Annotated in this window: 52 protein-coding genes and 2 pseudogenes (1 of these 54 running past the window's edge); 39 read left to right on the top strand and 15 right to left on the bottom strand. The window is 71.9% G+C overall.

Going from position 1 to position 57,362, the window contains the following annotated elements; all coding sequences use genetic code 11:
* From AC07C1_RS34220 to AC07C1_RS34145, 16 genes are all read left to right on the top strand, one after another.
* On the top strand, positions 1–394 hold the 3' portion of the coding sequence (locus tag AC07C1_RS34220) for a DUF3151 domain-containing protein (RefSeq protein WP_478945484.1). Its footprint begins 20 nt before the window's first position; only the last 394 of its 414 coding nucleotides appear in the window; its start codon lies beyond the left edge, outside the window; its stop codon occupies positions 392–394.
* A 151-nt stretch (positions 395–545) separates the two neighbouring features.
* The gene (locus AC07C1_RS34215) at positions 546–1,394 is read left to right on the top strand and encodes a tryptophan 2,3-dioxygenase family protein (protein WP_478945482.1); all 849 of its coding nucleotides are present in this window, start codon (positions 546–548) and stop codon (positions 1,392–1,394) included.
* The gene (gene kynU / locus AC07C1_RS34210) at positions 1,387–2,571 is read left to right on the top strand and encodes a kynureninase (RefSeq protein ID WP_478945480.1); all 1,185 of its coding nucleotides are present in this window, start codon (positions 1,387–1,389) and stop codon (positions 2,569–2,571) included. Before AC07C1_RS34215 ends, kynU begins: the two co-directional genes overlap by 8 nt.
* 400 nt (positions 2,572–2,971) lie before the next feature.
* Positions 2,972–3,892, top strand: a complete 921-nt coding sequence (locus tag AC07C1_RS34205; protein WP_478945478.1) for an alpha/beta hydrolase — start codon at positions 2,972–2,974, stop codon at positions 3,890–3,892.
* 161 nt (positions 3,893–4,053) lie between these two features.
* Positions 4,054–5,067 carry an alpha/beta hydrolase gene (locus AC07C1_RS34200; RefSeq protein WP_478945477.1) on the top strand — a complete coding sequence of 338 codons (1,014 nt, stop codon included), beginning with the start codon at positions 4,054–4,056 and terminating at the stop codon, positions 5,065–5,067.
* Positions 5,060–6,322 carry an acyltransferase family protein gene (locus AC07C1_RS34195; RefSeq protein ID WP_478945475.1) on the top strand — a complete coding sequence of 421 codons (1,263 nt, stop codon included), beginning with the start codon at positions 5,060–5,062 and terminating at the stop codon, positions 6,320–6,322. The genes AC07C1_RS34200 and AC07C1_RS34195 overlap by 8 nt, the downstream gene beginning before the upstream one ends.
* A 62-nt stretch (positions 6,323–6,384) precedes the next feature.
* Complete coding sequence (locus AC07C1_RS34190) at positions 6,385–7,770, top strand: sensor histidine kinase (protein WP_478945545.1); 1,386 nt, start codon at positions 6,385–6,387, stop codon at positions 7,768–7,770.
* Entirely contained in the window at positions 7,767–8,441 is a 675-nt protein-coding gene (locus AC07C1_RS34185) for a response regulator (RefSeq protein ID WP_478945473.1), read from the top strand. Before AC07C1_RS34190 ends, AC07C1_RS34185 begins: the two co-directional genes overlap by 4 nt.
* A 109-nt stretch (positions 8,442–8,550) precedes the next feature.
* Positions 8,551–9,897, top strand: coding sequence for a sensor histidine kinase (locus AC07C1_RS34180; RefSeq protein WP_478945471.1), 1,347 nt, complete (start codon positions 8,551–8,553; stop codon positions 9,895–9,897).
* On the top strand, positions 9,894–10,562 hold the full coding sequence (locus AC07C1_RS34175; protein ID WP_478945470.1) for a response regulator: 669 nt from the start codon (positions 9,894–9,896) through the stop codon (positions 10,560–10,562). The genes AC07C1_RS34180 and AC07C1_RS34175 overlap by 4 nt, the downstream gene beginning before the upstream one ends.
* Before the next feature lie 110 nt (positions 10,563–10,672).
* Positions 10,673–15,400 carry a DUF6531 domain-containing protein gene (locus tag AC07C1_RS34170; RefSeq protein ID WP_478945469.1) on the top strand — a complete coding sequence of 1,576 codons (4,728 nt, stop codon included), beginning with the start codon at positions 10,673–10,675 and terminating at the stop codon, positions 15,398–15,400.
* A 42-nt stretch (positions 15,401–15,442) separates the two neighbouring features.
* A complete protein-coding gene (locus AC07C1_RS34165) occupies positions 15,443–15,916 on the top strand; it encodes a hypothetical protein (protein WP_478945467.1) in 474 nt (157 codons plus the stop codon).
* 15 nt (positions 15,917–15,931) lie between these two features.
* Entirely contained in the window at positions 15,932–16,408 is a 477-nt protein-coding gene (locus tag AC07C1_RS34160) for a hypothetical protein (RefSeq protein WP_478945465.1), read from the top strand.
* Positions 16,409–16,411: 3 nt separating this feature from the next.
* Positions 16,412–16,873 carry a hypothetical protein gene (locus tag AC07C1_RS34155; protein ID WP_478945463.1) on the top strand — a complete coding sequence of 154 codons (462 nt, stop codon included), beginning with the start codon at positions 16,412–16,414 and terminating at the stop codon, positions 16,871–16,873.
* Between the two features lie 71 nt (positions 16,874–16,944).
* On the top strand, positions 16,945–17,481 hold the full coding sequence (locus tag AC07C1_RS34150; RefSeq protein ID WP_478945461.1) for a hypothetical protein: 537 nt from the start codon (positions 16,945–16,947) through the stop codon (positions 17,479–17,481).
* Positions 17,482–17,490: 9 nt separating this feature from the next.
* Positions 17,491–18,711, top strand: a complete 1,221-nt coding sequence (locus tag AC07C1_RS34145) for a cytochrome P450 (RefSeq protein WP_478945460.1) — start codon at positions 17,491–17,493, stop codon at positions 18,709–18,711.
* Between the two features lie 32 nt (positions 18,712–18,743).
* On the opposite strand, the gene AC07C1_RS34140 is transcribed toward AC07C1_RS34145, so the two are convergent.
* Complete coding sequence (locus AC07C1_RS34140; RefSeq protein WP_478945458.1) at positions 18,744–20,255, bottom strand: APC family permease; 1,512 nt, start codon at positions 20,253–20,255, stop codon at positions 18,744–18,746.
* Between the two features lie 137 nt (positions 20,256–20,392).
* Positions 20,393–21,247 (bottom strand): diacylglycerol kinase, encoded by an 855-nt coding sequence (locus AC07C1_RS34135; RefSeq protein ID WP_478945456.1) that lies wholly within the window; start codon positions 21,245–21,247, stop codon positions 20,393–20,395.
* Between the two features lie 197 nt (positions 21,248–21,444).
* Between AC07C1_RS34135 and AC07C1_RS34130 the strand changes: the two genes are divergently transcribed.
* A complete protein-coding gene (locus AC07C1_RS34130; RefSeq protein WP_478945455.1) occupies positions 21,445–22,728 on the top strand; it encodes an adenylosuccinate synthase in 1,284 nt (427 codons plus the stop codon).
* Between the two features lie 109 nt (positions 22,729–22,837).
* On the top strand, positions 22,838–23,065 hold the full coding sequence (locus AC07C1_RS34125; RefSeq protein WP_478945453.1) for a hypothetical protein: 228 nt from the start codon (positions 22,838–22,840) through the stop codon (positions 23,063–23,065).
* A 41-nt stretch (positions 23,066–23,106) separates the two neighbouring features.
* Here the strand turns inward: AC07C1_RS34125 and AC07C1_RS34120 are convergent, their stop codons facing one another.
* The 3 genes from AC07C1_RS34120 to AC07C1_RS34110 form a co-directional block, all read right to left on the bottom strand.
* A complete protein-coding gene (locus AC07C1_RS34120) occupies positions 23,107–23,757 on the bottom strand; it encodes a hypothetical protein (protein WP_478945451.1) in 651 nt (216 codons plus the stop codon).
* A gap of 110 nt (positions 23,758–23,867) precedes the next feature.
* Entirely contained in the window at positions 23,868–24,563 is a 696-nt protein-coding gene (locus AC07C1_RS34115) for a GntR family transcriptional regulator (RefSeq protein ID WP_478945449.1), read from the bottom strand.
* A 163-nt stretch (positions 24,564–24,726) separates the two neighbouring features.
* Positions 24,727–26,082 (bottom strand): aminotransferase class III-fold pyridoxal phosphate-dependent enzyme, encoded by a 1,356-nt coding sequence (locus AC07C1_RS34110; RefSeq protein ID WP_478945447.1) that lies wholly within the window; start codon positions 26,080–26,082, stop codon positions 24,727–24,729.
* Positions 26,083–26,253: 171 nt separating this feature from the next.
* On the opposite strand from AC07C1_RS34110, the gene AC07C1_RS34105 reads away from it, so the two are divergent.
* The 3 genes from AC07C1_RS34105 to AC07C1_RS34095 all read left to right on the top strand — a co-directional run bounded on the left by AC07C1_RS34105 (position 26,254) and on the right by AC07C1_RS34095 (position 29,484).
* A complete protein-coding gene (locus AC07C1_RS34105) occupies positions 26,254–26,862 on the top strand; it encodes a DJ-1/PfpI family protein (protein ID WP_478945446.1) in 609 nt (202 codons plus the stop codon).
* Positions 26,859–27,317 carry a MarR family winged helix-turn-helix transcriptional regulator gene (locus AC07C1_RS34100; protein WP_478945445.1) on the top strand — a complete coding sequence of 153 codons (459 nt, stop codon included), beginning with the start codon at positions 26,859–26,861 and terminating at the stop codon, positions 27,315–27,317. Before AC07C1_RS34105 ends, AC07C1_RS34100 begins: the two co-directional genes overlap by 4 nt.
* A gap of 76 nt (positions 27,318–27,393) precedes the next feature.
* Positions 27,394–29,484, top strand: coding sequence for a serine/threonine-protein kinase (locus AC07C1_RS34095; protein WP_478945443.1), 2,091 nt, complete (start codon positions 27,394–27,396; stop codon positions 29,482–29,484).
* Between the two features lie 37 nt (positions 29,485–29,521).
* On the opposite strand, the gene AC07C1_RS34090 is transcribed toward AC07C1_RS34095, so the two are convergent.
* Positions 29,522–30,271, bottom strand: coding sequence for an SLATT domain-containing protein (locus tag AC07C1_RS34090; RefSeq protein WP_478945441.1), 750 nt, complete (start codon positions 30,269–30,271; stop codon positions 29,522–29,524).
* A 260-nt stretch (positions 30,272–30,531) separates the two neighbouring features.
* On the opposite strand from AC07C1_RS34090, the gene AC07C1_RS34085 reads away from it, so the two are divergent.
* From AC07C1_RS34085 to AC07C1_RS34055, 7 genes are all read left to right on the top strand, one after another.
* Positions 30,532–30,876, top strand: a complete 345-nt coding sequence (locus tag AC07C1_RS34085) for a YbaB/EbfC family nucleoid-associated protein (RefSeq protein ID WP_478945439.1) — start codon at positions 30,532–30,534, stop codon at positions 30,874–30,876.
* Between the two features lie 119 nt (positions 30,877–30,995).
* Positions 30,996–31,595 (top strand): recombination mediator RecR, encoded by a 600-nt coding sequence (recR, locus tag AC07C1_RS34080; RefSeq protein ID WP_478945437.1) that lies wholly within the window; start codon positions 30,996–30,998, stop codon positions 31,593–31,595.
* Positions 31,588–32,250 carry a DUF5063 domain-containing protein gene (locus tag AC07C1_RS34075; protein ID WP_478945435.1) on the top strand — a complete coding sequence of 221 codons (663 nt, stop codon included), beginning with the start codon at positions 31,588–31,590 and terminating at the stop codon, positions 32,248–32,250. The genes recR and AC07C1_RS34075 overlap by 8 nt, the downstream gene beginning before the upstream one ends.
* Positions 32,251–32,440: 190 nt before the next feature.
* Positions 32,441–33,712, top strand: coding sequence for an aspartate kinase (locus AC07C1_RS34070; protein ID WP_478945434.1), 1,272 nt, complete (start codon positions 32,441–32,443; stop codon positions 33,710–33,712).
* Complete coding sequence (locus AC07C1_RS34065) at positions 33,712–34,770, top strand: aspartate-semialdehyde dehydrogenase (protein ID WP_478945432.1); 1,059 nt, start codon at positions 33,712–33,714, stop codon at positions 34,768–34,770. Before AC07C1_RS34070 ends, AC07C1_RS34065 begins: the two co-directional genes overlap by 1 nt.
* 417 nt (positions 34,771–35,187) lie before the next feature.
* Positions 35,188–35,868, top strand: coding sequence for a SigE family RNA polymerase sigma factor (locus AC07C1_RS34060; protein ID WP_478945430.1), 681 nt, complete (start codon positions 35,188–35,190; stop codon positions 35,866–35,868).
* A gap of 128 nt (positions 35,869–35,996) precedes the next feature.
* A complete protein-coding gene (locus tag AC07C1_RS34055) occupies positions 35,997–37,067 on the top strand; it encodes a hypothetical protein (protein WP_478945428.1) in 1,071 nt (356 codons plus the stop codon).
* A gap of 109 nt (positions 37,068–37,176) precedes the next feature.
* Here the strand turns inward: AC07C1_RS34055 and AC07C1_RS34050 are convergent, their stop codons facing one another.
* Positions 37,177–37,968, bottom strand: coding sequence for an SURF1 family protein (locus AC07C1_RS34050; protein WP_478945427.1), 792 nt, complete (start codon positions 37,966–37,968; stop codon positions 37,177–37,179).
* A 254-nt stretch (positions 37,969–38,222) separates the two neighbouring features.
* Between AC07C1_RS34050 and AC07C1_RS34045 the strand changes: the two genes are divergently transcribed.
* Positions 38,223–40,055, top strand: coding sequence for a S9 family peptidase (locus AC07C1_RS34045; protein ID WP_478945425.1), 1,833 nt, complete (start codon positions 38,223–38,225; stop codon positions 40,053–40,055).
* A 14-nt stretch (positions 40,056–40,069) separates the two neighbouring features.
* Here the strand turns inward: AC07C1_RS34045 and AC07C1_RS34040 are convergent, their stop codons facing one another.
* A complete protein-coding gene (locus AC07C1_RS34040) occupies positions 40,070–41,911 on the bottom strand; it encodes an NAD-binding protein (RefSeq protein ID WP_478945424.1) in 1,842 nt (613 codons plus the stop codon).
* Positions 41,912–42,070: 159 nt separating this feature from the next.
* On the opposite strand from AC07C1_RS34040, the gene AC07C1_RS34035 reads away from it, so the two are divergent.
* The 3 genes from AC07C1_RS34035 (at position 42,071) to AC07C1_RS34025 (ending at position 44,997) form a co-directional block, all read left to right on the top strand.
* On the top strand, positions 42,071–43,102 hold the full coding sequence (locus tag AC07C1_RS34035) for a permease (RefSeq protein ID WP_478945422.1): 1,032 nt from the start codon (positions 42,071–42,073) through the stop codon (positions 43,100–43,102).
* On the top strand, positions 43,099–43,854 hold the full coding sequence (locus AC07C1_RS34030; protein ID WP_478945420.1) for a TIGR03943 family putative permease subunit: 756 nt from the start codon (positions 43,099–43,101) through the stop codon (positions 43,852–43,854). The genes AC07C1_RS34035 and AC07C1_RS34030 overlap by 4 nt, the downstream gene beginning before the upstream one ends.
* A gap of 93 nt (positions 43,855–43,947) precedes the next feature.
* Positions 43,948–44,997 carry a hypothetical protein gene (locus AC07C1_RS34025; RefSeq protein WP_478945418.1) on the top strand — a complete coding sequence of 350 codons (1,050 nt, stop codon included), beginning with the start codon at positions 43,948–43,950 and terminating at the stop codon, positions 44,995–44,997.
* 11 nt (positions 44,998–45,008) lie between these two features.
* Here AC07C1_RS34025 and AC07C1_RS34020 read toward each other — a convergent pair whose 3' ends face one another.
* Complete coding sequence (locus tag AC07C1_RS34020) at positions 45,009–47,075, bottom strand: NAD(+) synthase (protein WP_478945416.1); 2,067 nt, start codon at positions 47,073–47,075, stop codon at positions 45,009–45,011.
* 119 nt (positions 47,076–47,194) lie between these two features.
* On the opposite strand from AC07C1_RS34020, the gene AC07C1_RS34015 reads away from it, so the two are divergent.
* The 4 genes from AC07C1_RS34015 (at position 47,195) to AC07C1_RS34000 (ending at position 50,165) form a co-directional block, all read left to right on the top strand.
* Positions 47,195–47,665 carry an Lrp/AsnC family transcriptional regulator gene (locus AC07C1_RS34015; protein ID WP_478945414.1) on the top strand — a complete coding sequence of 157 codons (471 nt, stop codon included), beginning with the start codon at positions 47,195–47,197 and terminating at the stop codon, positions 47,663–47,665.
* Between the two features lie 93 nt (positions 47,666–47,758).
* The gene (locus AC07C1_RS34010; RefSeq protein WP_478945412.1) at positions 47,759–48,166 is read left to right on the top strand and encodes a hypothetical protein; all 408 of its coding nucleotides are present in this window, start codon (positions 47,759–47,761) and stop codon (positions 48,164–48,166) included.
* 306 nt (positions 48,167–48,472) lie between these two features.
* The gene (locus AC07C1_RS34005) at positions 48,473–49,387 is read left to right on the top strand and encodes an alpha/beta fold hydrolase (RefSeq protein ID WP_478945410.1); all 915 of its coding nucleotides are present in this window, start codon (positions 48,473–48,475) and stop codon (positions 49,385–49,387) included.
* Positions 49,388–49,424: 37 nt separating this feature from the next.
* Positions 49,425–50,165 carry a MerR family transcriptional regulator gene (locus AC07C1_RS34000; protein WP_478945409.1) on the top strand — a complete coding sequence of 247 codons (741 nt, stop codon included), beginning with the start codon at positions 49,425–49,427 and terminating at the stop codon, positions 50,163–50,165.
* A gap of 105 nt (positions 50,166–50,270) precedes the next feature.
* Here the strand turns inward: AC07C1_RS34000 and AC07C1_RS33995 are convergent.
* Positions 50,271–50,378 (bottom strand): annotated as a pseudogene (locus tag AC07C1_RS33995) (ATP-binding protein); the annotation flags it as partial.
* Between the two features lie 173 nt (positions 50,379–50,551).
* Between AC07C1_RS33995 and AC07C1_RS33990 the strand changes: the two are divergent.
* Both AC07C1_RS33990 and AC07C1_RS33985 read left to right on the top strand, forming a co-directional pair.
* Positions 50,552–51,349, top strand: coding sequence for a bestrophin-like domain (locus AC07C1_RS33990; RefSeq protein ID WP_478945408.1), 798 nt, complete (start codon positions 50,552–50,554; stop codon positions 51,347–51,349).
* 539 nt (positions 51,350–51,888) lie between these two features.
* Complete coding sequence (locus AC07C1_RS33985; RefSeq protein WP_478945406.1) at positions 51,889–52,164, top strand: hypothetical protein; 276 nt, start codon at positions 51,889–51,891, stop codon at positions 52,162–52,164.
* Between the two features lie 214 nt (positions 52,165–52,378).
* On the opposite strand, the gene AC07C1_RS33980 is transcribed toward AC07C1_RS33985, so the two are convergent.
* Positions 52,379–52,534: a hypothetical protein gene (locus AC07C1_RS33980; protein ID WP_478945405.1), complete on the bottom strand. Its 156-nt coding sequence runs from the start codon at positions 52,532–52,534 to the stop codon at positions 52,379–52,381.
* A 783-nt stretch (positions 52,535–53,317) separates the two neighbouring features.
* On the opposite strand from AC07C1_RS33980, the gene AC07C1_RS33975 reads away from it, so the two are divergent.
* Entirely contained in the window at positions 53,318–53,521 is a 204-nt protein-coding gene (locus tag AC07C1_RS33975) for a hypothetical protein (RefSeq protein WP_478945403.1), read from the top strand.
* 293 nt (positions 53,522–53,814) lie between these two features.
* Here the strand turns inward: AC07C1_RS33975 and AC07C1_RS33970 are convergent.
* The 4 genes and pseudogenes from AC07C1_RS33970 to AC07C1_RS33955 all read right to left on the bottom strand — a co-directional run.
* A pseudogene (locus AC07C1_RS33970) lies at positions 53,815–53,992 on the bottom strand (GntR family transcriptional regulator); the annotation flags it as partial.
* Between the two features lie 198 nt (positions 53,993–54,190).
* Positions 54,191–54,400: a hypothetical protein gene (locus AC07C1_RS33965; protein WP_478945401.1), complete on the bottom strand. Its 210-nt coding sequence runs from the start codon at positions 54,398–54,400 to the stop codon at positions 54,191–54,193.
* A gap of 936 nt (positions 54,401–55,336) precedes the next feature.
* Positions 55,337–56,302: a right-handed parallel beta-helix repeat-containing protein gene (locus AC07C1_RS33960; RefSeq protein ID WP_478945399.1), complete on the bottom strand. Its 966-nt coding sequence runs from the start codon at positions 56,300–56,302 to the stop codon at positions 55,337–55,339.
* A 563-nt stretch (positions 56,303–56,865) separates the two neighbouring features.
* On the bottom strand, positions 56,866–57,362 hold a 497-nt coding region (locus AC07C1_RS33955; protein WP_478945398.1), incomplete at its 5' end, for an integrase core domain-containing protein.

The raw sequence follows: 57,362 nt of genomic DNA, 5'->3' as shown, positions 1-57,362 counted from the left end.
TCTCGGCGGCCCGCCCCCGACCCACCTGCCCGACGACCCGGAGCCCCGGGAGCTGCTCGCCCAGGGCACCGCGCCGGCGGACGTCGCCGCCAAGTACCCCACCTCCTCCCTCGCCTGGGCCCAGCTGGCCGATGACGCGTTCGAGCGGGGCGCGGTCGTGGAGTCGTACGCCTACGCCCGTACGGGCTACCACCGCGGACTGGACGCGCTGCGCCGCAACGGGTGGAAGGGCCACGGCCCGGTGCCGTGGGAGCACGAGCCGAACCGCGGCTTCCTGCGCGCCCTGCACGCCCTCGCCCGCGCCGCCGGGGCCATCGGCGAGCAGGAGGAGTACGAGCGCTGCTCGCAGTTCCTCAAGGACTCCTCCCCGGCGGCGGCCCAGACCCTGGGCTGACCCCTGCGGGAGGCACCGGTGTGGCCCGTCTGGCAGCAGGCGGGCCTTGCCGTATCCGGGGGGATTGCGGAGGATTCGGTTGGGGACCGGGGCCCCCGTGCCGGCATCGGCAGGGGCGGACCGCTACCCGGAGCAACAACAGGAGACAGCGATGTCCCACCAGGCTCACCTCCCTTCCGAGGCCGCTGAGCCCGAGACCCCGCATCTCGATTTCGCGGGTACGACGCCGTACGAGGACTACGTCAAGGCGGACGTGCTCACCCACCTCCAGCAGACCCTCTCCGAGGACCCCGGAGAGATGGTCTTCCTGGTCACCACCCAGGTCATGGAGCTGTGGTTCACGGTGATCGTGCACGAGTGGGAGACGGCCGCGCAGGCGCTCCGCTCGGACGACGTCCCGACGGCGGTCGCCGCGCTGAAGCGCTCCGTACGGGAGCTGGAGGCGCTGAACGCCTCCTGGAAGCCGCTCGGCCAGCTGACCCCGGCGCAGTTCAACTCCTATCGGAGTGCGCTGGGCGAGGGCTCCGGCTTCCAGTCGGCGATGTACCGGCGCCTGGAGTTCCTGCTCGGCGAGAAGTCCGCGTCCATGCTCGTACCGCACCGCGGCGCCCCGCGCGCCCACGCGGAACTGGAGAAGGCGCTGCACGAGCCGAGCCTGTACGACGAGGTGCTGCGGCTGCTGGCCCGCCGCGGCCACGCGATCCCCGAGTCCGTCCTGCAACGGGACGTGGCCCGGCGCTACGAACACTCGGACGCCGTCGAGTCGGTCTGGGCGGAGATCTACTCCGGCGACCAGAACGCCGAACTCACCCGCCTCGGCGAGGCGCTCAGCGATGTGGCGGAACTGGTGTGGCGCTGGCGCAACGACCACCTGGTCGCCACCCGCCGCGCAATGGGCGCCAAGGCCGGCACGGGCGGCTCCGCCGGTGTGGCCTGGCTGGAGAAACGCGCCCGCAAGAACGTGTTCCCGGAGCTGTGGACGGCGAGGTCCCATGTCTGAGCCGGCGCTGTTCGCGGAGAAGGCGGACGCGGCGGACGAACTGGCACCGCTCCGTTCCCGCTTCGTCCTCGACGACGTGATCTACCTGGACGGAAACTCGCTGGGCGCGTTGCCGGCCGTCGTCCCCGACCGGGTGGCGGACGTGGTCCGGCGCCAGTGGGGTGAACTGCGCATCCGCTCCTGGGAGGAGAGCGGCTGGTGGACCGCGCCCGAGCGGATCGGTGACCGGATCGCCCCGCTGGTCGGCGCGGCACCGGGCCAGATCGTGGTCGGTGACTCCACAAGTGTCAACGTCTTCAAGGCACTTGTGGCAGCGATCCGCATGGCGGACGCGGACCGCGACGAACTGCTGGTCGACGCCACGACGTTCCCCACGGACGGTTACATCGCCGAGTCGGCGGCCCGGCTGACCGGCCGCACGCTGCGCGCGGTGACTCCGTCGGAGGTCCCGTCGGCGCTGTCCGGCCGCACGGCGGCGGTCCTGCTGAACCACGTGGACTACCGCACCGGCCGCCTGCACGACCTGCCGTCGCTGACGGCCGCGATCCACGCCTCCGGCGCCTTCGCGGTCTGGGACCTGTGCCACAGCGCGGGCGCGCTGCCGGTGGGACTCGACGAGCACGGGGTCGACCTGGCGGTCGGCTGCACCTACAAGTACCTGAACGGGGGCCCCGGTTCACCGGCGTACCTGTACGTGCGCGGGGAGCTGCAGGACCGTTTCGACTCCCCCCTGCCCGGCTGGAACTCGCACGCCGAGCCCTTCGGCATGAACCCGTCCTACGCCCCGGCAGCCGGCGCCCTGCGTGGCCGCGTCGGCACGCCGGACATCCTCTCCATGCTGGCCCTGGAGGCTGCCCTGGAGGTCTGGGACGGCGTCTCCGTCACCGCCGTCCGCACCAAGTCCCTCGCCCTCACGGACTTCTTCCTGCGCTGCGTGTCGGCGTACACGGAGCCCGGCCGGGTGGAGTCGGTGACCCCGGAACCCCACGAGCACCGAGGCAGCCAGATCGCCCTGCGGTGCCGCGACGCGGGAGAGGTGATGAAGCGCCTGATCGAGCGAGGCGTGGTGGGCGACTTCCGCCACCCCGACGTCCTCCGCTTCGGCTTCACCCCGCTGTACGTGAGCTTCGCCGATGTGGAGCGAGCGGCCCGGGTCCTGGGGGAGGTGCTGGCGTAGGGGACGGCCGAGGGGGCGGGGCGGGCGCGGGAACCCGGCCTCGGGCGGGCGTGCCGCTCGGGGTTGCTCCCGTCCCTGCGGAAAGGTGCGCGGGCAGGCGGCCCCGCCCCCGGCCGCCGGCGCCCGGCCGCGTGAGACCGGTCGCCCCTCGCCGGAGCGGCGCCGGCCCCGACCCGGGCGCCCGCATCATCATGCCCCCGCGCCGCGCACCTTCCGGCACCACACCCGACGCCCCCGGCCGGGTACCACCCCGCACCGAACCGTTGATCCCTCACCCTCCGTCACATCCCCATGTCCGCGCACGTCACCGGCCTGATAGCGTCCCCGCCGACGGCCGGCGAACAATCCCCACCTGGTCCGCCACATCGCCGAACCCGTTTCCTCGCCGAGAGGTTGGAGCATGCCGGACGACGCCGCAGCAGCCCGCGCCGCCGCCGAGGAGGAGTCGGCCTTCTCGCATCCCCCGGTCGACCCCGACGTCACCGCCGCCTACGGCGACCACCCCGACCAGGTGATCGACTTCTACGCCCCCCGCATCGACAGCCCCGTCGCCCCCCTGGTCGTCGTCCTGCACGGCGGAGCCTGGCGCGCCCGCTACGACCGCCGCCACATCACCCCCTTCGCGGACCACCTGGCCCGCCGGGGCTTCGCCGTGGCCAACGTCGAGTACAGACGCGGCGGCGAGCCCCGGATCCCCGCCCCCCAGATCCCCGCCCAGAACACCGGATCCGACACCGGCCCCGGAGCCCAGGCCCCCCTGGCCGGCCGCTGGCCCGACACCTTCGACGACGTGGCCGCCGCCCTGGACGCCCTTCCCGCCCTGGTCCGCGCGGCGCTTCCGCGGGCCGACCCCCACCGCACGGTCATCACCGGCCACTCGGCGGGCGGCCACCTCGCCCTGTGGGCGGCGGCCCGGCACGTCCTGCCCGCCGACGCCCCCTGGCGCCTGGACCGCCCGGCCCCGCTGCGCGGCGTGGTCGCACTCGCCCCCCTCGCGGACTTCGCGCTGGCGGAGAAGCTGGCCGTCTGCGACAACGCGGCGCTGCAACTCCTCGGCGGAGACGCCACGTTCGCCGCGCGGCAGCCGTACGCCGATCCCGTGCTGCTCCTCCCGACGGGCATCGCTACGACGCTGGTCCAGGGCCGTACCGACCTGGTCGTACCCCAGGTGGTGGCCGAGTCGTACACGGACGCCGCGGCGAAGGCGGGGGAGACGGTGGGCCTGACCCTGCTGGAGGACGTGGGCCACTTCCCGCTGATCGACCCGGCGGCGGACGCCTGCGCGGTGGTCGCGGAGGAGATCGCCCAACTGGCCTGGTGACGACCCGGGCCCGACCCCGAGCCCGGGACCCGGTCATACCCGTAGTACCTGAGAGCTACCGCGCAGGACAGCTCCCTGGCGGGACGCCGTCGACCGCTCCCCACCCCTAACTTCCTTGTCGGACAAGCCCGATGGCCGGGCGATCCGAAGGGAAGCCGACCATGGGGCATGCGCCGCCCACTGCCACCGACCCGCAGCCGGCGACGGCGCGCCCGCCGGCGCACCGCACCTGGCGCCGAGCCCTCCTCGCGGCTCTCGTCACGGCCGCCATCGTCGTTCCCCTCTCCGGCGCGGCCCGCCCCGGGATCCCCGCCCCGCCCCCCGCCACCCTCGCCCCGCTCGGCCCGGCGACCCTGCACACCGCGTACGAGGCGAACCGGGCCAACGCCACCGAGGCGGCCCGCATGGCCGCCGCCCACGGTGACGGACACCGTGCCGCCGCGGACCGCTCCCTGGCCGCCCCCTCCCGCCACCTCCTCTCCTTCGACGGCCGAGGCCCCGGCCTGGCCACGGAGGTCCTCGGTGACCTGCCCCACGCCGATCACGTGGCGGTTCTCGTTCCCGGCTCCGACACCTCCATCGACACCTACGCCCGCTTCCACCGGGCGGCGGCCGCCCTGTACGAAGACCTCACGCACCGCGCCCCCACCGGTACCCGCGTGGCCGTGGTCGCCTGGCTCGGCTACCGCACCCCGGGCACGGTCAGCACCACGGTGGCGACCCCGGCCCGCGCCGACCGCGCCGCCCCCCGGCTGCGCGCCCTCGTCCGGCAGTTGCACGCCCTCACCCCCGCCCGGGCACGCCTCTCCCTCCTCTGCCACTCCTACGGCTCGGTCGTCTGCGGCCGCAGCGCCGCCGGGCTGGACGTCGACGACATCGCCCTCGTCGGCTGCCCCGGCACAGGCGCCGACACCGTCGCCGGCCTGCACACGTCCGCCCGCGTCTGGGCGGCCCGAGGCGGCGACGACTGGGTGGCCCACGTACCGCACATCCGCGCCGACCTCCTGGTCACCACCGTCGGCTTCGGCACCGACCCGGTCTCCCGCGCCTTCGGCGCCCGGGTCTTCGACGCCGCCGACGCCGACCACAGCGGTTACTTCACCCCGGGCTCGGCCTCCCTCGCCAACCTGGCCCGGATCACCCTCGGCGAAACCTCGGAGGTGACCCGTGCCTGACCCGGCCCCCGGACCCTGCCATGACGTCCCGCGCCGCGCGCCGCACGCGATACGAACGGCCGTCCACCGCGTGGACAGCGCCACACCCGCGTCCCGGGACCGCGCGGTCGACGCCCTGCGCGCCTTCGCGATCCTCGGTGTCGTCCTCGGCCACTGGCTGGTCACCGCCCTGGTCGCGGAGGACGGCGCGCTGCACACGGCGAGCCCGTTGCAGCACATGCCGTGGCTGGCCCCGATCTCCTGGGTCTTCCAGACCCTGTCCGTGTTCTTCCTCGTCGGAGGCCATGTGGCGACCCGGAGCCACGCCTCGGCCCGCGCCCGGGGCGTGCCGTACCGCGCATGGCTGCGCGGCCGGCTGACCCGCCTGCTCCGGCCGGCCGCCGCCCTCCTCGCCCTGTGGACGGTGGCGGCGACGGCCCTGCTGCTGACCGGCACCCCCCTCGGCACGCTCCACACGCTCGTCAAACTCGCCCTGTCGCCCCTGTGGTTCCTCCTGGTCTTCGCCGCGCTGACGGCGGCCACCCCCCTCGTCGCCCGCCTCAACCCCCTCTGGCCCCTGGCCGTCGTCCTGCACGTGGACGTCCTCCGCTTCGGCCTGCACCTCGGCCCCTCCTGGCTGGGCTGGGTGAACCTGGCGGCGGGCTGGCTGGTCCCGTACACCCTGGGCGCCGCCTGGACCCGTGGCGAGCTGGAATCCCGCCGCGCGGCCTGGGTACTGCTGCTCGGCGGGGCGACGGCCACGGTCGCCCTCGTGACGGCAGCGGGCTACCCCGCGTCCATGGTCGGTGTCCCGGGCGCCGCGGTCTCCAACCTCAACCCGCCGACCCTGGCGGCCGTGACCTTCGGCCTGGCCCAGTGCGGCCTGGCCCTCCTCCTGCGCGACCGGCTGCGCCGGGCGATGGGCCGCCCGCTCGCCTGGGCGGCCGTGGCCCTGGTCAACCTCTCCGCGATGACGATCTTCCTGTGGCACCAGACGGCCCTGATGGCCACCACGGCCACCGCCCTCCTGGCCGGCCGGCTCCCCGGCCTGCACACGCTCCCCGACGGCCCGGGCTGGGTGGCGGCCCGGCTCGGCTGGCTCCCGGTGTTCGCCCTGGTCCTGGCCCTGTGCGGGGCCGCGTTCCGGTCCCGGGAACAGGGGGCCCGCCGCCGTGCCCCGCGCACCGGCGCGCCCGTCGCGCGGAGGCGCTCACGGGTGGTCCGGGTGCACCGGAGCACGGACCCGGAGGCTGCGCGGGTGGTCCGCCGTGTCTAGAGGGGTCCGGCGTGTCTAGGGTGGTCCGCGTGACGGGAACGGGGGGCCGCCGGGTGTTCGCGATGCTCGCGGGCTGGATCCGGCGCCGGCTGCGGGTGCTGCGCGACGACCTGTGGTCCCTGCGCCAGGATCCGCTGCCCGTCTCCGTGTGGCTGCGCTGGCTGCCGCACGGCCTGCTGTGCCTGGCCGCGTTCGGGATCACGTTCGGCGGTGTGGCGCAGCTCGGGGACGGGGGGCATCTCGGTGGCGGTCCGGCCTTCCTGATCGGCCTGGCGCAGGGTGGCGCGGTCGTCCTCGCGCTGTGGCGTCCCCTCGCGGGCTGGTGGCTGTCCATGGCGGCGACGGTGGTGGGCGCCGTCGCGGTCCACGGAGGCCCGGCCATGGTGTCCGGGGAGACGTTCACCTGGCCGTGGACCGCTCCCAGCCCCGCCATGGCACCCGGGGAGACGTTCACCTGGCCCTGGACCGCTTCCGGCATCATCGCGCACCTGCTCGTCCTGCTGCTGCTCGCGCTGCGCGTGCGCACCCGGGTGTCGATCGAGGCGCTGGCCCTGACCGCGCTGCTCACCTACCTCCTGGAGGGCGTGTGGGGCGGGGAGAAGTACCAGCCGACCGGAGTCGTCGCGGTCGTACTGTCCGCGGTCGTCGTGCTGCTCGGCACCGCCCTGCGCGGCCGCCGCGAGGCGCGCGCCGAACTCGTCGAGCAGACCACCCTCACCGCCGAGGAGCGGGCCCGCCGCACCCTGCTGGAGGAGCGCAGCCGTATCGCGCGGGAGCTGCACGACGTGGTCGCGCACCACATGTCGGTCATCTCCATCCAGGCGCAGGTGGCCCCGCACCTCGTCGAGCACCCGCCGCCAGAGCTGATCGAGAACCTCGCCGGCATCCGGCAGAACGCGCTGGAGGCGCTCACCGAGCTGCGCCGGGTGCTCGGTGTGCTGCGTTCGGAGAACCCCGAGGACCCGTACGGCCTGGGCCATCCCGGCACCGGAGCGGCCCCGGACGCTCCCCAGCCCACGCTCGACCGGCTCGACGCGCTGATCGAGAACACCCGGGCAGCGGGCCTGGAGGTGACCACCGAGGTCAGGGGCAGGGCGCGGCCCCACGCTCCGGGGGTGGAGCTGTCGGCGTACCGGATCGTGCAGGAGGCGCTGAGCAACGCCCTGCGGCACGCCCCGGGGTCCCAGGTGCGCGTCGAGGTCGCGCACCTTCGGGACGGTCTGCGGCTGGCGGTGACCAACACCCGCCCGCGCCACCCGGTCCCGCCCTCCCCCGGCGCCGGACACGGGCTGCTCGGCATGCGGGAGCGCGCGACGATGCTCGGCGGCACCGTCACCGCGACCGCGACCCCGGCCGGGGGCTTCACCGTCTCGGCCTACCTGCCCCGGGACGGCACCCCGCTCACGCTGCCGCCCGCCCCGCCCCCGACAGGAGAACAGACCCCATGACGAGCGGCACCATCCGCGTACTCATCGCCGACGACCAGCAGATGGTCCGGCAGGGCTTCACCGTGCTGCTCAACACCAAGCCGGACATCGAGGTGATCGGACAGGCGGTGGACGGCCGGGACGCGATCGGACGGACCGCCGAACTGCTCCCTGACGTGGTCCTGATGGACATCCGGATGCCCGAGCTGGGCGGCATCGAGGCGACCCGCCGCATCACCGCCGACCACCCGGGCATCAAGGTCCTGGTCCTGACCACCTTCGACCTGGACGAGTACGTGTACGAGGCGCTGCGGGCCGGGGCCTCGGGGTTCCTGCTCAAGGACGCCTCGGCGGACCAGCTCGCGGAGGCGGTCCGGGTGGTGGCGGCCGGGGACGCGCTGCTCGCCCCCGGCATCACCCGCCGCCTCATCGCCGAGTTCTCCCGCCTGGACGGCACCCCCCGGACCCCGCTGAAGCAGCGCGTCGGCGACCTCACGGAACGGGAGACGGAGGTACTGGCGCTGATCGCGCAGGGTCTGTCGAACGCGGAGATAGCCGAGCGGCTGGTCGTGGCCGAGCAGACCGTGAAGACGCACGTGGGCCGGATCCTGGTGAAGCTGGGCCTGCGGGACCGTACACAGGCGGCCGTGTTCGCCTACGAGTCGGGCCTGGTCCGCCCGGGCGGACGCTGAGACCCGCCGCTGCGACCCCTGGGCACGACCCGTAGTACCTGAGAGGGACACCCGAGGACCCTTCTCCGAGGGGACGACCGCGCCCCGCCCGCGCCCTACCGTTTCGTACGTGACCGACACGACGCACACGCAGACGACACCGCCCGGGGCGGCGGGCAGGCCGCGCAGCCCCGAGTTCCGGCTGGCCGCGGACGCCCTGCGGGGGCTGCGGCAGGACCTGTTCCAGAACGCCTTCGCCTACCGCCCGCTGCCCCGCACGGCCGGGGACGGCCTGCTCGGCCGTCTGCTGCCGGGCCGCATGAAGCAGTACGCGGTCTGGGGCCCGCACGCGACGGTGGCGGCCGCCGGTGGGGTGGCGGCGCTCGTCGCGCTGGGGAGCAACTACATGGGCGCGACGTCCGCCGTCCTGTGCGCGCTGCTCGCGCTGGCCCCGGTGCTGCTGACCCTGGTCCGTCCGGTGGGAGCGTTCTGGCTGTCGTTCGCGGCGACCACGGCCACCGCCCTCGTCGGCAGTTCCTGGGGCAGCTGGCCGTGGCTGCCGAGCAGCTTCGTCTCCCACCTGGTGGTGCTCACGGTCGTGGCGATACGCACCCGGCCGCGTACGGCCGCCTGGATGTGGGTACTGACCGCGGTGTACGGCTTCTGGGCCGAGGCCGGCTTCGGCTGGGGGCACTACGACACGGACGTCGGCCCGATGCTGATCCTGTCCGCGCTCATCCTGCTGGTGGTCACCGTCCGGCACACCCGGCGGGAGGCCCGGCAGGAGGTGACCGCCCAGCAGACGGTGACCGCGGTGGAGCGCTCCCGGCGCACCCTGCTGGAGGAGCGCACGACCATCGCCCGCGAGCTGCACGACGTGGTCGCCCACCACATGTCGGTGGTCGCCATCCAGGCGGAGGCCGCACCCTACCGGGTGGAGAACCCGCCGCCCGAGCTGGAGAAGGCGTTCGCCACCATCCGGGAGAACGCGGTGGCGGCCCTGACCGAGCTGCGCCGGGTCCTGGGGGTCGTCCGCGCGGAGGACTACGCGGCCCCGGACGCCCCGCAGCCCAGCCTGGCCGACCTGGACGGGCTGCTCGCCAATGTGCGGGAGGCCGGACTCGAGGTGGAGAAGGCGGTGACCGGCGCGGTGCGTGAACTGCCGCAGGGTGTGGAGCTGTCGGCGTACCGGATCGTGCAGGAGGCGCTGAGCAACACGCTGCGGCACGCGCCGGGGGCGGGCGCCCGGGTGGAGATCGGGTACGTCCTCGGCGGCCTGGGCCTGCGCGTCGTCAACGGCCCGCCGCCCGCGCCGGCCCTGGTGAAGCCCTCGCCGGGTGCCGGGCACGGCATCACCGGCATGCGGGAGCGCGTCTCGATGCTCGACGGTGAGATGACGACGGGCCCGACGGCCGGCGGAGGATACGAGGTGACCGTGTTCCTGCCGGTGGTCACGGCGACGGAGGACACCGCATGACGATCCGCGTACTGATCGCGGACGACCAGATGATGGTGCGGGAGGGCTTCTCGGTCCTGCTGAACGCGATGCCGGACATCGAGGTCGTCGGCGAGGCCGTCAACGGCCGGGAGGCGGTCGAGCGGGTGCGGGAACTGGCCCCGGACGTCGTTCTGATGGACATCCGCATGCCGGAGCTGAACGGCCTCGAGGCGACCCGCGAGATCGTCGCCGCCGACGCGGCGGCGAAGGTGCTCGTGCTGACCACCTTCGACCTGGACGAGTACGTGTACCAGGCGCTGCGGGCGGGCGCCTCCGGCTTCCTGCTGAAAGACGCCTCGGCCCGTCAACTGGCCGACGGGGTACGGGTGGTGGCGTCCGGCGAGGCCTTGCTCGCCCCCTCGGTCACCAAACGGCTGATCGTGGAGTTCTCGCGGCTGTCCGAGGCGCCGCGCCTGATGCCGGCGGCGGCGCGGGCGGCGTACGGGGAGCTGACGGAACGCGAGACGGAGGTGCTGGTGCTGATCGCGCAGGGCCTGTCGAACGCGGAGATCGCCGGGCGGCTGGTGGTGGCGGAGTCGACGATCAAGACCCATGTGAGCCGGGTCCTGGTGAAACTCGGTCTCCGGGACCGCACCCAGGCGGCGGTGTTCGCCTACGAGGCCCGGCTGGTGACGCCGGGCTGACGGAACCTCAGGCTTGCACGGGTGTACCCGTTGCCGAATAGTGTTCGACCACTCATGCGGTGAGATCGCATGTGCGAACGGGTTCGAGGTAACGGGGAGGCGCACGGGGGATGGGCTACGTTCTGCCCGGATGGGCCGATGAGATCCTGGACTTCATCGGGATCAACTGGCCGAACGTCGACGAGGACGACTACCGCGACATGGCCGACGCCATGCGGGACTTCGCCGACAAGTTCGAGGGTCACGGCGGCGACGCGCATCAGGCGGTGTCCCGCATCCTGTCCTCCTCGGAGGGGTGGGCCGTCGATGCGATGGAGAAGCACTGGTCGCACGTCAAGGCGGGGCACCTGGAGAAGGTCCCGGAGATAGCGCGGCTGTTCGCGGACGCGTGCGACGTGGTCGCGGACATCATCTTCGGGATGAAGACGAAGGCCGAGATCGAACTCGGCGCCATGGCCGCCTCGTTGGGCATCTCGGTGGGGCTGGCCTTCGTCACCGGTGGCCTGTCGGCGGTGATCGGGGCCGCCGAGACAGCGGCGATGCGGCAGGCGGTCAAGCGGATCATCGACGAGGCCGCCGACCGGATCGTGGACGAACTGCTGGCCCGGGTGACCGCGCCGGTCAACGCCAAGCTGGAGGCCATGGTCGAGGACATGGTCTTCGACCTGGTGGACGACGCCTTCTCGCTGCCTCCCGAGCCTGGTGGCGGCCGGCCGGGCGGCTCCGGAGGATCCGGCGGGTCCGGCGGCGGGGGCAAGCACGGCGGCGGTATGCAGCTGGCCTCCGCCGGTGGCGGCGGGGGCGGGGCCGGCGCCGGAGGGGGCAAGCGGACCGTCATCGACCACGTCGAGTTCGAGGACGGCGCAGGCAAGGTCTCCTTCCACGGCGGCGAACTGCACCGGTCCACCTCGGGCTCGCTGACGAAGGCCAAGGGCGCCTTCGGCCGCACCCGCGGCAGGGACCCCTTCACCAAGGCCTTCGAATCCGTTCTGGAAGGCGCCCTGAAGGGCTCCGAGAAGGCCCTCGTCAAGATCAGCAAGCATGTCACCGAGACCCTCCCGGACCGGGTCAAGGCCACCTCCCGCCTGCACAAGGGCATCGACCTCGACGTCCGCGACCGGGTCAACGCCATCAACGGCGGCAAGAAGGGCGGTGCCGGCGACGGCGGGCACGGACGGTCCGACGGGCCCGGACGAAAGCGCCCCGCGTCGTTGCGCACGGCGCTGGACAACGCCCGTGAGAAGGCCGTCGCCCTGACGCAGCGCCGCTGCAAGACCGACCCGGTCGACATCGCCAGCGGCGAGATGGTGCTCTCCCAGACGGACCTGGCACTGCCCGGCGTGCTCCCGCTGGTGGTGCGGCGCACCCACATATCCGGCTACCGCTACGGCCACTGCTTCGGGCCGAGCTGGGCCTCCACCCTCGACGAGCGGCTCGAGCTGACCGGCACCGGCGCGGTCTGGGCCCGCCCCGACGGCTCCCTGCTCGCCTACCCGCACCTGCCGCGCGAGGCGGACGAGGAGGTGCTGCCGCTGGAGGGCGAACGCATCCCCCTCACCTTCGTCGAGCGATCGGCCCTGGGCGAGGTCACGTACGCCACGACCGACGTCCGCTCCGGCCTGATCCGCCGCTTCACCGGCAATCCGTACTCCTCGGGCGGCCTGTACTGGCTGCGCGACATCGAGGACCGCAACGGCAACGGCCTGCAGTTCGTCCGCGACGACGAGGGCCTGCCCATGACGCTCCTGCACGAGGGCGGCTACCGCGTCCGCGTCACCCGGGACACCGATCTCGCCCGGGTCACGGCCCTCGACCTGGAGACCCCCGAAGGCCCGGTCCGGGTCGCCTCGTTCGCGTACGACGAGACCGACGACCTGGTGGGGGTGTCAGGCGCGCGCGGCGTACCCCTGCGGTTCACCTACGACGACGAGCACCGCGTCACCTCGTGGACCGACCGCAACGGCCACACCTACGGCTATGTGTACGACGCGGCCGGCAGGGTCGTGGAGACGATCGGCCCCGACGGCGCGCTGTCCTCACGGTTCGCCTACGACACCGCCGCCCGCGAGACCCGCTTCACCGACTCCACCGGCGCGGTCACCGTCACCCGCTTCAACCAGCTCGGCCAGACGCTCAGCGAGACCGACCCGCTCGGCAACACCGTGTCCTTCGAGTGGGACCGCTACGACAACCTGCTGTCCCGCACGGACGAGCTGGGACACACCTCCCGCTTCACGTACGACGACGCGGGCAACCTCCTGACCGTCCACTACCCGGACGGACGCCAGGCCTCGACCACGTACAACGCGCTGCACCTGCCGGAGACGATCACCGGCCCGGACGGCACCGTGTGGCGGAACGTCTTCGACGAGCGGGGCAACCGCACCGCGGTCATCGCGCCGGACGGCACCTCGACGACGATCACCCACGACGCGGCGGGTGCCCCGGCCACGGTCACGTTCCCGACCGGCGAGACGGAGACGCGCGTCAACGACCAGGCGGGCCTGGTCCTCTCGGTCTCCCACGGGCACGGCGCCACGTACACGGTGCGCCGCGACGCCTTCGGGCGGCCCCGCGAGTCCGTCGACCCCGCCGGATCCGTGACCCGCCTGGAGTGGACGGCGGACGGCTGGCTCACCCGGCGCACCGCACCCGACGGCGCGAGCGAGCAGTGGACGTACGACGAGGAGGGCAACTGCCTGACCCACACCGACCCGCTGGGCGGCGTGACCCGCTTCGAGTACACGTGGTTCGACCTGCTCGCCGCCCGCACGGGCAAGGACGGGGCCCGGTACGAGTTCACGTACGACACCGAGCTGCGGATCAGCGCGGTGCTCGATCCGCAGGGCAGGACGTGGAGTTACCGGTACAGCCCGTCGGGCCTGACCGAGTCCGAGACCGACTTCGACGGGCGCACCACGCGCTATGAGTACGACGCCGCGGGCCGCCTCGTCGCCCGCACGACCCCGCTCGGGCAGCGCATCGGCTTCACGTTCGACGCGGTGGGCAACGTGCTGGAGAAGGACGCCGACGGCGTGCTCACCCGCTACAGCTACGACAGCGGTGACCGGCTCACCGCCGCCGTCTCACCGGCCTCCTCGCTCACCTTGGAACGCGACGCCATGGGCCGGCTGCTCGCGGAGACGGTCGACGGCCGCAGCATGCGGTTCGGCTACGACCCGCACGGCGAACTGGTCTCGCGCACCACACCGACCGGCGCCACCACCTCGTACGCCTACGACACCGCGGGCAACCGGGTGCGGGTCGACTGCGCCGGCCACGCGCTCGGCTTCGCCCGCGACGAGCTGGGCCGCGAGACACGGCGCACCCTGGGCCCCGCGCACGCGCCGGTGACGCTCGCTTCGCAGTGGGACACGATCGGCCGTCTTTCGGCCCGGTCGCTGGCCACGCCCCGCGGCACGCTCCGGGACCGCTCCTACGGCTACCGCGCCGACGGCTTCCTCACGCGGATCACGGACCGGCAGGCCGGCGTGGACTGGCGGTTCCAGCTCGACCCGGTGGGCCGCCCGCTCGGCGTCACCGCCGGCGACTGGTCGGAGCGCTACGCCTACGACACCACCGGGAACCAGACCGCCGCCCACTGGCCGGACCAGGCCCGGCACACCGAGAGCCGCGGCGAGCGGACCTATGAGGGGACCCGGCTGGTCGGCGCGGACGGTGTGCGCTACGAGTACGACGACGCCGGACGGGTCGTGCTGCGGCAGAAGCGACGTCTGTCCCGCAAGCCCGACACCTGGCGCTACACCTGGGACGCCGAGGACCGCCTGGTCTCCTGCACCACCCCGGACGGCACCGTGTGGCGCTACACCTACGACGCGCTGGGCCGCCGCACCGCCAAGCACCGCATGGCGGCCGACGGGCACGGCGTGGCGGCCACGGTGCGTTTCGCCTGGGACGGCACCCAGCTGGCCGAGGAGACGGACACCGCGACCGGTGTGACGCTGACCTGGGAGTACGAGGGTCCGCAGCCGATGTCCCAGCTGGAGCGCAGGCTGCCGGACGACGCGGGGCAGCAGGAGGTGGACAGCCGGTTCTTCGCCATCGTCACGGACGTCATCGGCACCCCGACCGAACTCGTCGGCGAACAGGGCGACATCGCCTGGCACAAGCGCTCCACGGTCTGGGGCATCACCGCCCGCAACCGCGACGCCCGGGCCCACACGCCGCTGCGCTTCCCCGGCCAGTACGCCGACCCGGAGACGGGCCTGCACTACAACCTGAACCGCCACTACGACCCCGAGACGGCCCGCTACGTGTCGTCCGACCCGCTGGGCCTGGTACCCGCGCCCAACCCCGCCGCGTACGTCGTCAACCCGTTCACGTGGATGGACCCCGAGGGGCTGATCGCCAAGGGGTGCACGCAGGAGGCGGGGTGGTACGGGGGACTGCTGCCGGCGAACCTGATGGCGAACGGCAAGCAGTACCCCCAGGCGATGGAGGTCAACCACATCCCGCCCAAGGCGGCGTGGAAGGACGTCATCGAGCCGGGCTTCTACATCGCGAACAAGCCGCACCGGAAACAGAAGGTCAACAACGGGCCGGCGATCCGCATGAAGAAGTCCGACCACGGTCAGCTCAGCAGCACGGGGTCCAGCACAACGGCGACCAACTGGCACGCCACGCAACGGGCACTGATCAACCAGGGGCGCATCACCGAGGCGATGCGCATGGACATCGACGACATCAAGACGAAGTTCCCCGGTCAGTACGACCAGCACATCAAGGAGATGGTGGCGAGCCTGAAGCACAACAAGCCGCTTCAGGACATGCTGGCCAAGCGCGGATGGACGATCGACGAAGCGGCCCTGTTGGCATGATGCCAGTGGCGCGACAAGAGATCACCAGAGGGAGGCGCAAGGATGGATGTTGAACTGTTGCCGCGTGTCGGTATCGCTTCGTTCCGGCTCGGTATGCCGTTCGACGAGGCGATGGCCGAGGCCCGGAGGTGGGGGCGCGTCGAACACTCCCCTGAAGGCGGGCGCCCGCCGGGCAAGTACGTCGTCGTCAACCAGGCGTTTCGGTTCGAGTTCGTGCTCCTCTTCGAGTCCGAGGAGAACGAGCGGCTGACCGGTATCGAGGTGTGGCGTTTCCGCGACGAGGCCGCCGACATCCGCTTCCTCCTCGAGGGCATCGACGTCTTCCGCACGCCGGCGGACGATCTGCCGGAGATCCTGGAGGAGCGGGGGCACGAGGTCGTCGAGAGCGACCACGGGTTCGAGGAGGTCACGGACCTCGGCCTGCGCTTCGCGAACAACAGCAGCTTCGAGTATCCGGTGGACGAGGAGGGCGACCCGCTGTACTACGACTACGTGCTGGTCGCGGACGGCATCTGAACGGGAGCTTCGCACATGGACGTGGAGATCCGGCCGCACGTCGGCGTGGGGCCGTTCCGGTTCGGTATGCCGTTCGACGAGGCGATGGGCCTCGCCCCGACGCTGGGCCGCGTCAGCCATCGGCCGGGGGCCGAGCGTCCCCCGGGCACGTACGTGGTGAACCTGGACGACTCCGGGTTCCAGTACGTGCTGTCGTTCCCCGAAGCGGGCACGCTCACCAGCGTGGAGCTGTGGCGCTTCCGCGACGAGGCGGCCGACATCGACGTCACCTTCGACAAGCTGGACGTGTTCCGCACACCCAGCGAGGAGTTGGTCGAGCAGCTCGAGGAGCGTGGTCACTCCGTCTCGTACGACGACGACCTCGGCATTCACGCCCTGCCCGAGCTGAGGATGTCCTTCGCCAACAACAGCTCCTTCGAGTACACCGTCGACGAGGAGGGGGATCCCCTCAACTTCGACTACGTCCTGGTCAGCACCGAGTTGGTCGCCTGAACCATGGATCTGCAGATCCGTCCGCGGACGAGTGCCGGGCCGTTCCGGCTCGGCATGTCCGTCGAGGGGGCGCGAGCAGTGGCTCATGAAGAGGGTGCCTTCCGGACCGTCGCGAGCGACGCGGTCCCAGGGCAGATCCTTCTCACCCACGACGACGCCCGGATGGACATCGTGCTCGGGTTCACCAAGGGTGCGCTGAGCGGGGTGGAGCTGTTCCGGTTCCAGAACGAGGACGCCGACGTCCGGGTGCTGCTGGACGGGCTCGACGTCTTCCGCACCCCGAGCGAGGACCTCTTCGAACAGCTGGCGGAGCGGGGTCACACCATCGAGGAGAACGACCTCGGCTTCGACGCCCTGCCGGAGCTCAAGGTGATCCTCGCGAACCAGAGCAGCCACGAGTACCCGGTGGACGAGGAGGGCGACCCCCTGTACTACGACTACGTGCTGGTCGCGGACCGCATCTGAACCGGGTGTCGCACATGGACGCCGAGACCCGTCCGCACGTCGGGCGGCGTGGCCGGAACGGAAGGGCAGCCATGGACTTGGTACTCGACCCGCCTCGCGGAGTCGCACCGATCCTCCTGGGCATGACGCTCGGCGAGGTGGTCGCGGCCGTGTCCGGCTGGGGCGAGCCCCGGGTGCTCAGGCGGCCGGGACGGGATTCGGCGAGAGTCTCCTCGGTCCTGGACGGAGTAGGTGTGCAGGCCCTGCTGGAGGGCGGCCGCACGGTCACGGCCGTCGAACTGTGGTGGCCCGGTGAGGGCCGGGTGTCCGGTACCCGGGTCCTGCTCGACGGGCACGACGTGTTCCGCACTCCCGCGGCGGAACTCTTCCGGCGCGCCGCCGCGCGGGGATGGACGGTCGACACCTCGCAGCCCGAACACCCGGTGATCCCCGGCGTGTCGCTGGGTTTCACCCGGCAGACCTCGCAGGAGGTTCCCCGCGACGCCGGGGGCCTGCCGTTGTCGGTCACCTCCGTCCTCGTCGGAGGGAAGGACTACTACGAGCACCGTTACGACAGCCGGTGGCCGGAGGGCGGCCACCCCTGGTCAGACCGCGGGTCGGCGCGTTAGCGTCCCCGCATGTCAGGGACTGCCGACCTCGCTTTCGACCCCTGGGACCCGGCGTTCCTCGCCGACCCCTACCCGGCCTACGCCGAACTGCGGGCGCGCGGCCGGGTGATCCGGTACGAGCCGACCGACCAGTGGCTGGTCCCGCACCACGCGGACGTCTCGGCGCTGCTCCGGGACCGCCGCCTGGGCCGCACCTACCAGCACCGCTTCTCCCACGAGGAGTTCGGCCGTACCCCGCCCCCGCCGGAACACGAGCCGTTCCACAGGCTCAACGACCACGGGATGCTCGACCTGGAACCGCCGGACCACACCCGGATCCGGCGCCTGGTGTCGAAGGCGTTCACCCCGCGCACGGTGGAGCGGCTGAAGCCGTACGTGCGGAGACTGGCGGACGAACTGGTGGCCGGCCTCGTCCGCAACGGGGGCGGGGACCTGCTGACCGACGTGGCGGAGCCGCTGCCGGTGGCGGTGATCGCCGAGATGCTGGGCATCCCGGACGCGGACCGGGCCCCGCTCAGGCCCTGGTCGGCGGACATCTGCGGGATGTACGAGCTGAACCCGCCGGAGGAGACGGCGGCGCGGGCGGTGCGGGCCTCGGTCGAGTTCTCCGGCTACCTGCGTGAGCTGATCGCCGAACGCCGCGAGGAGCCGCGCGACGACCTGGTCTCCGGCCTGATCGCCGCCCACGACGAGGGCGACCGGCTGACGGAACAGGAGATGATCTCCACCGCCGTCCTGCTCCTCAACGCCGGTCACGAGGCCACGGTCAACGCCACGGTGAACGGCTGGTGGGCGCTGTTCCGCAACCCCGGCCAGCTGGCGGCCCTGCGCGCCGACCACTCCCTGGTCCCGTCCGCGATCGAGGAGCTGATGCGCTACGACACCCCGCTCCAGCTCTTCGAACGCTGGGTCCTGGACGACATCGAGATCGACGGCACGACGATCCCCCGGGGCGCGGAGATCGCCATGCTCTTCGGCTCCGCCAACCACGACCCGTCCGTCTTCACCGGCCCCGCCCGCCTGGACCTCACCCGCGAGGACAACCCCCACATCTCCTTCAGCGCGGGCATCCACTACTGCATCGGCGCCCCTCTCGCCCGTATCGAACTGGCCGCCTCGATGTCGGCGTTGCTGGAGAAGGCCCCGACGCTCGCCCTGGCGGCGGAGCCGGTACGGAAGCCGAACTTCGTGATCCGCGGGCTGGAGGGACTCCGCGTCGAGGTGAGGTGACGAGCCGCGTACGGCGGCCGCCCGGCGGAGCGTCAGCGCTCCTTCGTCTCCTCCAGTACCGTCCGGCCGAGCAGGGCGTACCGCTCGGGGGAGCGGCGCTTGAGATACTGGGCGTAGCCGAGGCCGGCCGCCGCGACCAGGGCCACCAGCCACGGTGTCGCCTTCAGCACCAGGGAGCCGGACTCGGGCCCGGCGGCCACGCCCATGTTGGACACCAGCAGCACGACCACCGCGAGCATCGCGACGCCGCCCAGCAGGGGCGCGGTGAAGGTGCGGAACCAGTGGCGGCTCTCGGGGTGGTGGGAGCGGAAGTACGCCAGTACCGCGAAGGAGCACACGGCCTGGACGACGAGGATCGCCATGGTGCCGAGGATGGCGAGCAGGACGTACGTACCGGTGTACGGGTCCTTGTCCGCGGCCCAGAACGCCCCGATCAGCAGCGCGCTGACCCCGGTCTGCACCAGGCCGGCGACGTGCGGGGAGCCGTGCCGGGCATGCGTCCGCCCGACGGTGTGCTTCAGTGACGGCAGGGCGCCCTCCCGCCCCAGCGCGTACAGATAGCGGGCGGCGCAGTTGTGGAAGGCCATCCCGCAGGCCAGTGAGCCGGTGATCATCAGCCACTGCATGACGTCGACCGCCCAGTGGCCGACGTAGCGCTCGGTGGGGCCGAAGAACAGCGCGAGCGGATCGGCGGACGAGGCGGCCTGCACGGCCTCCGCCTCACCGTTGCCGGTGATGGCCATCCAGGAGACGAGGACGTAGAAGACCCCGACGCCGAGCACGCTGATCATCGTCGCCTTCGGGATGATCTTCTTCGGGTCGCGGGACTCCTCGCCGTACATCGCCGTCGACTCGAAGCCGACCCAGGACCAGAAGGCGAAGAACAGTCCGAGCCCGGCGGAGGTGCCCTTGAAGGCGTTGACGGGGTTGACGGGCGCGAAGGTGAACCCGTGCGGCCCGCCACCGTGGAAGGCCACGGACACCGCCATGGCCGCCAGCACGGTGACCTCCGTCGCGAGCAGCGCCACCAGCAGCTTCTCGGCGACGCTGATCCCGAACCAGGTGCCGGTGGCGTTGATCGCGAGCATCAGGACCGCGAAGGCCCACCAGGGCACGTGGAGTCCCGTCTGGTCCTTCAGCGTGTTCGTCGCGAAGGTGGAGAAGATGCCGATCAGCGCCGGCTCGAAGACGACGTAGGCGAAGGTGGCGAGCAGTCCGGACGCCAGTCCCACGGTGCGGCCGAGGCCGTGGGAGATGAAGCCGTAGAAGGCGCCGGTGGAGGTGATGTGCTGCGCCATCGAGGTGAAACCGACGGAAAAGATTGCCAGCACGACCATTGCGACGAGATAGCTCGCCGGTGCCCCGACGCCGTTGCCGGAGGACACCATGAACGGCACGTTGCCGGTCATCGCGGTGATCGGCGCGGCGGTGGCGACCGCCATGAACACCACGCCGAGCAGGCCGACGGCGTTGGGTTTCAGTCGGTGAATCGTTCCGTCGCCATCCGTCTCCGCCGCCGGGGCGACGCCCTCGTCCACTGCCATGGGGTGGCCCCCTCCGTGTCCGGTCCATGGGTCTGATGGAGCAGGATGGTGGATGAGGGAGGGGGTACGGAAGGGGTCGGCACGGTTAAATGTGTGTCACCAGACCATTGAGGCCGTGCGTGCTGAGGGTGTCCGGCTCACGCCGAGGGCAACGTGAGCCCCCAGGCACCCTCCACCACGCGCCACGTCCGCCTCCGTACCGGCCCCGAGACCGCCGCGTCCGCCCGGTAGCGGAAGTCCGCCCCCACGACCGTCACGACGCGGCCGACGGCCAGCAGCGGGGTCGCCGCCGCGCCCACCGACAGCGGCCACACCTCCACCGAGACCGTTCCACCCGCACCCGGGGTCACCGACACGGTCTCCACCGGCTGGTCCAGGTCCACCACCGTCTCGCCGTCGACCTCCACCCGGAGCCGGGCGGGGCCGGGGGCCGGTACGGCGGAGAGGCGAGCGGGGCGCGGGCCCAGGGTGCGGACCAGCGAACGGTACGTCGTGCGCAGCCAGGGACGCCCGGAAGGCACCGTCACCGGTTCGGCTGGGCATCCCGCCCGCACCGGCGCCGGCGGGATGCCCAGCGTGCCCAGCACCACCCCGTCGCTGTCGTCGACGAGCAGGTCGAGGCGGCGCTCGGCCCCGTCCAGCACCGCGCGCGCCGCCGCCACCGCCCCCATCGGCACCCCCAGGGACTCCGCCAGCGCCAGCGTGCCTCCCACGGGCACCATCGACAGCGCGCATCCGGCGAGCTCCCGCCGCCGGTGCAGCAGGGTCACCGCGCGCACCAGGGCCCGGTCGTCGCCGATCACGACCGGGCGCCGGGCACCCCGTCGGCCCAGTGCGCGGGCGAATTCCTCCGGCCCCTCCGGCAGACACACCTTGGCCGCCGCACCCGCGCTGAGCACGTCTTTCGCGATCCGTACGGACTCTCCGTCGGCCTGCCGTGCTGTCGGATCGATGATCACCAGCAGCTGATCGGACGTCGCGAAAGTCGCCACCTCGGTCCTGCCTCGCTTCCTCGGGTAGCATCTTTGTGCAAGAGCCCCTTGCGCTATTGCGCCAGGGGCTTCGTCTATTCCGGGGCATCCGGTCCGACGGTTGTGCGGCCAACGACGGTCGCGGTGGCACGCGGCGGTGAACCTTACGCCCGCGCCCCTGACCTTGGACATGCCCCGCCCGGAAGGGGTGTACGCGCGTGCCCGCACTTGTGCTGCTCGGTGCTCAGTGGGGTGACGAAGGCAAGGGGAAGGCGACCGACTTGCTCGGTGGCTCGGTGGACTATGTAGTGCGTTACCAAGGCGGCAACAACGCCGGCCACACGGTCGTCGTCGGCGACCAGAAGTATGCACTCCACCTCCTCCCTTCCGGAATCCTCTCGCCCGGTTGTACGCCGGTCATCGGTAACGGTGTCGTCGTCGACCCGTCGGTCCTGCTCTCCGAGCTGAGCGGTCTGAACGAGCGTGGCGTCGATACGTCCAAGCTCCTGATCAGCGGTAACGCGCATATCATCACGCCGTACAACGTGACCGTCGACAAGGTGACGGAACGCTTCCTCGGCAAGCGCAAGATCGGTACCACCGGCCGCGGCATCGGCCCGACCTACGCGGACAAGATCAACCGCGTGGGCATCCGGGTCCAGGACCTGTACGACGAGTCGATCCTCACCCAGAAGGTGGAGGCGGCCCTCGACGTCAAGAACCAGATCCTCACCAAGCTCTACAACCGGCGAGCGATCGCCGTGGACCAGGTGGTCGAGGAGCTGCTGACCTACGCGGAGAAGCTCGCTCCGTACGTCGCCGACACCGTCCTGGTCCTGAACCAGGCCCTGGAGGAGAACAAGGTCGTCCTGTTCGAGGGCGGCCAGGGCACCCTCCTGGACATCGACCACGGCACGTATCCCTTCGTCACCTCCTCCAACCCGACCGCGGGCGGTGCCTGCACCGGCGCCGGCGTGGGCCCGACGAAGATCAGCCGGGTCATCGGCATCCTCAAGGCCTACACGACCCGGGTCGGCGCGGGACCCTTCCCCACCGAACTCTTCGACGAGGACGGCGAGGCGCTGCGCCGCATCGGCGGCGAGCGGGGCGTGACCACGGGCCGCGACCGCCGCTGCGGCTGGTTCGACGCGGTCATCGCCCGCTACGCGACCCGCGTGAACGGCCTGACCGACTTCTTCCTCACCAAGCTGGACGTGCTGACCGGCTGGGAGCAGATCCCGGTCTGCGTGGCGTACGAGATCGACGGCAAGCGCGTCGAGGAGCTGCCGTACTCCCAGACCGACTTCCACCACGCGAAGCCGGTCTACGAGACGCTGCCGGGCTGGTCGGAGGACATCACGAAGGCGAAGTCCTTCTCCGACCTCCCCAAGAACGCCCAGAACTACGTGAAGGCGCTGGAGGAGATGTCCGGCGCCCCGATCTCCGCGATCGGCGTGGGCCCGGGCCGCGACGAGACGATCGAGATCAACTCGTTCCTGTAGGCCGTGGGCGGGGCGCTGTCCCCGCCGCGTGCCCAGACCGCCCCGCCGGTCCGCCCTCGGGCGTGATCGGCGGGGCGGTCCCGTGTCGTGCGCGGTGCACAATCGGAGTATGAGCGTCCACCGGAACGCACGGTGCCGGGGACCGTACGGCGGTGAGGGCGGCCAGGCCGGCGGCACGGACTGCTCCGACCCCGCCGTCTTCGAGGTCGCCCGGCACAACAGACCCGCGTTGTGGGTGTGCCCGGTGCACCTCGGGCCCTCGCTGCTGATGGCGACCGGGGTCCTGTGGCCACCGGTGATCAGGCTCATCGGCCGTCCTGGGGACCGGCAGCCGTAGCACCCTGGCGAGACGGTCTGGTGGGCGGACGGTCGCGGTCGTCAGCTGAAGACGATCATCGAGCCCTGGGCCAGGGATCGGGTCGCCGCCGCGTGCAGTCCCAGCCACACGTGCCGTTCGCGGGCGAAGGGGCTGGGATCGTGCGGCGCCGGGACGGCCGGTTCCTCCAGCTCGGTCGGTGCGGAGGGCGGTTCGGGGGCCGTCGGCGGGTTGGCCGGATCGATGCCGATGGACGGGGCGACGTACTGGAGTTCCCGCAGGAGGGTCTGGGAGGAGCCCAAGGGGCCGCCGCCCGCGAGGAGTTCGTCGTTCGACAGGGGGTGCGGGAAGTCGACGGGAACGTACGCGCCCGCGTGGTCGTAGTGCCAGACCAGGTGGGACTGCTGGGCCGTGGACTCGAACATCTCCAGCAACTGCTCGTAGTCACCGCCCAGTTCGTCCACCGGGGTCACCGGCAGGCCGCAGACCTGGAGCAGGTAGACCCGGCGCAGGAAGTGCAGGGCGTCGTAGTCGAAGCCGGCCACCGGGGCGACGTCACCGGACAGGCCCGGCATGTACTGGTACACCGGCACCGGTGGGAGCCCGGCTCCGGCCAGCGCCTTGTTGTATTGCGCGAGTTCCTCGGCGAACGGGTTGTCCGGGGTGTGGCACAACACGTCGACGAGCGGTACCAGCCACAGGTCACAGGCCAAAAGAGGACTCCTCGCATCGGCACGCGCACGGTCACGCACGGCAGCAGGTGGTCAGGGAAGGGTAGTCGCTACGGCCCCCGGTGGCTTCCCTGTGGGGCCGTACCGGTCACCTACCCGTTGCTCAGGTGTTCCAGCAGCGCCAGCGAGTGGGCGTTGGCGGCGGCGACGATCCGGCGGGCGGCCTCGGCGTCGCGGCGGGCCAGCGCGTCGACCAGTTCGGTGTGCGCGGCCCAGAGCCGGCCGCGCAGATCGGGCATGCGGAGCAGGTGCCGCACCGCGCAGACCCAGGACTGCACGCGCAGCCGGTCCAGGAAGTCGGCGAGGTAGGGGTTGCCGAACAGGGCGCTCAGCTCGCGCCAGAACCGCAGGTCGTAGCCGATGAGGATGGTGAGGTCACCGGCCGCCGCCGCGCGCTGGGCCTCCTCGCCCCGGCGGCGCACGGTGGTCAGCGCCGCGGCCGTGCGTGGGTCCTCCGGCGGGGTGCGGAAGGCGGGATGGCCCGAGACGAGGGCCTGGAACATGCCGTCGGTGACCAGGTTGCGGGCCTCGATCATGTTCCGGTAGTCGGCGACGGAGTACTCCGGCACGCGGAAGCCGCGGTGCTGGTCGGCCTCCAGGATGCCCTGCGCGGACAGGTCGACCAGCGCCTCGCGGACGGGGGTGGCCGAGACGCCGTACTGGTCGGCGATCTCCTTGACGGTGAACGCCCGGCCCGGTAGCAGCCGCCCGGCCAGCACCTCGTCACGGAGCGCGTCCGCGATCTGCTGGCGCAGGGTGCTGCGCGTCACGGTGCCGTTGCCGGGCATGGTCCGGGCCTCTCCTCACGCGTCCGGTGACGTACTCGTACGAACTCGCTGTCTACACGAGTACCTGTGTCCTACGAGCACGTCACCTTACGCGTTCGGATCCGCCCGGCGGCAGCCTCGGTTCCGGGCGCGGCCGGTGCCTCGCGCGACCGTGTCCCCGCGGCTACGCGGTGTACTCGTCGGCCACGGTCAGCGCGGCGTCGAGCGCGGCCAGGCCCTCCTTCAGCTCGGCCTCCGTCACGTTGCACGGCGGGACCACGTGGGTGCGGTTCATGTTCACGAAGGGCCACAGACCGTGCTGCTTGGCGGCGGCGGCGAAGGCGGCCATGGGGGCGTTCGCCTCGCCGGCCGCGTTGTACGGCACCAGCGGCTCGCGGGTCTCGCGGTTCTTGACCAGTTCCAGCGCCCAGAACATGCCGACACCGCGCACCTCGCCGACGCTCGGGTGCCGCTCGGCCAGGTCGGCGAGAGCCGGGCCGACGACCGTCTCGCCGAGCCGCCCGGCGTTCTCGACCACACCCTCCTGCGCCATCACGTTGATCGTGGCGACGGCCGCGGCGCAGGCCAGCGGGTGACCGGAGTAGGTCAGGCCGCCGGGGTACGGGCGCCTGCCGAAGGTCTCCGCGATCTCCCCGGAGATCGCGACACCGCCGAGCGGAACGTAACCCGAGTTCACGCCCTTGGCGAAGGTCATGAGGTCGGGGGTGACGTCGAACAGGCCGGCCGCGAACCATTCGCCGGTCCGCCCGAAGCCGGCCATGACCTCGTCCAGGACGAAGACGATCCCGTGCCTGTCGCACAGCTCCCGCACCCCGGCCAGGTAGCCGGGCGGCGGGACCATGATCCCGGCCGTACCGGGGATGGTCTCCAGGATGATCGCGGCGATCGTCCCCGGGCCCTCGAAGGCGATCGTCGTCTCCAGGTGCTCCAGGGCCCGCGCGGTCTCCTGCTCCTCGGTCTCGGCGTAGAAGCGGGAGCGGTAGAGGAAGGGCGCCCAGAAGTGGACGACGCCGGCGCTGCCGCTGTCGGAGGCCCAGCGGCGCGGGTCGCCGGTGATGTTCACGGCCTGCTGGGTGCCGCCGTGGTACGAGCGGTAGGCGGAGAGCACCTTCGGGCGGCCCGTGTGCAGCCGGGCCATGCGCACCGCGTGCTCGACGGCGTCCGCGCCGCCGTTGGTGAAGAAGATCTTGTCCAGGTCGCCGGGCGTCCGCTCGGCGATCAGCCGGGCCGCCTCCGAGCGCGCCTCGACGGCGAACGCGGGCGCGAACGTCGTCATCTTCGCGGCCTGCTCCTGTATGGCCGCGACGACCTTGGGGTGCTGGTAGCCGATGTTGGTGAAGACGAGCCCGCTGGTGAAGTCCAGGTACCGGTTGCCGTCGTAGTCCCAGAAGTACGACCCCTCGGCGCCGGCGACGGCGAGCGGGTCGATGAGGTCCTGGGCGGACCAGGAGTGGAAGACGTGCGCGCGGTCCGCGGCCTTCACTGCGGCGCCGGCGTCGGGGTTGGGCTGAGGGGTCATGCCCGCGAGCGTAAATGTCCGCGATGCGGAAGCGACATCGGCGTCTTGTTCCTTGGGCGGGGGGTTTCCGCGACAGGTTGTCGAAACGGGCACCGGAGCATCCCCGAAACCAGTCGACAGTTCACTGTCCAAATGGCAGGATGCTGTCATCTGCAGGGCCGAGGAGGTCGCATGAACCGCAAGCCCGTACACCTCGCCGTCTACGACAGCCTCGCCGACTGGGAGACGGGGCACACCACCGCCGGTCTCGCCCGCGCCGGGTACCGGGTCCTGACGGTGGGGCCAGGCTCCCAGCCGGTCATGAGCATCGGCGGGCTGCGCGTCCAGCCGGACCTCGCGCTCGGTGCACTGCGCCCCGAGGACAGTTCCCTGCTGATCCTGCCGGGCGCCGACCTCTGGGACGCCACCGACGAGCTGGCCCCCTTCGCCCGTGCGGCCCGCGCCTTCCTCGACGCCGGTGTGCCGGTCGCCGCCATCTGCGGCGCCACCGCCGGTCTCGCCCGCGAGGGCCTGCTCGACGACCGCGCGCACACCAGTGCGGCCCCGTACTACCTGACCGCCGCCGCCGAATACGCCGGCACCGGGCACTACGTCGAGACCGACGCGGTGACCGACGGCAACCTGATCACCGCCGGGCCCACCGAGCCGGTCGCCTTCGCCCGGGAGGTCTTCCGCCTCCTCGGGGTGTACGAGGGTGAGGTGCTCGACGCCTGGTACCGGCTGTACCACGACTCCGACGTCGAGGCGTACTTCGTCCTGCAGCGGGCGGCCGCCCGGTGAGCCGGGCACACCAGGACCTGCTCAGTCGCGGCGCGCTCGGAGTCTTCCGGCTCAACGGGCAGTTCCTGGCCGTCGCCGAGGAACTGGCCCGGCCGGCCGGGCTCACGGCGGCCTGGTGGCAGGTGCTCGGGGCGGTACTGCCCGAGCCGTTGCCGGTGGCGGGCATCGCGCGCGCCATGGGCATCACCCGGCAGAGCGTGCAGCGCGTCGCCGACCTGCTGGTGGAGCGGGGGTTGGCCGAGTACCGGCCGAACCCGGCGCACCGGCGGGCGAAACTCCTCGCGCCGACGCGGGAGGGCAGAGCGGCCGTGGAGCGGATCGGCCCCGGGCACGCGGCGTTCGCCGGCCGGCTGGCGGAGGCGATGGGGGAGACCGCACTCGCCGAGGCCGTGGGGCTGCTGGAACGGCTGTCGGCCGTTCTGGACGAGCTGGGCAAGCCTGTTACGGAACCGTAGACGCGGGCCCGCACCGCACCCCGGACGACCGCACTATTCTCGGGTGTTGCAGACCTATGGGGGAAGGCGGCGCGGGATGGAGAAGCTGGGGGCGGGGGACCCGCTGCGCATCGGGGCCTATCGGCTGCTGGCGCGGCTGGGTGCCGGCGGCATGGGGAACGTGTACCTGGCCCGGTCGGACCGGGGGCGTACCGTCGCCGTGAAACTGGTCCGTGAGGAGCTGGCCGAGCAGGAGGAGTTCCGGGCGCGGTTCCGGCAGGAGGTGCAGGCCGCGCGGCGGGTCGGCGGGTACTGGACCGCGCCCGTGCTGGACGCGGACACCGAGGCGGCGGTGCCCTGGGTGGCGACCGGGTACGTCGCCGGGCCGAGCCTTCAGCAGGTGGTGGGGCACGACCACGGCGCGCTGCCCGAGCGGTCGGTACGGATCCTCGCGGCGGGGCTCGCGCACGCGCTGAAGGACATCCACGCGGCGGGGATCGTGCACCGGGACCTCAAGCCGTCGAACGTGCTGGTCACCATCGACGGGCCCCGGGTCATCGACTTCGGGATCGCGCGGGCGCTCGAGACGACCTCGGTGGGCGCGGAGGGACTCACCCGGACCGGGTCGCTGGTCGGGTCGCCCGGGTTCATGGCGCCGGAGCAGGTGCGGGGCGACCGGATCACCCCGGCGTGCGATGTGTTCTGCCTCGGGTCCGTGCTGGCTTACGCGGCGACCGGCGCGTTGCCCTTCGGGACCGCCAACAGCGGTGTGCACGCGCTGATGTTCCGGATCGCTCAGGAGGAGCCGGACCTGGACGGGGTGCCGGAGGGGATCGCGGACCTGGTGCGGGACTGCCTGCGCAAGGAGCCGGGGGCGCGGCCTTCGCTGGACGCGATTCTGGAGCGGACGGGGGCGGGGGACACGGTGGCCGGGGGGCGGTCCCGGGATCCGTGGTTGCCGGGGTCGCTGGTGGCGCAGCTCGGGCGGCATGCGGTGCGGCTGCTGGAGGTCGAGGATCCGGAGGGGGGAGGTGCGCCTGCGGGCGCGGACGCCTCTGCGGACGCGGGTCCGGGGGCGTCTGATTCTGCGGGCGCGGGCGCGGGCGCGGGCGCGGGCGCGGGCGCGGGTGGCGGTGCCGGTGCGTCTCACGGTGCGGGTGCGCCGGGAGGCTCCCGGCCTCCGGCCGGGCCGGGGTTCCCGCCCGCTCGACCCGGGCAGGCACCGTCGGCGGGTGCCGGCGCTGCCGTCGGGCCGCCCGAGCATGCCGCCGTGTCCGACGGGGCTTCCGTGCCGCCCGCGCCGGCGAGCCCGCCACCGGTCGGCAACGGGGGCGGCCTCAACCACCTTCCGACCGTCGTGTCCGGGCAGGCTCCGCCCCCCGGCGCGCCCCCGGTGCCGCCCGGCTTCGGGGCCGCGCCCGGGGCGTACGGGTATCCACAGCAGCATCCCCAGCCCTCCGTCGGCTACGGCTACCCGCAGCAGCCCGGTGCCGGGGCGTGGGGCGGGGTGCAGCCGACGTACCACCCCTACGGCGGCGGGCTCGGCCCCACCCCGCCGTACGGGCCGCCGCCGGTCGGCACGGCGCAGGAGCCCGGGCGGCGCAACGGGCGGTCCACCGCGCTGCTCGTCGTGATCGCCCTGGTCGTGGCGCTCGGCGCGGGCGGGACGGTGTACGCGCTGATGAGGGACGGCGGCGGTGGCGACGACAAGGGCGGCGGCACGGTCAGCCCCGCGCCCACGGCCACCTCCGCGGCGGCGACCGACGGGACCTCCGGGGCACCCGACCCGACCACCTCGACGCCGTCCGCCTCCGCCTCCGCCACCACGGACGGGGCGGTCCCGGACGCCTACCTGGGCACCTGGGAGACCACGATCGACAACGCCAACGGCGCCAACACCCGCGAACTGACCATCCGGCAGGGCAAGGTGGGCGACAGCGTGCTGACGCTGGTCGCGGACGGGCCGACCGACGGCGGTGGGACGTACCACTGTGTCTTCGAGGCCAAGCTCACCGACCAGCCCGGTGGTGCCGGGCCGTTGGAGATCGGACCGTCCACCGTCACCGCCGGCGAGCCCGCTTCCTCCTGCTCCCCGGGCGAGGCGACCGAGGTCACCCTGCTGTCGGACGGCCGGCTCAAGCGGACGAAGCGGAGTGGCGGGGAGAGCCTGACGTACACCAAGCAGTGAGCCAGTGCCTCTCGTCTGGATCATGCCTGCCGCGGCACTAGCGAGGTTCCGGGGGGCGTTGCCGGGGCATGTTCGGGCGGCTGCCGTTCGCCGGGGGGAGCGGAAAGCGGCCTCCTGGACCTCCGTGGTCCTGGCGTGGCACGGCCGCCACCGCCGTCTGGATGCCGAGCGGTGCCGAGCCGGTGCGGAACTCCACCATCCAGTCGGTCGTCTCCGTCCGCACCAGCTCCATGACGTCCTCCGAGAAGCGCCGCAGCACACCCAGGCACCGCTCGGCCGCCTCGCTCGCCGTGCCCTCCGCCGGCCCCAGCACCTCCCGCACGCTCTCGGAGGCCCAGTCGAACTGCAGCGCCTGCAGCCGCCGCTGCACGGCCTGCGCGGTCGCCACGTCCCTTATCCACCCGGACGTGACCCCGAAGAACCGGTCGATGCCCACGCAGGCGGCCCCGAGCAGCAGTGCCGGACAGCCCCAGGGCGCCACCCCGCCGGCCACCCCGGTGAGGTCGAGCAGGGGCAGCGTGGCACCGGCCACCGCGCCGGCCGCCGCGCCGGCCCGCAGCACCCGGGCACCGCGCCGCTTCCACACCCGGTCCCGTAGATACCAGGCCACCGTCCCCAGCGCCCCGCGCTCCACCCACCGGTACAGCTCGTCGAGCCGCTCGGCGGGCTCCCCCCAGTCCCCGAGCGGAAAGGCCCGCCCGGTCAGGTCGCCCGGCCGCAGCCCGGCCGCGCCCTCGCCCCGCCCGTCCTGAGGCGGACCCTCGGGCTGCATCTCCGGCTGACCCACCCGGCACTCCCTACTGATCACGACCGGTCACGTTGCGTGACATTTCATGCCGACGCGCGCCACCCTTCCTACCGCCCAATGGGTGGCGGAGACGGAGCTTTCCTGACTTTTCCGCCCGTAAGAGGGCCTTGATCAGGTATAGGGCCGCCACCTTTCTCACTCGAAAGAGTGGCGGGGCGATGGCCGCCTGGAGCACGTAGGCTCGTGCACAGCGGAGAAAGACGCGCGGAAACGACGGAGAAGACAGCGAGGAGCTGATCGTGATCCCCGGTGGTGGCCAGCCCAACATGCAGCAGCTGCTCCAGCAGGCCCAGAAGATGCAGCAGGACCTGCAGCGGGCCCAGGAGGAACTGGCGAACACGGAGGTCGAGGGGCAGGCGGGCGGCGGTCTGGTGAAGGCCACCGTCACGGGTTCCGGTGAGCTGCGGGCGCTCAGGATCGACCCGAAGGCGGTGGACCCGGAGGACACCGAGACCCTCGCCGACCTGATCGTGGCGGCCGTACAGGCGGCGAACGAGAACGCGCAGAGCCTGCAGCAGCAGAAGCTGGGTCCGCTGGCCCAGGGTCTGGGCGGCGGCAGCGGCATCCCCGGTCTGCCCTTCTGACCGGCTGACCCGCCGACCGTTTCGGGGTTCGCCATCGGCGCGACACCCCCACCGCCTTCCTAGGAGAGGCGGCAGCCAACTACCGTACGTACCGAAAGGTCTCCAGGAAGGGCAGTCCGTTGTACGAAGGCGTGGTCCAGGACCTCATCGACGAGTTGGGGCGGTTGCCCGGCGTCGGTCCCAAGAGCGCGCAGCGGATCGCCTTCCACATCCTGCAGGCGGAGCCGACGGACGTGAAGCGGCTCGCGCAGGCGCTCCTGGAAGTGAAGGCGAAGGTCCGCTTCTGCGCGACCTGCGGCAACGTGGCACAGGAGGAACTGTGCAACATCTGTCGTGACGCCCGGCGCGACGTTTCGGTCATCTGTGTGGTCGAGGAGCCCAAGGACGTCGTCGCCATCGAGCGGACCCGGGAGTTCCGCGGGCGGTACCACGTCCTCGGCGGGGCGATCAGCCCGATCGAGGGCGTGGGCCCCGACGACCTGCGGATCAGGGAGCTCCTCGCGAGGTTGGCCGACGGGACGGTCACGGAGCTGATCCTGGCCACGGACCCCAATCTCGAGGGCGAGGCGACGGCGACGTACCTCGCCCGCATGATCAAGCCCATGGGCCTGAAGGTCACCCGCCTGGCCAGCGGCCTCCCGGTGGGTGGCGACCTGGAATACGCGGACGAGGTCACCCTCGGGCGCGCCTTCGAGGGGAGACGACTCCTAGATGTCTGACGCCACGCTGCACGACACGACGCAGAACCCGGACGACTTCGTGGTCCAGATCGCGGACCAGGTGGAGAGCTTCCTGGTGGCCGTCACGGAGGTGGCGAAGGGCGACGAGCCCGAATCGGCGGTCCCCTTCCTCCTCCTGGAGGTCTCCCAGCTCCTGCTGGCCGGTGGACGGCTGGGCGCCCACGAGGACATCGTCCCCGACGAGCGCTACGAGCCCGACCCCGGGCCCGAGCCGGACGTGGACGAACTCCGTGAGAACTTCGCCCGCCTCCTGGACCCGGTTGACGTCTACTCCGAGGTCTTCGACCCCTACGAGCCCCGTAAGGCGCCCGTGCCGGCCCGGATCTCGGACGACCTCGCCGACATCATCACCGAGCTGCGCCACGGCATGGTCCACTACCGTGCCGGCCGTACCACGGAGGCCCTGTGGTGGTGGCAGTTCTCGTACTTCTCCAACTGGGGCCCCACGGCCTCCGCGGTCCTGCGCGCTCTCCAGTCGGTCCTGATCCACGTCCGTCTCAACCAGCCCCTGGAAGAACTCGACGGCCTCGACACCGACCAGGCGGACCTGGGCGACGAGACCCTGGAGTTCGAGGCGGGCCGCGTGATGGCGGAGGAGATCGGCGGCCCGCTGGGGATCCGGCCGGGGAAGTAGCGCCCTCACCGGTCACTGTGAGCCGGGGCACGTTCGGCGTGGGGCGGCTCGCGCTGGGCAGGTTCCGCAATCGAGCGGACGAGTTCCCACGATGACGTCTGACCGATGTCTCACCATGCGGGAGCAGGGTGGTGGAATTCGGACGCTCGATAGACTGAGCCGACACAAACGAACCGAGCGAGGAGCGCACGTGGGCCTTGTCGTGCAGAAGTACGGAGGCTCCTCCGTAGCCGATGCCGAGGGCATCAAGCGCGTCGCCAAGCGGATCGTGGAAGCGAAGAAGAACGGCAACCAGGTGGTTGTCGTCGTTTCCGCGATGGGCGACACGACGGACGAGCTGATCGATCTCGCCGAGCGGGTTTCTCCGATGCCCGCCGGGCGGGAATTCGACATGCTGCTGACCGCCGGAGAGCGTATCTCCATGGCGCTGCTGGCCATGGCGATCAAAAACCTGGGCCACGAGGCCCAGTCGTTCACCGGCAGCCAGGCAGGCGTCATCACCGACTCGGTCCACAACAAAGCCCGGATCATCGATGTCACGCCGGGCCGGATCCGCACCGCGCTGGACGAGGGCAACATCGCGATCGTCGCCGGCTTCCAGGGCGTCAGCCAGGACAAGAAGGACATCACCACGCTGGGGCGCGGCGGGTCCGACACCACGGCCGTGGCCCTCGCCGCCGCGCTCGACGCCGAGGTCTGCGAGATCTACACCGACGTCGACGGCGTGTTCACCGCCGACCCGCGCGTGGTGAAGAAGGCGAAGAAGATCGACTGGATCTCCTTCGAGGACATGCTGGAGCTCGCGGCCTCCGGCTCCAAGGTGCTGCTCCACCGCTGTGTGGAGTACGCCCGCCGCTACAACATCCCGATCCATGTCCGGTCCAGCTTCAGCGGACTTCAGGGCACGTGGGTCAGCAGTGAGCCGATTGGGGACCAGAAGGTGGAGCAGGCCATCATCTCCGGTGTCGCGCACGACACCTCCGAGGCCAAGATCACGGTCGTCGGTGTGCCGGACAAGCCGGGTGAGGCCGCCGCGATCTTCCGGACCATCGCCGATGCCGAGATCAACATCGACATGGTGGTGCAGAACGTGTCCGCCGCCTCCACGGGCCTGACGGACATCTCCTTCACGCTGCCGAAGACCGAGGGCCGCAAGGCCATCGACGCGCTGGAGAGGAACAAGCCCGGCATCGGCTTCGACTCGCTTCGCTACGACGACCAGATCGGCAAGATCTCCCTGGTCGGCGCCGGTATGAAGACCAACCCGGGCGTCACGGCCTCCTTCTTCGAGGCGCTGAGCGACGCGGGCGTGAACATCGAGCTGATCTCGACCTCCGAGATCCGTATCTCGGTCGTCACCCGCAAGGACGACGTGCCGGAGGCCGTCCGCGCCGTGCACACCGCCTTCGGGCTCGACTCCGACACCGACGAGGCCGTCGTCTACGGAGGCACGGGCCGCTGATGGCACTGACCGGGAAGCCGACGCTCGCGGTCGTGGGAGCGACCGGAGCCGTCGGCGCGGTCATGCTCCAGATCCTGTCCCAGCGGGCGGACATCTGGGGCGAGATCCGTCTGATCGCCTCCCCGCGCTCGGCCGGCCGCAAGCTGGCCGTGCGCGGGGAGGAGGTCGAGGTGGTGGCCCTCACGCAGGACGCCTTCGCCGGGGTGGACATCGCCCTGTTCGACGTACCGGACGAGGTCGCCGCCGAGTGGGCGCCGGTCGCCGCCGCCCGGGGCGCGGTCGTCGTCGACAACTCGGCCGCCTTCCGGCTGGACCCCGACGTGCCGCTCGTGGTGCCCGAGGTCAACCCGCACGCGGTACGGAACCGCCCGCGCGGGATCGTCGCCAACCCCAACTGCACCACCCTGACCATGATCGTCGCCCTGGGCGCGCTGCACGCCGAGTTCGGGCTGCGCGAACTGGTGGTGTCGTCGTACCAGGCGGTGAGCGGGGCCGGGCGGGCCGGCGTGGAGACGCTCAGGTCCCAGCTGTCGCTGGTGGCCGGCACGGAGCTGGGGACCAAGCCCGGGGACGTGCGGCGGGCCGTCGGGGACGACACCGGGCCGTTCCCGGAGCCGGTCGTGCTGAACGTCGTCCCGTGGGCCGGGTCGCTCAGGGAGGACGGCTGGTCGTCGGAGGAGATGAAGGTGCGGGACGAGTCCCGCAAGATCCTCGGGCTCCCCGCGCTGCCGGTCGCCGTGACCTGTGTGCGGGTACCGGTGATCACCACGCACTCGCTGACCGTCCACGCCCGCTTCCAGGGCGAGGTGACCGTCGACGGCGCCCGCGAGATCCTCGCCACCGCGCCCGGCGTGGTGCTGTGCGACGACCCGGCCGCCGGTGAGTTCCCCACGCCCGCCGACGTGGTCGGCACCGACCCGACATGGGTCGGCCGGGTACGGCGGGCGCTGGACGACCCGACCGCGCTCGAACTCTTCGTGTGCGGGGACAACCTGCGCAAGGGAGCCGCGCTGAACACCGCTCAGATCGCGGAGCTGATCGCGGCGGAGCTGCGCTGAGCGGGGTCCCGCGGCCGGGTGCGGGACTCCCGACGCGGCCGCGGAGTGCCCCTCCGGCCCATCCGGTGCCGTAAAGACACCGGATGGGAGCGGATCCATTTGTAGGATCTCCGTAAGAATGTGTTCAGCAGTATGGTCCGACCACTTGTACCGGGCCGTGCGGCAGCAGAGCATTTTTCCTCCCCGCCCTGCGCAACCGCGTGCAGGGCGGGGAGCGTCTTTGCGGTCACCCTTGCGGGGCCCGGGGACGTGATGATCCTGGCGTGGGGACGCCGTGATCGGGGCGTGGGGACGCCCGTTCAAAATGGGATATAGCGGAAGAGCGGGACGCATGACGGCACTTGAGGCACCGTCGGTTGTCGCACCTGTGACGCCCGGCACGTACAACCCTGGCGGGGGGAAGCGTGTCCAACTGGCGTGGCAGAGGTACTCGAACTCCCAGCGGCCCGCGGCACGGCCCTGCGGCCGCCCCGTGCGGCGCTCCGGTCCCGTACGCCCGGCGGCATGCCGGTGATCGCGCCCATGCCCGCAGCGCGGCCCGCCCGCATACCCAGTCAGCGTGACGGTGCCGAGGAGGCCGCGGCGGCCGCGGACACCACGGTCGCCGGCACGACCGTCGACCATCTCACCGAGACCTACCGGGCGCACTACCGCTCGCTGCTGGGCCTCGCCGCCCTCCTCCTCGACGACACCGCCTCCTGCGAGGACGTCGTCCAGGAGGCCTTCATCCGCGTCCACTCGGCCCGCAAGCGCGTCCGCGACCCCGACAAGACCCTCGCCTACCTCCGCCAGACGGTCGTCAACCTCTCCCGGTCCACGCTGCGCCGCCGCATCCTGGGCCTGAAGCTGCTGTCCAAGCCGATGCCGGACATGGCGAGCGCGGAGGAAGGCGCCTACGACCAGCTGGAGCGGCGCGACCTCATCAAGGCGATGAAGGGGCTGCAGCGCCGCCAGCGCGAGGTCCTCGTACTGCGCTACTTCGCGGACATGACCGAGGCCCAGGTCGCCGAGAGCCTCGGGATATCCCTGGGCTCGGTGAAGGCGTACGGCTCCCGGGGCATCGCCGCGCTGCGGGTGGCCATGGAGGCATTGGCATGAGCGGGCGCGCCGAAGGGGGCGATCCCGATGCCCGCCCCTCCCCCGACCGTCACGAGCGCTACACCTGGCACGAACCGACGAAGCAGCATGAGCAAGAGCACACGCAATCGCACGCTGGGAACGGAACTGTGAACCACGGACCCGACGAACAGGGCCCGGAGAGGCTCGGCCCGGATCTCGACGGGCTGGACCCGGACGAGCTGGCCCTGCGACGGATGCTGCACTCCGCGGTCGACGACGTCGAGCCGCGCACCGGCACCCTCGACCATCTGCGCCGGGCCGTTCCCGCCAGGCGGGCCCGCAAGCGGCAGGCCGTCGTCGGCATGGCCGCCGCGGCCCTCTTCATCGGCACCGCGGTCCCCGCCCTCGTCCACGTCTCCAACTCCGGCGGCTCCGACCCCAACACCGCCATGGCCGGCCAGTCCTCCCAGGCCCAGGGCGGCACCGGTCCGGGCAAGGACAAGGGCGGCGTCCCGGCCGACAAGCACGATGCCGGCAGCACCAGCGTCCAGCCCGGCAAGCCGACCGACAAGCCCGGCGGGAAGGACGAGGACGGCGGCAGCCAGGGCGGTTCCACCGCCGGCGCCGACCCCGCCGCGACGCAGACGACGGGCGTCCCGCTGTGCACGGCGGCTCAGCTGGGCTCCGCCACCGGCACGGCCGACGCCCCCGACTCGGCGGGCATCGTCTACGGCGTCTTCCGGGTCACCAATGTCTCCGCCACCGCCTGCACCGTCGGCGGGGCGGGCACCATCGGCGCCACCGCACAGGGCGCCGCCGACCCGAACAAGATCGCCCAGGCCCAGCATGTGGCCGGGGACGCGGCGACCACCCTGCCCGATCCCTCCCAGGAGGTCGCGGCACTGGTCCTGCAGCCGGGCGCGGCCTACGAGGAGAAGTTCGCCTTCGTGCCCTCGGAGACCTGCCCCACCACCGGCGGCGACAGCACCGGCGGTTCGGACACCGGCGGCCCCTCGCCCGACCCGTCGCCCACCGAGGACCCGGGCGTCTCCGGCAGCACGGACACCGGCAGCACGTCGTCCGGCACGACCACCCAGCTCGTCACCGAGGACGGCACGGCCGACGGCAGCGTCCTCGTCTCCCACACGGCCCAGCCGGGCTCACCGACGACATCGGCGGTCGTTTCCCACGCGTGCGCGGGGACGGTGTACTACACCGGGGTGCTGGCGGGGGCGTGAGGACAGGCAGGCACAGGTAAGGACACGTGGTCGCACCGTCGTCGGCCGCGGCTGAGTGGGGCTGATCGCGCAGTTCCCCGCGCCCGTTCGGGGCGCCCGGCCCGCCGGCTCAGCCGCTGACGACGGTGGCCCGTTCCGGCTCCTGCGGCACCAGGCCCAGCGCGGCGTCCCGCTGGAACTCCACCTCCCGCCGCAGCAACCGGAACCACATGAACACCACGAAGCCGGCGAACACGAACCACTCCCCGGTGTAGCCGAGGTTCTGGAACGCCTTCAGATCCAGCCCCGTCCCGTCCGGCGCGGTCGCGGGCACGGCCTTCATCCCCGAGTCGGCCTTGTCCACGGTGACCCAGGCGTCGTACAGCCTGTACGGCACCAGGTTCACCAGCGACGCCGAGCTGATCGCCGCCGTCTGCCCCGCGGGGAGCCCGCCCTGCGCGCCGACCCCGTTGTCCCCAGGGGTCTCGGACGCCTGCAGCGCACCGGTGACGGTGACCTCGCCGGTGGGCGGTGCGGGGGCCTCGGCCGCGTCCGCCGTGCCCGGCAGCCAGCCCCGCACCACGGGCAGGGCCTTGCCGGGGTCGGTGCGCAGCAGCGTCAGCACGTAGAAGCCGCGCTTGCCGTCCAGTTCGCGGCCGGGCACCAGGAGCTGTTTGCCGTACCGGCCGCTCGCGGTGACCCGCCGCCCCGAGGTGCTCTTGTCGACGGGCAGCATCGTGTCCAGGGGTCGCGCGGCCTCGTGCCGGCCGGAGGCGGCCTGCTCGCTCGCCGTGCGATGATCCTGCACCCGCCCCTCGAACCGGCTCAGCTGCCACGACCCCATGAAGACGCAGAACGGGATGGCGAGCAGCACGAAGACGTTGATGCCCCACCAGCGGGGTGTCAGCAGAAACCGGTACACGCCCTCCACGGTACGGCGCCCGCGCCGGGGCTCCGCCCGGGGGTCGGCGTTCGGCGGCCCTCAGCGGGGTGGACGAGCGGGACGCAAGGACCGGCCGCGCGAGCGCGGAGACCGTCGCCGGTGCCGAAGGCCGCCCGCTTCGGGCCGTACCGTCCCGAGGTCCGGGAGCGCGTTCCGCGAGGTTGTCCACAGGCTGCGGACACCCGTCCCCGATTGTCGGCGCGACCAGGCAGTATGGGCGCATGACTGGGGCCATGAGCGAGAGCAACAAGCCGGACGTATCCGATGCAGCCGCCGTGTCCGACGCGGCCGGCATGCCGGACTGGGAGAAGCGGTTCCGGGCGCCGCGCGTCTCGTTGCCCGACTGGGCGGAGGACGCGCCGGACCGCTCCCTGTTCGTGTCGAACGCGACGGGCACGTACGAGCTGTACGCCTGGGACCGCGCCACGGGCGAGCAGCGGCAGGCGACGGACCGGCCGAACGGCACGACGGACGGCGTGCTCTCCCCGGACGGCGCCTGGATCTGGTGGTTCGACGACAAGGACGGCGACGAGTTCGGCGTCTGGCGCCGCCAGCCCTTCACCGGCGGGGAGAACGAACCGGCGGTGCCCGGCCTCGACCCCTCCTACCCGGCCGGTCTGGCCCTGGCCCGGGACGGCCGCACGGCGGTCGTCGGCCGCTCCACGGACGAGGACGGCACGACCATCCACCTCGCACGCGAGGGCGAGGACCCGGTCGAGATCTACCGGCACCGCGAGTCGGCGGGCGTCGGCGACCTCTCCCACGACGGCTCCCTGATCGCCGTCGAGCACACCGAGCACGGCGACGCCATGCACGCGGCGCTGCGCGTGCTGCGCCCGGACGGCTCGTCGGTCGCCGCGCTGGACGACACCGAGGGCGGCACCCGGGAGCTGGGCCTGGAGGTGCTGGGCTTCGCCCCCGTCGACGGCGACACCCGCCTGCTCATCGGCCATCAGCGCCGGGGCCGCTGGGAGCCGCTGGTGTGGGACGTGGCGACGGGCGCGGAGACCGACCTCGCCCTGGACCTGCCCGGTGACGTCAGCGCCGAGTGGTATCCGGACGGCTCCGCCCTCCTCGTCGCGCACGGCTTCGAGGCCCGCAGCGAGCTGTTCCGCTACGAACTGGCGGCCCGCGAGCTGACCCGCATCCCCACCCCGCCCGGCACGGTCTCCGGCGCGACGGCCCGCCCCGACGGCAGCGTGGAGTACCTGTGGTCGTCGGCCGCCGAGCCGCCGGCGGTGCGTTCCACGTCCGGCCGTGTCGTCCTGGACCCGCCCGGCCTGGCGTGCCCGCCGTCGGTGCCGGTGGAGGACGTGTGGGTGGAGGGCCCGGGCGGCCGGGTCCACGCCCTCATCCAGAAGCCGGCCGGTGCCACGGGCCCGCTGCCCACGGTCTTCGATCTGCACGGCGGCCCGACCTGGCACGACAGCGACTCCTTCGCCGCCGGCCCGGCCGCCTGGGTCGACCACGGCTACGCGGTGATCCGCATCAACTACCGCGGCTCCACCGGCTACGGCCGCGCCTGGACCGACGCCCTCAAGCACCGGGTCGGCCTGATCGAGCTGGAGGACGTGGCCGCGGTGCGCGAGTGGGCGGTCTCCTCCGGCCTCGCCGACCCCGAGCGGCTGATCCTCACCGGTGCGTCCTGGGGCGGCTATCTCACCCTGCTCGGCCTCGGCACCCAGCCGAAGGCGTGGTCGGTGGGCATCGCGGTGGTGCCGGTCGCGGACTACGTCACCGCGTACCACGACGAGATGGAGGCCCTGAAGGCCATGGACCGCACCCTGCTGGGCGGCACCCCGGAGGAGGTCCCCGAGCGCTTCGAGGCGTCCTCCCCGCTGACCTACGTCGACCAGGTCAAGGCCCCGGTCTACATCTCGGCGGGCGTCAACGACCCCCGCTGCCCGATCCGCCAGATCGACAACTACGTCAAGCGCCTGGAGACGCGGGGCGCGACCCACGAGGTGTACCGGTACGACGCCGGGCACGGCTCCCTGGTGGTGGGCGAGCGGATCAAGCAGGTGAGACTGGAACTGGACTTCGCGGAGCGGCACCTGGCCGGCTGACTTGTGACGGGGGGTCACCGCAATTCGGCGAGCCCCCGACGCGTAGCGGCAACCACCACCCGGTCCGCCTTGGACAGCACGTGATCGGGAGGCGTGTCGGTCCGGCCCGCCAGCGCCAGCACCCGCCAGGACCCGGCCCGGAACGCCTCCCGCACGGTCCGCCCCTCCAGCTGGGGATGCCCGTCCACATCGACGGCGGCGAACAGCAGCACCCTTCGCTCCACGGGAATCGCCCCCATCACCTGCCGCCCGAGCATCGCACCGGCGAACGCGGGCGCGGCCAGATGTGTCACGCTCCGGCTCCGGGTCAGGGCATGCGGGTGCGCGGCCCGCAGCGTCCGGTACACGGCGGTGGCGAAGTCGTCGTCGTACAGCCGCAGCACCACGCGCAGGTCGGGCCGTACGGTCCGGGCGTAGAGCACGGCCTCCAGGTTGGTGGTGTCGGCGCTGGTCACCGCGAGCAGCGCATGCGCCCGGTGGATCTTCGCGGACTCCAGCACACCCTCCTGGGTGACGTCCCCGAGGACCACCGGCACCCGCAGCCGGTGGGCGGTCGCCAGGCCCCGTGCCTCCGGGTCGGACTCCACGCACACCACGGGAACGCCCAGTTCCCGCAGCCGGATCAGCACCCGGGTGCCGATCTTCCCGAGCCCGAGCAGCACCACGTGCCCGCCGAGCCCGCGCGGCGGTTTGCGCAGCGCGGAGGCGGTCCGGAAGGTGCCCAGCGCCTCGAGGACGGCCGCGAGCAGGACGGGCAGCAGCAGCAACCCGACCAGCCCCGAGAGGAGTTGGAGGATCTGCCGGCCGAGGGACTCCCCGATGGCCGGGTCGTCGATGGCGAACATGTCCAGCAGCGTGAGGTAGAAGGCCCGCAGCGGATGGATCCCCGTCACCAGGGACAGGGCGACGGCGAGCGCGACGACACAGCCCACCATGCCGGCCAGTGACCAGCGCAGCCGCCGCGAGAACAGCGAGGCGAGCGAGGGCACGCCCCCTACGCCGCGGCCGGGCGCGGCCGACTCCGGCCCGCCCGCGGACGACACCTGTTCCAGCACCATGGCCGCCCGCCCGCCGGCCTGCCGTACCTCCTCGTCGTCGGGGAGCAGCCGCGGCTCCTGTTCCCCGTTGCCCTCGGAACCGTCACCGGCGGGCTCCGCCCCCGAGGCGGAGAGCAGCGCGAGGGTGCACAGCCCGGCACCGGCGCCCGGCCCGTCCCCCGACAGCGGTCGCTCCACGGCCCGCAGCAGCAGCCCCTCGGTCTGGACGACCTTGCTGGTGCCGGCGACGGCGGTGGCGGCCAGTGCGGGTGCGGCGGTGTCGGCGTCGGACAGCACGGTCGTGGAGGCGTCCGGGTCCCCGCCCGTGCCGTCCCGGCCGGCCAACCGGGCGACCTGGTCGAGGAGTTCCTCGATGTGCTGGCCCAAACGCCGGTTGTAGAGCCGCAGGACGAGCCGCAGGCGGGGATTGAGCCGGCGGGCGATCAGCGCGGCCCGGATGTTGGTCTCGTCGTCGTCGTACACGAGTGCGAGCGCGGCCGCCCGCTCCACCCCGGCCCCGGCGAGCACGGCCTCGGTGAGCTGGGGTGCCTCCAGCACCCCTTCCCCGTCCGGGCGTTGGCCCGGTGTGCCGCCCGCGCCGGAGGCGGGCCCGTTGCCGGCGCCGCGGCCGACGGAGCCGACCGCGGCGCTGACCACCCGGTCGAACAGCGCCGCGGACGCCGCCCGGGCCCGTCCGACCACGGGTGGTCTGGCCGTCCGCTCGTTCGGTGGTACCACCAGGGTGACCTGCTCGCCGTAGACTCCGCGCAACTCGGCGGCCAGCCGGTGCGCGAGCCCGTCGTCACCGCACACCACCATGTGCGCCGGCGGGGCCCCGGGACCCCCTTGATACGGAACACTCGCCACAAGGGAAAAGACTGCCCCAAGGAGAAGGGTGGTTCCAGCAACGGCCTGAACACCCGCGCCGGAACCCGCGTACCGAGGGGGAGGGAGAGAACCAGCCGGAGGTACCCACCCGTGGCCATCACCGAAGACGCCCCGCCCGACGCCGAAGCGGCGACCTCGGCGAAGCCTTCCGGCGAACGGCCGGGGAGCGAGGGCCGGCGGCTCAGCTCCCCGCTGGTGCTGACCCTGACGCTGATCCTGGCGGTGCTCGCCCAGTCCCGGATCCGCGGGGCCCTCGGCACCCCACTGATGCAGAGCTGGATGACGGTGTTCGTGGCGGTGACCGTGCAGGCACTGCCCTTCCTGGTCCTCGGCGTGCTCCTCTCGGCGGCGATCGCGGTGTTCGTCCCCGCGTCCTTCTTCGCGCGCGCCCTCCCGCGCCGCCCGGCCCTGGCCGTGCCCGTCGCCGGGCTGGCGGGGGCGGTGCTGCCGGGCTGCGAGTGCGCGTCGGTTCCGGTGGCGGGCGCCCTGGTCCGCCGGGGCGTGACGCCCGCCGCCGCCCTCGCCTTCCTCCTCTCCGCGCCCGCGATCAACCCGATCGTGCTGACCGCCACCGCCGTCGCCTTCCCCCGCCACCCGGAGATGGTCCTGGCCCGGTTCCTCGCCAGCCTGCTGGTGGCGTGCGCGATGGGCTGGCTGTGGCAGCGGCTGGGCCGCACGGACTGGCTGCGCCCACCGGCCCACGGCGCGCACGAGGGCGCCACCAAGGGTGAGACGTTCTGGAACTCGGTCCGCCACGACACCATGCACGCCGGCGGCTTCCTGGTGCTCGGCGCGATGGCCGCGGCCACGCTGAAGGCGGCGACCCCGGCGACCTGGCTGCGCACGGCCGCCGACAACCCCCTGTTCTCCGTCCTCGCCCTCGCCGTCCTGGCCGTCCTGCTGTCGATCTGCTCGGAGGCGGACGCGTTCGTCGCGGCCTCCCTCACCCAGTTCTCCCCGACGGCCAAGCTGGTGTTCCTGGTGGTGGGCCCGATGATCGACCTCAAGCTCTTCGCGATGCAGGCCGGCACCTTCGGCCGTGCCTTCGCGCTCCGCTTCGCGCCCGCCACCTTCGCGCTGGCCGTCGCGGGTGCCGTACTGACCGGGACGGTGCTGCTGTGAACCGCCAGGCCCAGGCAGCCGTCATGTTCCTGCTCGGCGCCGCCCTGCTGCACGCGGGCGCCACCGACCTCTACCTGCGCTACGTCAAGGCGGGCCTGCGCCCGCTGCTGCTGGCCTCGGGCGCGGTCCTGATCGCGGCGGCGGTGGCGACGGCCTGGTACGAACGCAAGCGCGGCAGGGCGGCCGGGGCGGCCCACGTCCACCCCGGGAAGCGGGACCAGGCCACCGGCGCCGGCCACGCCCACCCCGAACCCCGTATCGCCTGGCTGCTGTTGCTTCCTCTCCTCGCGCTCATCCTGATCGCCCCGCCGGCCCTCGGCTCCTACAGCGCCCTGCGCTCCGGTACGGCCCTGCAGAAGCCGTACGCCTACGACACGCTGCCCGCCGGCGACCCGGTCCCGCTCTCCGTGGTCGACTACGCCTCCCGCGCGGCCTACGACCACGGGCGCTCCCTGCACGGCCACCCCGTCCGCGTCACCGGCTTCCTCGCCCTGGACCACTCGGGCGCGCCCTACCTGGTCCGGATGGCCCTCAACTGCTGTGCCGCGGACGCCCAGCCGGTGAAGATCGCCCTGACCGGCGAGCTGCCCCCGGTCCTGCGGCCGGACGCCTGGCTGGAGGTGACGGGCACGTACAGCCCCCGCCTGACCCACGACCCGGTCAACAACGGCCCCGTCCCGTATCTGAACGTCACGACGGCCCGTCCGGTCCCGGTGCCGCACGACCCGTACGACGAGACCTGGAACACCTGAGCGCGCCGAGGCCGGGACACGGCAGCGCAAGGCCCTCCCGACTGCCGGAGCCGGCACAGATACGGCCGCGCGTCCGGTGGGACAATCGCCCGTATGAACACCCAGGAAGTCGTCCGCCGCGGCGGGTGGGCGGGTTCGCTCGCTCTCGTGGGGCTGCTGCTCGCGGCGGCGGCGACGGCCGCGTCGTTCGTACCGGACGCCACGGCGTACGAGCGGGCGTGGCGGGCGGCGGCCCCCTGCCCGGCCGGGGCGCCCGCGAGCGCGTCCGACGACTGCCTGCGGACCGTACCGGCCGTCATCGCGCGGACGGAGGCCCACCAGCCGAAGCAGCCGAGCCGGCTGTACTTCGCCGGCGGCCGGCCGACGGCGAAGCTGCGGGTCTCCTCCGAGGCCGCCGGGACCTTCGAGGCCGGTGACCGGGTACGGCTGACCGTCTGGCGCGGCGAGGTGATGAAGGTCGCCGGAGCGCGCTACGTCTGGCACGAGCACGTCCCCACCGGCGGGAGCGTGGCCGTCGTCGCGGCCGGGCTCGTCCTGGCCGCGGGGTGTCCCGGCGCCCAGGTGCTGCTACGGCTGCGCGGGCGCCGCCGGCCCGCCGGCGAGGTCCTGCCGTCGGCCCTGCCGTTCGCGGGGGCACTCGCCGGCACCGGCGCGTGGCTGCTGCCGCTCTGCTACCGCCATCCCACGACACTGCTCGGCTCCGCGCCGTCCCTCACCTGGCTGTCCGCCGGCTCGCTGGTCACCGCGGGCCTGTTCACCGGGGCCTGGCGGGCCACCCGCGTCCGCCCGCCCGGAAGCGCCGGACCGACCCGGCCGGCGGACGGCGGCGAGGTGTTCGTGGCCGCCCGCTTCCTGGAGCTCACCGACTACAACCCGCACGGCTTCGGCTCCCACATCGTCCTCGGGGGCGACGGGCCCGCGGTGACCCCGCACCCCGGCCCGGGCCGGTTCGCGGCCCGGCGCGTCCCGGTGGAGCGGCTCGCCGTGCGGACCGTACGGCGCGCCCGGGGCGCCGAGGGCCACACCGTCCCGCGCGGCTGGCACATCGCCGAACTCGACGACGCCGGCACCCCGGTGCGCCTCGCCGCCGCCCCCGACGACCTCGCGCGCGTCATCCGCGCACTGGAACCCGCGACGATCTGATCGGGAAGCGGTCAGCGTCCGGCGCCCGCGCTGTCGAAGTCGAACCGTTCGAGGTCACGCAGCCAGGCGTGGGCGTTGCCGTCGGACGGGGCCCGCCAGTCGCCGCGCGGCGAGAGGGAGCCACCGGCCGAGACCTTCGGTCCGTTCGGCATGGCGGAGCGCTTGAACTGCGAGAACGCGAAGAAGCGACGGCAGAACACCTCCAGCCAGTGCCGGATCTCCGCCAGGTCGTACGCCACCCGCTTGGTTTCGGGGAAGCCCGGCGGCCAGGCGCCGGCCTCCGGGTCGTGCCAGGCGTGCCAGGCCAGGAAGGCGATCTTCGAGGGCCGGAAGCCGTAGCGGAGCACCTGGAAGAGGGTGAAGTCGTGCAGCGCGTACGGCCCGATCCTGGACTCGGTGGACTGCATCTCCTCACCCGGTACCAGCTCCGGGCTGATCTCCGTGTCCAGGATCGCGGCCAGGATCTCGCCGGTCTCCTCGTCGAACTGTTCGCTGCCGATGACCCAGCGGATCAGGTGCTGGATCAGTGTCTTGGGCACGCCGGAGTTGACGTTGTAGTGGCTCATCTGGTCCCCGACGCCGTACGTCGACCAGCCGAGCGCCAGCTCCGACAGGTCGCCGGTGCCGAGCACGATGCCGCCGCGCTGGTTGGCCAGCCGGAACAGGTAGTCGGTGCGCAGGCCGGCCTGGACGTTCTCGAAGGTGACGTCGTAGACCGGCTCGCCGGACGCGAACGGGTGGCCGATCTCCTTGAGCATCAGCCGCGCCGTCGGCGTGATGTCCAGCTCGGCCGCGGTGACACCGAGCGCGCGCATCAGGCGGTGGGCGTTGTCCTTGGTGTGGTCGCTGGTGGCGAACCCGGGCAGGGTGAAGGCCAGGATGTCGCCGCGCGGCCGGCCCGCGCGGTCCATCGCCCGGGCGGCGACGATCAGCGCGTGCGTGGAGTCCAGGCCGCCGGACACCCCGATGACCACCTTCGGGCCGCCGATCGCCGCCAGCCGCTGCTGCAACCCGGCGACCTGGATGTTGTAGGCCTCGTAGCAGTCCAGGGCGAGCCGGTCGGGGTCGGCGGGCACGAACGGGAAGCGCTCGACGCGGCGGCGCAGCCCGAGGTCGGTGGTGGGCGGGGCGAGTGCGAAGGACACCGTCCGGAAGTCCCCGGTCCGTGCGGCGTGGGTGCGGCGGTTCTCACCGAACGTGCCCATCCGCTGCCGCTCCTGCCGCAGCAGGTCGAGGTCCACGTCGGCCACCGCGTACTGCTCGCCGAGCGGGAAGCGGTCGGTCTCGGCCAGCAGGACCCCGTTCTCGTAGATCAGGGTCTGGCCGTCCCAGGACAGGTCGGTGGTGGACTCACCGAGACCGGCCGCCGCGTAGACGTACGCGGCGAGGCAGCGCGAGGACGCCGAGCGGCACAGCAGCCGCCGGTCCTCGGCGCGGCCGACCGTGATGGGGCTGCCCGAGAGGTTGACGAGGAGGGTCGCGCCGGCCAGGGCCGCCTCGGCGCTCGGCGGCACCGGGACCCACATGTCCTCGCAGATCTCCGCGTGCAGCACGAGGCCGGGCACGTCCGTCGCCTCGAACAGCAGGTCCACGCCGAACGGCACGGTCTCGCCGCCGACCCGGATCGTCCCGCCGCGTTCGCCGTCGCCGCCCGCGATCTGGCGGCGCTCGTAGAACTCCCGGTAGTTCGGCGGGTACGACTTCGGTACGACACCGAGGACGCGGCCGCGGTGCACGATCACCGCGCAGTTGAAGATCTGGTTGCGGTGGCGCAGCGGGGCGCCGACGACCAGCACGGGCAGCAGGTCCGCGGAGCCGGCCACCACCTCGGCGAGCGCCGCCTCGACGTCGTCGAGCAGCGCGTCCTGCAGCAGCAGGTCGTCGATCGCGTAGCCGGACAGGCACAGCTCGGGGAAGACGGCCACGGCGACGGCCTCGTCCGCGCACCGGCGCCCGTGGCGCAGGACCGTCTCGGCGTTGGCACGCGGGTCGGCGATGACGGTGTGGCCCGTGCACGCGGCGACGCGCGCGAAACCGTGCTGATAGATCGACCAGAAGTTCGACGGGGCTTCCCTCATGACTCCACCATGACTCCACGACTCGACGGACCGCACAGGAGAAGTGAATCCCCTACAGGAAGAAGCCTAGATCCCTAGACTGGATACGGTTATCGGAGGATTCTGCTGAACGGAGTGCGATGGATCACATCGACCGTGCTCTGCTGGCGCGGCTACAGCAGGACGCCACCCAGTCCTACGCCACCCTCGGCCAGGCCGTCGGTCTCTCCGCCGGCGCCGCCCATGAGCGGGTGCGGAAGCTGCGGGAGCGCGGGGTGATCCGGCGTACGGCGGCGGAGGTGGACCCGGCGGCGGTGGGCGGTGCCGTACTGGCGTACGTGACGGTCGACTCGACGTCCTGGATGGGGGACGCGGGGGAGTGCTTCGCCGCGCTCCCCGAGATCCTGGAGGCCCATGTCGTCGCCGGCAGCGCGTCGGTGCTGCTCAAGGTCAGGGCGGCGAGCACCGGGCAGCTGCAGGACGTGCTGCGCAGGATCTACGCCATCGAAGGGGTCAGCGGGACACGGGCCACCGTGGTGCTGGACACGTTCTTCGAACGCCCGGTGTCACCGGTGGCCGCGCCGCCGGCCCCGGGCCCGCCGGGACGCTGACGCGCCTCTCGCGCGGAACCGGTCCCAGGTACTCGGGTGGAACTGAGTACGTGCGCTCTGGCCGGTGACCGCGTGCGCCGGAACGCTTGGCCCATGCGCCGAGAACTGGGAAAACCCGTGATGCAGTCGCTGTCGATCCTCGTGCTCGCTGTCGTGGCGTCGGCGGTGTGGGCCGCCTGGCTGGGCTGGGACCAGCATCGTGACGTGCACCCCGATGGTTCGACGACCGGCCCGTACGAGGCGTGGCAGGTGATCGGGCTGGTGCTGACGCTGCTGGCACCGGTGGGCTGGGCGGCATTCCGGCGCTACTACGCGGGCGCCGTCCTCGGCACCACGGCCGGCCTGACGGTCGCCGCCTATGCCGACTGGTCGGACGACTCCAGTGGCCTCTTCGTGATCGGCGCGGGCCTGGTCATGGCGGGCAGCTTCGTGGCGACCGCCGTCGTCTCCGCCGTGATCGCCTCCGCGAATCAGGATCACCACCTTGGCGAGCGCCGCTGACCCGGTCAGCCGATCACGCGGCCGCTGCCCGCGGGGCAGCCTGCGGACCTCGGACCTCAGCTCTGCCTCAGATGATCCACGGAACCCTCGGCTCCGGCATGCCCCTGCCATACGGTCGACGGGTCCGACCCTCTCCAGAGCGGCCCCCACCGGATAGGCGTTCCCCTGAGAATCCCAGCACGACGCACCGTGCTTCCCACCGGAAAGCCGGGCCTGTTGACCACGGCGGCGGCGCTGTCCGAGGCTGCCCGGCTGGTGCCGCGCGGGGTTGACCCTGACCCTGCGTCAGGGTTGGAGCCTTGCCACATGACGAACAACAGCACTTCCCCGGCCCGGCCCGCTCCACCGGTCGGAGGGTTCCAGGAGATCGACGGTCGCCGTGTTCTCGTGCACCGGGCGGGCAGCGGCGGCCCGGCCGTGGTGTTCCTGCCGGGCGCCGGCGCGGTCGGCCTGGACTATTTCGGTGTCCAGCAAGGGGTTTCGCAGTTCACCACCGCCGTGGTGTACGACCGCGGCGGCACGGGCTACAGCGATCCCCTCCCGCTGCCGCGCACCGCCGCCGCGGTCGCCACGGAACTGCACGAGCTGCTGCGCGCCCAGGACATCACCGCCCCGTACGTTCTGGTGGCGCACTCCCTCGGCGGTGCCTACGCGCATCGGTTCGCGCAGCTGTACCCCCAGGACGTGGCCGGGCTGGTCTGGCTGGACGCCTTTCACCGCGACTGGGACGACTTCATGCCTCCCGCGGCGGGTCTGGCCGCGACCGAGCGGACGGCACCTGATCCGGCGCGGCTCGAACAGATCCGCCCGGCCCTGCGCGAGATGCACGCCGAGTTGCTCGCGAACTACCCGGAGCACCTGCGGCAACCGCTGATCGATGCCAAGGACAGTGACGAATGGGTCCACGCCGGCATCGCCGAGCGCGGCACGTTGACCGAACTCGCCACCGAACTGCGGGCCGGCCCGAACATTCCCGACGTCCCGCTAGTCGCCCTCACCGTGCTGGGCATCGGCCCCGCCCAGCAGGCGCTGACGTCGGAGCGGACGGTGCGGGAGATACAGGACGGCAAGACGAGAATGGACGCCGCCCTGGTGAGCGCGGTCTCGCACGGGGAACAACGCCTCCTCTCCGACACCCACCACCACCGGCTCTGCTTCGACCGTCCCGATGCCGTGGTCCAGGCGATCCGCGACGTCGTCGACCAGGCGGCTCGTCCCTAGACTCGGCACGACCACGCCCGGCGGCCAGAGGTGAGCGGTGCTTACGATCAGTCAACTCGCGGCGACAGCCGGCGTGACCGTGCGCACCGTTCGCCACTACCACCACTTCGGCCTGTTGCCCGAGCCCGAGCGTGATTCCTCCGGCTACCGCTGCTACAGCGCGCAAGCGGCGGTGGATCTCATCCGGATCAGAACCCTCGCTGACGCCGGTGTTCCACTGGCCCGTATCGACGCGCTGCTGCACGCACAACCCACCGAATTCGCCTCGGCCATCACCGACATCGACACCGCATTGCAGCGCAAGATCGACCAGCTCACCGAATACCGCCGCCGGATCGCCGAACTGACAAGCGGCGAAAGGCTTGTCCTGCCCCCCGAGGTGGTCGCCATCCTGAACCGGATGCGCGGTCTGGGGATCAGCGAACAGAGGGCACGACTCGAGCGCGACTCGTGGATCCTGATACAGGCACTGGACCCGCATTCCATGCCGCAGCGGATACGGGACAAGAACGCCAGATTCGACGACCCCGAGACGACGCGCCTGTATCTCGCCTGTGATCAGTCAGTCGACTGGGATCCGCACGATCCACGCCTGGACCGGCTCATCGACGACCTGGACGCATGGGAGATCAAACACGAACGAGACAGCAGCTGGCCAGGGAGCCCGAAGCTGGTCTTCTCCCGGATCTTCGGCGAGGCGCCACCGGCATGGCAACGCATCGTCAGTGCGCTCGCCCACCGCGCCGAGGCGCGCCGAGCCGCCGGGCCCGACAGCTGACACCGGCACCCCGCCCACGTCCGACAACTGATGCCGCCTCCATCGACGTCGGCGACTTCCCGGCAGGGGTGACGGTGAGCCGGAACGACGAGTGGGAACGCGTCCGAGTTCGCCGGTGGCGATCACGGACGCGCGTTCGTATCGGTTCGAGATGAGCTGGAAGAACAGGTTCACGGCCTCGGCTTCGAAGGGGAGGTAGCCGACCTCGTCTATTCAGCTGTTTGGCCAACGAAAAGAGATGCCGCGCCGGGCGTCGCGAGCGTCAAAGGTCTTCGACCTGTGATCATGGAGCGTTCATTGGAAGTGATCGACGCGGAGCTCCAGGTCGCTGGGGCCGATGTGCCGCCGCCGTGTGGCGCTCGCGGTAACGCGCTGTAGGTGATGTGGTGAACTGGTTGACCTCGCTGCCGGCGGTGGTGCTGGTTGTGGGCGGGCTCGTACTTGCCTTACTGGTCGCGGCCGCGGCGCGGGTCGGCGTCCGGGCGCTCGTACCGGTCGAGGAACGGGATCGGGTGCCGCAGATCGCCACGCCCCTGATGCCGACACTCGGCGCTGCCTTCGCGATCTTTGCGGCACTCACACTGGCCAGCGAGGCCGGCTACCTGCGCGCAGCCGAGGGGTTGGTGAGCGACGAAGCGGCCGCGGCCTCCCGCCTGGCATGGGCGGCGACAAGTCCGCGAGTCCAGTCGGAGCCGATCCATGCGGCACTGCTGGACTACCTGCAGACCACGCGTGCCAGGGAGTGGGAGGCCGCAGCAGCGGCGTCCGGTGACGACCCCGCCACCGCTCGCGCGATCGCACGGCTGGAGCGGACTGTGCGCGCCGCGGCGGCCCGGTCCGAAGTGGGAACCCCAACAGGCACGGAGCTGGTGGTTTCCATGGACGCTGTCACCAGTAGTCGTCGCGCCCGCATCGCGGCCGCCTCGCGCGAGGTTCCCGCGCTGTATGTCGTCACGCTTGTGGTCAGCGGAGTGGCCTTGATCGTGAACTCCGGCGCACTGGTCTTCCGCAGCAGCCTGCGAACGTCACTGCTGATCGCAGGGGTTGCGAGTGTGGTCGGGCTGAGCCTGGCGTTGCTCTTCGCACTCAGCGCGCCCTGGAGCGGACCGTTCATCGTCAATGGGCATCCACTCGACGCCATCATCGGCAACCTGAAGTCCGGCTTCTTCGACGGCGCGCCGTAGGCGACGGGAACGTATGCCTGCCGGGCCGACGGCCACCTCACGGAGATCCGTGAGCTGACGTCCGGCACACGGCGTTTCCGTCTGGACGGCACGGGCCGGATCACAGAGGTACGGCGCCCGGCTGGACTCGGCCGAGCCGCGCCCGGTGGTCTGCAGGGGACAGGCCGGGCGGGACGCTGGGCCGTCCGATCCACCTGGTCGGCCGGACGGGCCGGCTACCGCGCTTCGGGCAATCGCAGTCAGTCAGCGCGGCCGCTCCCCCCGGATGCCCAGGACGGGCGGCGGAGAGGATGCGACGCTGGAGTGAGGGGCCCGCGAGTGGAGGTCCGAGTGCGTCTCATCCGGTCCGGGGCCCTCTCCATCGGCCTGGCGACCATGTCCCGGTGCGGCTCAACGGATGCGACGCAGAATCGTGCGGTCAGTCCGTGAGCCCGCCGGCCGGGGCACCACTCACCGAGCGTCGCCAGGCGGCCTTACCGCGTGGCTCCGGCCCGCCGGGACCAGGACCGCGCGACCAACCCGGAAGGCAGGTGCGTCCCATGCGCACGTCGACCCGTATCGCCAGTGCCCTCACCGGCCTGACCCTCACCCTCGGTGGCGCGGTCCTCGCCGCTCCCGCGGCCCGGGCGGACATCCCCGCCTGCACACAGATGGCCGGACTGGCCGGTGCCACCGCTTCCGACTCCGTCACAGCGGCCTGCAGCCGTGGTGTGGTCGGAGACCTGCAGAGTTGTGTGACCGGGCTGACCGGGGCCGGAGTGGCGGCCGGCGCCGCGACCGGTGCCTGCCGGGTGGCGGCCCACGAACCGCGTTAGAGGACCGCGCGGGGCAGCCGCCCGCCGGCACCGGTCGGAGGAAGGTACGGCCCGTCTCCTCCTCAACCCCCGGCCTGCCCGGACACAACGCGGCCCCGGTGGGCAGTCTCGATGCCAAAGACATCGACCTCGCCCCGCTCCTACCGACGCGCACGCGGCGTAGCGATGCGGCCGGTCGAGGTCGGTGATGTCATGCCCCTCCGGGACCGGGCAGTCACCGCCCGGGCGCGGCGCCCAGCCTCGCCTCGCGGGCCTCATGCGGAGCGCCCATGCTGAGTAAGAGGGCGCCGTCGCCTTGAGACTTGTCCTTCCCGAAGGCGACGAAGGCGCCTGAGAGGAGGAGGAAGCCATGCGCATGCGACGTGCGCATGCGACGAATCCTGGGCCTGCCCTCGCCGCGGCACCCTTGCCGGCGTGAGCGCCGTCGGCGCTGTCAGCGCCGGGGCCGCCTCGTCTCCGAACATCGCCAGAGACGACTGCACGGCCGCCGGCCGACAGATCGTTTCACGCCCCTACGCCGGCGACGCCTGCGCGCTGCCTGACGGGACCATGCCGGCGATCACTTGACCGGTCGGCGCACGGCTGGGAAACCAGTCCGGCCGGTGCACCCGGCGCGGTGGGTACGAGCAGTCCCGCCGGCCTCGAGCCTGGATGTGCCGACGGTGATGGAGCCTTCCTTCTGGCGCGGGCGATGATCGCGCCGCTGTCCGCATTGAGGTGGCCCTTTGCCGATGCCCTGACTCATCCCCACCGTGGAAGACGTCCAGCTGGTCATCCCGCTCCAACCCGTCTGAGTCAAGGCCGACCCCGCCGGCATCGCCAACCGGCACGCGGCCCACGGCCTTCTCCGGGGACCTACGAGACGGCGCCGTAACAGCACGACCAAGGAGCCGACCGGCACTTTGCACCCGCCGGTCGGCTCCGCCGTGCTCCTCGACGACCCCGGGGATGACTCCGTCGTTCGGCCCATCAAGGGCACCGGCTGCAACGCCGAAAAGGACCAAACGGAGTCGCCCCACCTCGCGTTCCGGTACGCCTCCGCGCCCCAGGCCGCCCCGATGACGGCGGTCCAGCACCCCGGCCGACAGGCCCGGAGGAGATCCCGCATGCGTGTCTTCCTGCCCCTGACCGCCGTTTCGACTCCGTTCAGCTTGTGCGGTCCACCGACGGCGGACGCACCTGGGGGACCCCGGAGCTGATCAGCCCCAAGGGCGTTCCGGCCTTCTCACCGTCGATCGCGGTCGCCGAGCGGGGCACGGTCGCGCTCACTTACTACGACCTGCGCTTCCTCAACCCGGCAACACCACCACCCTGCCCACCGCCTACCAACTGGCCACGCTGCAGCACGGAAACCTGAAGCTCCGGACCGAACGACGGATCTCGCGGGTCTTCGACTGGCTGCAGGCACCGTTCGCCGGGGGCTACTTCCTCGGCGACTACCAAGGCCTGGTGGCAGACGGCAAGGGAGTACGGGCGGTGCTCACCGAGACCCACTCCGGCGCACCACAGAACCGTACGGACGTGTACACCAGCAGTCTCCGCACCCGCTGACCGACGCGGACGCCGTCGGCCGGCCCGACCGCCGGCGGCTGCAGACAGGCTCCGGGGTCGCGTGGTCTCCCGGTCTGTTGGGCACCGAAGGGGCACGCACGCGCGGGGCCCTCCCTCAGGGAGGACGACGAGAGTGCCGGCGGTGAGGGAGGGCGTACGGCTCCCAACTCGTCGACAGCCGCACCGGCCTGCCGTCCGCCAGGAACTCGTACGTCATCCGGACACACAGCTCGCCCTCGGCGATTCCGGGCCGCGAGGCGATCTCCGCCGGAGAAGGTGCGGCTTACAGCCGCGCAAACCTTGGCAGCTCGCTGCGCTCGCGCGCGACGGCGTTCGGGAGCTCCCGCCCGCCGCGTGCTTCCGGGCCGACTCGGACCTGGCGTGCCCGACGGGTCGGCACAGTCCCTGCGACTCTCCCGGCTCCGCTCGCGCGGGAGCGCCCCGCGGCGCGTGGCTGCGGGGCGCCTTGTGGGGTTCAGTCGATCTGCTCCCCGTTGTGCGTACCGCCCTTGCAGAGGTTGTCCGTCAGATCGGCCGTTCCGCCGCCCTGCCTGCACTCAGAGGGAGTCACGTAGGATCGGGCACCCTGTGCGGTGGCGGCGGTGGCGGCGGCGGCGCCCGTGAGGCCGAGTCCGGCGAGGGCTGCCGTGGCGATGACGGCGGCGATGATTCGTCGAATGCGCATTTGGTTTCCCTTTCACGGATTGCCTCGGTTGGAGCACTAGTCAGCTTGGTCTTCACCCATGTGGGTGGCACGTCATGTTGCGCCATTCGGGTGACAGGGCTGTCGGGTGCGGGATCGGTGACGCGACCCGTCGGACAGGCCCTGGAACGAAGAGACCACTCCGGCCGGATGGGTGCTCTCCTCGTTGTTCCGGAGGGGGCAGCATCCGCAACCGGCCCGACGCTAAGAGCCGTGTTGACCTGCGGAAACGCGCCGTTGGTAGCGGAGGATCGCCGGACGCTGCGGACGCTACTTTCCCTTAGCTCTCCAGTTTTGCTGGGGATGGCTTTTCAGGCGGGGCGGGATCGCGGGCCCGGCTGCCCGCCCGCCCCCCTGAAAAGCCGTGGTGAGCCACAGAGAGCGGGGGAGCCCGGCGGCACCTGCCCGCGTCTGCCGCCTGCCCCTTGGAAGGCCCGCAGGGCAGCAGTCCAGGAGCGGGCGTCCCCGGGGCAGGCTCGGATAACGGCGTCCCGCTCGAGCGCATCGCCCAGCTTGTCGGCCATACCAGTCAGGCGACGGGCTGTCTACCGGAAGCAGCTCCGGCCGGTTATCACCGAGGGCGCGGAAGCCATGGATGTGATCTTTGCCCAGCGTCGCGGGGCCACCGCCTGCGAGGCTTGATCAGAATCCTTTGGCCCCCTGTTTGGCCCCGAAGCACGGCAGAGGGCATATACGGAGATCCGTATATGCCCTCTGACCTGTTGGGGTGGTGTGCCTTTCACCTGTGCTGATGGTCCGCAGACGTCCGTACTCGTCTGCGACTGTGCGTCGGTAGCTCATATCGGGCCGCGGGCGTTCGTAGGGCGGTGTGAGGCTGGACCGCGGCTCCTGCCTGCGGATCGACGGTGCTGACCGGGGTACGCCTCCGGGCAGCACCGTGGTGCGGACCCGGCGCGTTCAGCCGACGCAGCCTGGGACGCTGCCGGATGGTGCGCAGTTGTCCGGGGTGTTGTTACGGACCCGGGAGTTGTTCAGCGTCACGGTGGCGCTGGGACTTTGTTGGTAGATGCCGCCGCCGCTGCCGGGGCCACCCTGTGAGGTGTTGCGCTCGACCGTGGAGTTGGTCAGCGTCACCATGCCGCCGTTGTAGATGCCGCCGCCTTGGGCCGACGCGGTGTTGCCTTTCACCGTGGAGTGGTTGAGGTTCAGTGTGGCGCCGCCTTCGTTGATGATGCCGCCGCCGAATTCGGCGGTGTTGCCCTCCACAGTGGAGTGGGTCAGCGACGCCTTGGTGCCGTTGATGATGTAGAGGCCGCCGCCGCCGCTCGCGTTATTGCGTTCCACAGTGGAGTAGGTCAGTGTCACCACGCCGGTGGCGTCGCTCATGATGCCGCCGCCGGCCTGCGCGATGTTGTTCTCAACCGTGGAGCGGATCAGGTTCAGCGTGCCGTAGGTGTAGATGCCACCGCCGTATTGGGCGGTGTTGCCTGCCACTGTGGAGTTGATCAGTGTCACCGTGGCGGAGGGATTGTTGCGGATGCCGCCACCGACGCCGGCGGAGCCGTGGGTGATGGTCAGGTGGTCCAGGGTGGCATGGACTTGACTGCCGGCCAAGTTGCCGACCGTCACGGTGGGGCCGGCGGAGTTGCCGTCGAGCACCGCCTGACCGATGCCCCGCAGGGTCAGGTTCTTGTTGATGGTGAAGGGGCCGGTGCAGGTCCCCCTCACTCGAAGGGTGTCGCCTGGCGATGCAGCGTTGATCGCTGGCTGCAGGGCACCGGGGTTGGTGGTGCAGTTGACCTGGGTCTCCGGGGCCGCCGCCACAGGGGCCGCTCCGGCCAGGCCGGTCACCCCCGCCATAACCGCTACTGCCGCCGCCGGTAGCAAGCGGCGACGTGTGGCCATGCTTCCTCGCACGAACATCTGACTCTTCCTTATGTCCCTAGGCATGAGCATGCCTGAAATAGCTCGCGCTCACGTTGCTTCTTCGGACGCGCGACATGGATGCCCATGAACGCACCTGACAGTGACAGTGCCCCAGCTGAGTAGCGCAGTACCGGAGTGATCGGCCGCGTCATGCGAAAAGACCAGTGAAAGGGCAGAATGAATCATTGGTGTGGACAGGCTTGGTCGCACATACATAGGGCGGCGGAGCCTTAATGGCCGAGTCAAAGCAAAGGGCGCCGGCCGACAGCGAGGACGGGCCCGCGCGAGGCCAAGGCTTTGAGGTCTGTGCTCATCCTTATCAGGTCGATCACGGGCCGGTCGGCAACGTCCGCAAAGCGGCTGGCCTCCTTGGCTTATCGTCCGTTGCCATTCGGCGTCGGTCGGCGCTGTCCGTACCTGTTGGTGTCAGCCGCTGGTGTCAGCCGCCCGAGTCACACTGACAGATCTCCTGTCAGTGGTTGACGCCCGTCAGCGTTGGTCAGCCCATAGACGGCCCCGCCAGTTCGGCTCTGTGAATCGCTCCGGGATCGGTGGAGGCTCTATGCGTTGACTCCAGCCGCCGGTTGGGGCTGGTGTTGAGCGTAGTGGTTGGTCTCGTACTCGTGGGGCGGGATGTCGCCGGTCGCACTGTGGAGCCGTTGGTTGTTGAACCAGTCGACCCATTCCGCGGTGGCGAGTTCGACGTCGGCGAGGCCGTGCCAGGGCTTGCGGGGTTTGATCAGCTCCGTTTTGTAGAGGCCGATCTGGGATTCCATGAGCGCGTTGTCCAGGGCGTCGCCGACGGTGCCGATCGAGGCGTCGATGCCGGCCTCAATCAGGTGTGCGGTGAACGCGAAGGACGTGTATTGACTGCCCGCGTCCGAATGATGAACAAGTCCCGGTCCGGCGGGAGTTCCGGCGCGGTCGCGGCGCCACAGGGCCATGTCGAGGGCGTCGAGGAGGAGCTTGGCCCGCTTGCTCGTGGCCGCGGACCAGCCGACGATCACCCGGGAGAAGACATCCACGACGAACGCGACGTAGACGATCCCCGCCCAGG

The sequence above is a fragment of the Streptomyces sp. NPDC045022 genome (genome assembly GCF_056432605.1).
This window is presented reverse-complemented; position numbering and strand designations above follow the sequence as displayed.

Coding starts and splice junctions, on each gene's coding strand:
- AC07C1_RS34215 (WP_478945482.1), top strand. CDS start 546: ATGTCCCACCAGGCTCACCTCCCTTCCGAGGCCGCTGAGCCCGAGACC.
- kynU (WP_478945480.1), top strand. CDS start 1,387: ATGTCTGAGCCGGCGCTGTTCGCGGAGAAGGCGGACGCGGCGGACGAA.
- AC07C1_RS34205 (WP_478945478.1), top strand. CDS start 2,972: ATGCCGGACGACGCCGCAGCAGCCCGCGCCGCCGCCGAGGAGGAGTCG.
- AC07C1_RS34200 (WP_478945477.1), top strand. CDS start 4,054: ATGGGGCATGCGCCGCCCACTGCCACCGACCCGCAGCCGGCGACGGCG.
- AC07C1_RS34190 (WP_478945545.1), top strand. CDS start 6,385: ATGCTCGCGGGCTGGATCCGGCGCCGGCTGCGGGTGCTGCGCGACGAC.
- AC07C1_RS34185 (WP_478945473.1), top strand. CDS start 7,767: ATGACGAGCGGCACCATCCGCGTACTCATCGCCGACGACCAGCAGATG.
- AC07C1_RS34175 (WP_478945470.1), top strand. CDS start 9,894: ATGACGATCCGCGTACTGATCGCGGACGACCAGATGATGGTGCGGGAG.
- AC07C1_RS34170 (WP_478945469.1), top strand. CDS start 10,673: ATGGGCTACGTTCTGCCCGGATGGGCCGATGAGATCCTGGACTTCATC.
- AC07C1_RS34165 (WP_478945467.1), top strand. CDS start 15,443: ATGGATGTTGAACTGTTGCCGCGTGTCGGTATCGCTTCGTTCCGGCTC.
- AC07C1_RS34160 (WP_478945465.1), top strand. CDS start 15,932: ATGGACGTGGAGATCCGGCCGCACGTCGGCGTGGGGCCGTTCCGGTTC.
- AC07C1_RS34155 (WP_478945463.1), top strand. CDS start 16,412: ATGGATCTGCAGATCCGTCCGCGGACGAGTGCCGGGCCGTTCCGGCTC.
- AC07C1_RS34150 (WP_478945461.1), top strand. CDS start 16,945: ATGGACTTGGTACTCGACCCGCCTCGCGGAGTCGCACCGATCCTCCTG.
- AC07C1_RS34145 (WP_478945460.1), top strand. CDS start 17,491: ATGTCAGGGACTGCCGACCTCGCTTTCGACCCCTGGGACCCGGCGTTC.
- AC07C1_RS34140 (WP_478945458.1), bottom strand. CDS start 20,255: ATGGCAGTGGACGAGGGCGTCGCCCCGGCGGCGGAGACGGATGGCGAC.
- AC07C1_RS34125 (WP_478945453.1), top strand. CDS start 22,838: ATGAGCGTCCACCGGAACGCACGGTGCCGGGGACCGTACGGCGGTGAG.
- AC07C1_RS34115 (WP_478945449.1), bottom strand. CDS start 24,563: ATGCCCGGCAACGGCACCGTGACGCGCAGCACCCTGCGCCAGCAGATC.
- AC07C1_RS34110 (WP_478945447.1), bottom strand. CDS start 26,082: ATGACCCCTCAGCCCAACCCCGACGCCGGCGCCGCAGTGAAGGCCGCG.
- AC07C1_RS34105 (WP_478945446.1), top strand. CDS start 26,254: ATGAACCGCAAGCCCGTACACCTCGCCGTCTACGACAGCCTCGCCGAC.
- AC07C1_RS34095 (WP_478945443.1), top strand. CDS start 27,394: ATGGAGAAGCTGGGGGCGGGGGACCCGCTGCGCATCGGGGCCTATCGG.
- AC07C1_RS34075 (WP_478945435.1), top strand. CDS start 31,588: ATGTCTGACGCCACGCTGCACGACACGACGCAGAACCCGGACGACTTC.
- AC07C1_RS34065 (WP_478945432.1), top strand. CDS start 33,712: ATGGCACTGACCGGGAAGCCGACGCTCGCGGTCGTGGGAGCGACCGGA.
- AC07C1_RS34045 (WP_478945425.1), top strand. CDS start 38,223: ATGAGCGAGAGCAACAAGCCGGACGTATCCGATGCAGCCGCCGTGTCC.
- AC07C1_RS34040 (WP_478945424.1), bottom strand. CDS start 41,911: ATGGTGGTGTGCGGTGACGACGGGCTCGCGCACCGGCTGGCCGCCGAG.
- AC07C1_RS34025 (WP_478945418.1), top strand. CDS start 43,948: ATGAACACCCAGGAAGTCGTCCGCCGCGGCGGGTGGGCGGGTTCGCTC.
- AC07C1_RS34020 (WP_478945416.1), bottom strand. CDS start 47,075: ATGAGGGAAGCCCCGTCGAACTTCTGGTCGATCTATCAGCACGGTTTC.
- AC07C1_RS34015 (WP_478945414.1), top strand. CDS start 47,195: ATGGATCACATCGACCGTGCTCTGCTGGCGCGGCTACAGCAGGACGCC.
- AC07C1_RS34010 (WP_478945412.1), top strand. CDS start 47,759: ATGCGCCGAGAACTGGGAAAACCCGTGATGCAGTCGCTGTCGATCCTC.
- AC07C1_RS34005 (WP_478945410.1), top strand. CDS start 48,473: ATGACGAACAACAGCACTTCCCCGGCCCGGCCCGCTCCACCGGTCGGA.
- AC07C1_RS33985 (WP_478945406.1), top strand. CDS start 51,889: ATGCGCACGTCGACCCGTATCGCCAGTGCCCTCACCGGCCTGACCCTC.
- AC07C1_RS33980 (WP_478945405.1), bottom strand. CDS start 52,534: ATGCGCACGTCGCATGCGCATGGCTTCCTCCTCCTCTCAGGCGCCTTC.
- AC07C1_RS33965 (WP_478945401.1), bottom strand. CDS start 54,400: ATGCGCATTCGACGAATCATCGCCGCCGTCATCGCCACGGCAGCCCTC.
- AC07C1_RS33960 (WP_478945399.1), bottom strand. CDS start 56,302: ATGTTCGTGCGAGGAAGCATGGCCACACGTCGCCGCTTGCTACCGGCG.